The organism is Paraburkholderia solisilvae, assembly GCF_902859875.1.
GTDB classification, from domain to species: domain Bacteria; phylum Pseudomonadota; class Gammaproteobacteria; order Burkholderiales; family Burkholderiaceae; genus Paraburkholderia; species Paraburkholderia solisilvae.
This window is the reverse complement of the sequence record NZ_CADIKF010000042.1, coordinates 1-57,671: the sequence shown is the minus strand read 5'-3', so window position 1 is coordinate 57,671 and position 57,671 is coordinate 1. Positions and strand designations below refer to the sequence as shown.

The window sequence follows — 57,671 nt, the reverse complement described above, 5'->3', positions numbered from 1 at the left end:
CCTGAGCCGACTTTTACCGCGAATTTGCCGCGATTTTTACCGGGCCACCGCACTTCCGTTTCACAAAGTTCTGCTACATCAGCAGAGCCTGCGATTATACGCAGCGGACTGATCCGCCGGCAAGCGTTTTTGACACGCAGCGTCGATGCGACTCCGTGCGCACGACCGTCGCGCAAAACGCAACGCATCCGCCATTGCGGCCGTCAGTCAATTAAATGGCGTGTCCAGGAACACCCGCGGCCGCAATGCTTCGCTAAGCTTCGATTCAACCAGCATGCGCGCCGCTCGCCACGGTGATCCCGCCGCGCGCCTTAATCGCGGAACCGAAGCGCCATGCCTCAACAGCCCCCGACGACGGACAACCGGATCGACGCCACTCAGCTCAGCGGGCTCGAACTCGCAATGGACGGCTCGAGCTTCGCGCTGCAAGGCGCGGACTGCAGCGGGAACAGCTGGTCGCTGAATCTGCCGAGCGCGTGCCTGCAGCAACTGATCCTCACGCTGCCGAACCTCGCGGTCAAAGCGATGCGCGCGCAGCATCACGACGACTCGCTGCGCATCGTCTACCCGGCACACACGGTCGCCGTCGAACTGGCGAGCGACCACCAGACCTTCATCCTGACGCTGCGCACCGAAGACGGCTTTCACGTGTCGTTCGGACTCTCCGCCACGCAGTGCGAAACGATCGGCGACAGCCCGCGCCGCGCGCAGCTGATGTCGAAAGATTTGAGCCAGCCGTCGTAGTCCTCAGCGGCGCGGCGCCGCGCAAAGCGGTCGCGCGGTTCGCGGTTCGCGGTTCGCGCGCATCGCCGCGGAAGTCATCGCACACCACCTTGCCGGCGCGCGCGACCTCGCCCCACCTTGCCCGACCCGCATGCCGAGTCCTCGGCGCTCGGCGAGAACCGGGAATCCTCTGCCGCCCCTTCGTGCCAACCACACGCTCCGTGTTTCCCCTCGGTTGACGCACACCATCGACCCGCGCAGACTGCATTCATCAAGTGTGATCACAGGTCACACATCGCAACCGATTCGCATCCGCCGCCGCCGGAGGAACCCGTGACCACCCACGTAGCGACCAAGGCATTGCCGCCGCTCGAGCTCGTGGCGCGGGACACGATGGCAAGCCGCGTCTATGCTCAGTTGCGCGAAGCGATCATGACCGGCCGCTTCGCGCCGGGCCAATTGCTGAGTCTGCGCGGGGTCGCGGACGCGGTCGGTTCGTCGACCATGCCGGTGCGCGGCGCGCTCACGCGCCTGCAGGCGGAAGGCGCGCTGATCGACGGTCCCGGCCGCGCGCTGATGGTGCCGCCGATGACGCTCGAGCTGCTCGAAGAACTGCGCGACGTGCGCATCGCGCTCGAAGGCTGCGTGGCCGCGCGCGCCGCAACGCGCATGTCGCGTGTGCATCTCGCGGCGCTGCAGGACGTGTTCGACACGATGGACGCGCACGTCGAAGCCGGCGACGTCGCCGCCTATCTGCGCAGCAATTTCGAGTTTCACGTCGCGATCTACATGCATGGCGCGAGCGATGTCACGCTCGCGACGATCCAGAACCTGTGGATGCGCATCGGCCCGTTCCTGAAACTCGTCGCACCGGACATTCCGCATATGCGCCGTTCGATGGACGCGCACCGCAAGATCGTCGAAGCGCTCTGGCGCGGCGACGGCGAAGGCGCGCGCGCCGGCATCGCGCAGGACATCGGCGAAGCGGCGGACGATCTGCGCGAGCGGCTGATCGAACAGCAGGAGGCCAGCGCCTGAGCTGACCCGCGTCATCGGATGCGGCGGCGCGCCTGCAGTACGCGCACCGCCGCGGCAGTGCTGGGCAAAGTCGAAGTATCGCGTAGTAGCCCGAATCGTTGTATCGACACGTCGTACGGAATGGCCGGACGGCGCGTACACGACGGGCCATCACTCATACGAATCACGACGGAGACAACAGGCATGACGGTTCTATCCATGTTGACGCCGCGCGCGGGTCTGCGCGTGCTCGTGACAGGCGGCGCATCCGGCATCGGCCTCGCGATCGCGCAGGCGTTCGTCGAAACCGGCGCGCGCGTGCACGTGTGCGACGCGAGCCAGCAGACCATCGACGCGCTGCAACGCGCGCAGGACCAGGCGCAAACATCCGGCAGCGCGCCGATCACCGCGACGCTCGCGGATGTCGCCAACCGCGACGCGGTCGAGCGCGTGTTCGCCGACGTCGCGCAGCAGCTCGGCGGGCTCGACGTGCTGGTCAATAACGCGGGCATCGCGGGCCCGACCGGCGGCGTCGACGAGCTCGACGTCGGCGAATGGGAACAGACCGTCGATATCAACCTGAACGCGCAGTTCTACTTTGCGCGCCGTGCGGTGCCGCTGTTGCGCGATGCGCCCGAAGGCGGCGCGATCATCGCGCTGTCGTCGGTCGCGGGACGCCTCGGCTACGCGTACCGCACGCCCTACTCCGCGACCAAATGGGCGATCGTCGGCTTGACGAAGAGTCTCGCGATCGAACTCGGCCCGAGCGGCATCCGCGTGAATACGATCCAGCCCGGCATCGTCAAAGGGCCGCGCATCGAGCGCGTGATAGCCGCGCGCGCGAAGCAGCTCGATCTGTCGTACGAGGAGATGGAGCGGCTCTACCTCGACAAGATCTCGCTGCGCCGGATGACCACGCCCGAGGAAGTCGCGGCGACCGCGCTCTTTTTGTGCTCGCCGGCCGGCATGGGCATTTCCGGCCAGGCGATCTCGGTGTGCGGCAACGTCGAGGTGCTGTAGCCAGCCGCCGGCGCGCGACGCGACGCGACCGGCCGGCGCCAACCCGCCGGTCCGCCGCTGCAACCGACACAACCGATGCGACCGCCGTCGGCCCGTTTCACCGGTTTCACTTTCGCCGGCTCATCTGGCCCACGCATTGGGTCACGCAAGCAGCGAACACCTGACGAAACACGAGGACAACATGGCAGCCAAGCGAAAAGTCATCATCACCTGCGCGCCGACCGGCGCGATCCATACGCCGTCGATGTCGCCATATCTGCCGGTCACGCCGCAGCAGATCGCCGATGCGGCGCTCGCCGCCGCGAAAGAAGGCGCGGCGATCCTGCATCTGCATGCGCGCGACCCGAACGACGGCCGGCCGACGCAAGACCCGGCGGTGTTTCAGGAATTCCTGCCGCGCATCAAGGCCGAAACCGATGCGGTGATCAACCTGACGACCGGCGGCAGCCCGCATATGACGGTCGCCGAGCGGCTGCGCCCGGCGCACCACTTCAAGCCCGAGGTCGCGTCGCTGAATATGGGCTCGATGAATTTCGGCCTGTATCCGATGCTCGCGCGCTACAAGGATCTGAAGCACGACTGGGAACGTCAGCACCTCGAAAAGAGCCGCGACCTCGTGTTCAAGAACACGTTCGCCGATATCGAGTACATCCTGACCTCGTGCAGCGACAACGGCACGCGTTTCGAGCATGAGTGCTACGACATCTCGCACCTGTACAACCTCGCGCACTTCGTCGACCGCGGTCTCGTCAAGCCGCCGTTCTTCGTGCAGAGCGTGTTCGGCCTGCTGGGCGGCATCGGCGCGCATCCGGAAGACCTGATGCATATGCGCCGCACCGCGGATCGCCTGTTCGGCAACGACTACGTATGGTCGATTCTCGGCGCCGGACGCAACCAGCTTCCGCTCGCGTCGACCGGTGTCGCGCAGGGCTCGCATGCGCGCGTCGGCCTCGAAGATTCCTTGTGGATCGAGCCCGGCAAGCTGGCCGAATCGAGCGCCGCGCAGGTCGTGAAAATCCGTCAGGTGATCGAAGGGTTGTCGCTCGAAGTCGCGACGCCCACCGAGGCACGCGCGATGCTGAAATTGAAAGGCGCGAACGAAGTCAACTTCTGATGACGGAGGCGAGCGTGGCTACTCCCGAACTCAAGGTCGTCGCGATGCCGACCGGCTGGCTCACCGTGGACAAGTCGTCGCTGATCTACGCGCGCTACTACGGCCAGCAGATCCGCATTCCGGTGTGGTCGAGCGCGATCGTCGGCGCGCAGAAGAAGATTGTCGTCGATACCGGCATTCACGACCCCGCATGGGTCAGCAGCTTTATCTGCCCGTGCGACCAGGCGCCCGAAGAACGGCTCGAACGCGCATTGAAGGAATACGTCGGGTGGCGCGCAGACGACGTCGATATCGTGATCAACACTCACCTGCACTACGACCACTCCGGCGGCAACACGCTGTTTCGCAATGCGCGCTTTATCGTGCAGCAGACCGAATGGGAATACGCGGGCCGGCCGCTGCCGACGCAGGCGTCGTTGTATCAGGAGTTTCTGATCGGCCGCGAGCCGCTCGCGTGGTTTCGCTGGCAGTTCGTCAACGGCATCGCCGATATCGTGCCCGGCGTGCGCGTGATTCCGACACCCGGCCATACACCCGGTCACCAGTCGGTCGCGGTGAATACGGCGGAAGGCATCGTCGTCGTGACCGGCGATTGCGCGAACTGCATGGAGAACATCGTCGACGGCGTGCCGGTCGGCATCGTGCACGAGACGGCGGCCGAACTTGCGTCGTTAAAGCGCATCCGGCAGATCGCGGACTTCGTGATTCCCGGCCACGACCCGGACGTCGCGCCCGGTTCGGCCGGACTGCGTCTGCCGCCGTCGGCGCGCGTGCCGCATGTCGAAAACACCGCGACTTAATGGGCACGGCGCGCGATAGCGGCCGGCAACGTCGCGATTCAACGATCCAGCAGACGCAGTAACGGATGCAGTAGCAGGCTCAGTAGCAGGCGCGGCAGCAGGTGCATCACGAGTACAGCAACGCAGACTCACCAATAAACACAACCCAGGCAGGATTGGAGGCAGACATGAACACCTTGACGCACATCCTTGGTCGTGCGGCGCGGCTGCTACGCGGCGCCGCGCTCGGCGCGTCGCTCGTTGCCGCGTGCATCGGCGGACTCACGCTGTCGGGACCGGCCGCGGCCGCCGACAAGTACAAGATCTTCCTGTCGATGAGCTATGTCGGCAACGACTGGCAGACCGAAGCGGCCAACATGATCAAGGCGATGGCCGCGACGCCCGCACTGAAAGACAAGGTCGATCTCGAAGTGCAGGTTGCCGGCACCGACGCGCAAAAGCAGATCCAGCAGATCAATTCGATGGTGCAGGCCGGCGCGAAGGCCATCATCATCTATCCGATCTCGCCGACCGCGCTCAATCGCGCGATCAAGAACGCGTGCTCGAAGGGTGTGGTGGTCGCCGCCTACGACGGCGAAGTAACCGAGCCGTGCGCGCACAACGTCACGATCGACCAGCATCAGGCGGGCACCGTGACCGCCGAGTGGCTCGCGAAGACGCTGAACGGCAAGGGCAATATCGTGATGATCACCGGCGTGCCGGGCACCTCGGTCGACCGCGCGCGCACCGAAGCGGCCAAGCAGGTGTTCGCGAAATACCCGGGCATCAAGATCGTCGCGGAAGGCACCGGCATGTGGAGCCAGGCGACCGCGAAGACCGAACTGTCGAAGATTCTCGCCACCAACAGCTGGGACAAGATCGACGGCCTGTGGATGCAGGTCGGCTGCTTCACCGCTGCGTCGATGCAGCTCGATGCGGGCATTGCGGACGACAAGATCAAGCCGTGTGCGGGCGAATCGTCGAACGGCCACCGCGTGCAGATGCTGCCGCCGGGCGCCGTGAAGGGCGAAGGCAGCTATCGCTCGATCGGCTACCGGTCGATCTCGTACGGCGCGCCGCCCTACTCCGGCGCGGTCGCGTTGAAGCTTGCCGTGCAGAAGCTCGACGGCAAGGACTTTCCGGCGCGCGTGACGCTGAAGCTGCCGCTGGTCGAAACGGCGCAATCGAAGCTGTGCAAGACCGGCTCGATCGACGAACTGCGTGCGGGCTGCACCGCGTTCCCGCCGGACAAGGTGCCGCCGGGCTGGTTCGCCGACATCTATTCGGATGAGACGCGCGAAATCGGCCTCAACGCGGCGCTCAACGGCAAGCCGGACTAGCGCCCGACGCTGACGCCAACGCAAAAACGCGCGCGCCTCTTTCACGCCTCACGTTGCCCCGGAGTCCGACGATGTCGACAGTCATGACCGAACCTCGCGAAGCCCACGCGGATCACTGGGCGATCGATGTCGCGAACGTCACGAAACGCTTCGGCGCGACGGTCGCGCTGAACGACGCGTCGTTTCGCGTGCGGCGCGGCGCGGTGCATGCGCTGCTCGGCGAGAACGGCGCGGGCAAGTCGACCACGGTCAAGCTGCTATCCGGCCTGATCCGGCCGGACGAAGGCCGCATTGCGATTCTCGGCCGCGACGTGCAGATGCGCGAACCGAAAGACGCGCAGCGCGCCGGTGTGCAGACCGCGTTTCAGGAGATGACGCTGGTGCGCGACCTGACGGTCGCGCAGAACCTGCTGCTCGGCAACGAGCCGTCCGGCTGGTTCGGCCGCATCAGGCGCGCGGAAGCGCAGCGGCGCGTCACGCAGTGGCTCGAAACACTCGAGCTGACCGATGTGCGGCCCGGCGCATACGTGCGCGACCTCGCGCTGCCGGTGCGGCAAAAAATCGAAATCGCCAAGGCGATGGTGCGCGAGCCGCAAGTGCTGCTGCTCGACGAGCCGACCTCCGCGCTGTCCGGACGCGACGTCGCGTGGCTCGCGCGCCGCATCGACGAAATGAAGGCGCGCGGCGTCACCTTCGTGTTTATTTCGCACCGGATGCAGGAAGTGCGCGAGTTCTGCGACAGCCTGACGATCTACCGCAACGGCCGCGACGTCGGCGCCTTCGACACGCACGCGATCTCCGACGACGAAGTGATCCGCCTCGTAATCGGCCGCTCGATGGACGCGAAGTATCCGCCGAAGCAGCCGCCAACGTTTACTGCGTCGGCGCCCGCGCTCGAATTGCGCAATGTGCGCGTCGACGGCGTGGTCGACGATTTCAGCCTGAAGCTCGAGGCCGGTGAAGTGCACGGCATCGCGGCGCTGCAAGGAATGGGACAGCGCGAGCTGTTCGAGGCGCTGTTTGGCGCCGAATATATCGACGCGGGGCAGATGCGGGTGGACGGCCGTGCGGTGACGCTCACGTCCACCGCCGATTCGCTGAAAGCCGGCGTCGCGACCAGCCTGCTGCCCGAAGACCGCAAGACCGAAGGCCTGTTCCTGCGCCTGCCGGGCGGCGAAAACATTTCGCTGCCGGTGATCAAACGCTATACGCGCTTCGGCCTGATCGACCGCAAGCGCGAGCGCGCGGCGATCGAGCGCGTGCTCGCGCAGATGGAAGTGAATCCGCGCGCGCTCTACAAGCCCTGCCTGTCGTTCTCCGGCGGCAACCAGCAGAAGATCGCGATGGCCAAATGGCTGCTCACGCAAAGCCGCGTGTGGCTGATGTTCGATCCGACGCGCGGCATCGACGTCGGCACCAAGCATCAGATCTTCGTGCTGATGCGCGCGTTCGCGGCGGCGGGCGGCGCGGTGCTGTTCTATTCGACCGACGTGCCGGAGCTCGTCAACGTGTGCGACCGCGTCTCGGTGATGTACCGCGGCCGCAATGTCGCGGAGCTCGACGGCGACCGGCTGACTGAAGAAAACGTGATGCGCGGCATGCTGGCGAGCTGAGCGCGCCGCACCGATAGCGACCGATAACAACCGGCAGCACACCGCCCACGCTTGCCGTCGAGGTTACAAGGAAACGTTATGAGCAACGCAATCGCCTCTCCCGACAGCGACATCGTGCGCCCAGGCGCGCGCATCGGCTTCGGCGCGCGCATCGATCATCATCGCGGCCTGATCATCGCGATCGGCGCGCTGATCGCGATGCTGATCGCGTGGATCGCACTGTCGGCAACGCCGGTCGGACTGTACGACGTCGGCTCGCTGATCTCGAGCGTTACCACGCTCGCGCTGGTCGCGATCGGGCAGACCATCGTCGTATTGAGCGGCGGCTTCGATCTGTCCGCGTCGGCGGTGCTGTCGCTTGCGAATGTACTGGCGGTGCGCTTCGTGCACGGCTCGCCTGTCGAGCAATGGGCCGGCGTCGCGCTGGTGGTGGCGATCGGCGGCGGTGTCGGTCTGATCAACGGTGCGCTGATCGCATGGTTCCGGCTGCAATCGATCGTCGTCACGCTCGCGACGATGTTTATGGTGCAAGGCCTCACGCTGCTGATCCAGAACAAGCCCGGCGGCAGCGTCGGCGACCGGTTCGCGGGCTTCGTCACCGCGGATCTGATCCCGGACAAGCTGCCGATGTCGGCCGGCATTCTGATTGCCGCGCTGCTCGTCTGGGCGTTTATCCGCCGCACGCGGTTCGGCGTCGGGCTATACGCAATTGGCAGCGAGCCGGATAGCGCGTACGCGAACGGCACGCCCGTCACGCGCTATCGCATCATGACGTATGTGCTCGCCGGCATGTTCTACGCGCTCGCGGGGCTGTACGTGTCGGCACAAACCGGCTCGGCGGACCCGCTGGTCGGCCGGCCGCTGCTGCTGTCGATGTTCACCGCGGTCGTGCTCGGCGGCACGTGGCTCGGCGGCGGACGCGGCGGCTGCGTCGGCACCGTGTTCGCCGCGATGACGCTGATGGTGACCGTCAATATCCTGCTCGTGCTGAACGTATCCGCGTTCTTCACGACCATTGCCGAAGCGGTGATCCTGATTCTCGCGGTGCTCGGCTCGTCGATCGGCAAGCAGTCGGCCGCGCATGAATGCGCGCGGCACGCGCTGCATTGGTTCAAGGCGTGGCGCACCGGCACGCGTGCGCAAAACGGCGCCGGCGCGCGCCGCGTCGCATTCGAAGTCGCGGACTTCAAGCCGGTCGCGAACACCGAGCTGACCGGCCGGTGGCTGACCGACTGGATCGAGCGCAATCGCGAATGGGTGAAGTACATCGTGCCCGCGTATCTGCTGTTTTTCGGCGTGATCGCGGCGACCGGGTTCGTGTACGGGCCTGCGGTGCTCGCGAGCGCGAACTTCTATAGCAGCCTGCTGACGCTCACGCTGTTTCTCGCGATCCTCGGCCTCGGCCAGGGCGCGGTGATTCTGACCGGCGGCCTCGATCTGTCGGTGCCGTGGCTGATCACGCTGTCGGGCGTGCTGCTCACCGGTCTCACGCACGGCGTCAACGACGCGGCGCTGTGGGCGGTGCCCGCCGTGCTCGCGGCCGGTTTGCTGGTGGGACTTTTCAACGGCATCGGCGTCGTCGTGCTCGGCTTGCCGCCGATCGTCGTCACGCTCGCGGCGAACGGCCTGCTGCAAGGCATCACGCTGATCTACTGCAACGGCTCGCCGCAAGGCTGGGCGCCGCCCGCGATCAGCAACTTCACGAACGAGCATGCCGGACCGCTGTCGCTCGCCGCATGGAGCGTGCCGCTCGTGCTGATCGTCGCGTTGCTGCTGTTGCATCGCACGGCTTTCGGCCGGCGCGTGTATGCGGTCGGCAACTCGCCGGTCGCCGCGAAGCTGTCGGGCGTGCGAGTCGGCGCCACGCTCGTCGCCGTGTATTGCCTGTCCGCGCTGTGCTCGGCGATCGTCGGTTTGCTGCTCGCGGGCTTTAGCAGCCAGGCGTTTCTCGGCATGGGCGACCCGTATCTGCTGCCGTCGATCGCGGTGGTGGTGGTCGGCGGCGCATTGATTACCGGCGGCCGTGGGCACTACCTCGGCGTGTTCGGCGGCGCGCTGCTGCTGACCGCGCTCGGCACGCTGCTCGCGGGCACCACGGTGCCGCCGGCGGTGCGCGACATCATCAACGGACTGGTCGTGCTGGCCGCGGTCATTACGTTGCGCGACCGCAAGGGGTAGAAGGCGACAGCGGCGTAAAGGCGCGGCTCACGCGCGATAAATGCGCGCTCGCATGCGCAAGAACACGCATCAGCGCTCACGTACGAAGACACCCGCGTGCACGCGCGACGCGACGGCTGCATCGAACGGCGACACCTACGCAGCGCGAGCCGCTTCAAACAACGAGGCAATCGATAACGAGCACCGAGCGACCGGCTGCGCCGATCTCCGCCACACGACGCGCAGCCGTCGCGTCATTCCCGATGCAGTTCCCCCCAACACCGAACGACGGAGATACTCATGATCGAAACCCGCCTGCTGGTCGACGCGAACAACCATCTGGGAGAGGGTCCGCTGTGGGACGTGAAGGAACAGCGCCTGTACTGGATCGACAGCACCGCCGCCGAAATCTATCGCTGCCGCGCGGACGGCAGTGAAGTCGAGCGCTTTTTCGTGCCGCGACATATCGGCTCGATGGCGTTGTGCGAAAAAGGCGGCGCGGTGGTCGCGCTCGCCAACGGCCTGCATTTCTACGATTTCGACGCGCAGACCGTGCGTCTGATCGGCGACCCGGAAAGCGACGACCCGGAAACGCGCTTCAACGACGGCAAGGTCGACCGCCGCGGCCGCTTTATCGCGGGCACGATGGCGTATGACTTCGACCGCTATGACGCCGACCGCGGCCAGCGCCCGACGCGCAGCGGCGGCCTGTACCAGCTCGGCACGAACGGGAAGATCATCTGCCTCGATCGCGGTATCAGTTGCTCGAATGGCCCGTGCTGGAGCCCCGATAACCGCACGCTGTATTTCACCGACACCTATGACCGGCTGATGTATGCGTACGACTACGACATCGAGACCGGCGCGGCGACCAACCGCCGCGTCTTCGCGTCGGCGCGCGATATGGCCGGCACATTCGACGGCGCGACCGTCGACGCCGAAGGTTATGTGTGGAGCGCGCTCGTGTTCGGCGGACGCATCCTGCGCTTTGCGCCCGATGGCAAGCTCGACCGTGTCGTGCCGTTTCCGGTGCGCAATCTGACGAGCGTGATGTTCGGCGGCCCGAACCTCGATACGCTGTACGTGACGACGATGGGCCGCCCGATGTGGGGCATTCCGCAAAAAGAGCGCGATCGCGGCGGCCTGTTCGCGGTGACGGGCCTGGGTGTGAAAGGGCTGCCGGAGCCGCGCTTCGCGGGGTGACGCACGCCGGCCTACATTCGACTTACAACATCGCACGACATCGCTTCGCATCCGCGCAGCGCGCGCCCGGTATGCTGGTTAGAATAAGCGGCAACCGAGCAGCAACCCGGGCGGCCCACCCCGACGCGCTGGCGACTCCGCGGAAAACGCGGCTCGCTGCCGGCACGAGACCGGATTGAGCACGGACCGGGGGCGTGCTGATGCGCCGCTCCGGTCAATTCTCCGCACCACGCGAGGCAAGCGCTGCAGCGCTCACCCGGCGTAACGCGGCATGGGACGGCAGTTGGCGCTCAAGCGCCCGCTTCCGTCTACAAGGAAGGAGACAAGCGATGTGGTTCGTCGGAAAAAGCGAGCTTCTCTCGCTGATTGAACGCAATTGCCTCGAAGAGGTGATGCCGGCTTTCAGCGATCACCGCAGCCTGCGCAAGAACGCCATCATCTATCGGCCGGAAGACCGCAGCGAGTACGTGTATCTGCTCAAGGTCGGTCACGTGCGCCTTTACCGGCTCACCGAGGACGGCCAGGAAATCACGCTGTCGTTTATCAAGGCCGGCATGATCTTCGGCGACGGCGACGTGCTCAACGAAGCGAACTACTCGCACTACGCGCAAACGCTCGCGGAAAGCCGCATCTGCTATATCCGCAAGGCCGACTTCAAGGACCTGCTCACGCGCTACGACGTGATCAACCAGTTCGTGCTGCGCAGCCATCATCAACGCTGGCAGGAAGCGCAGAAGCTGATCGAAAACCTGTCGCTGCACGACGTGCGCAAGCGCCTCGTCAATATCCTGTCGATGTTCGCCACGCAAATCGGCACGCCGTTCGTGCACAACGGGCGTGCCGGCGCCGTGCTGATCGATCTGTCGATCGCGCAGGACAAGCTCGCCGAATTTATCGGCACGTCGCGCGAATCGGTGAACCGGCATTTCAGCGACCTGAAGGCGGCCAGCCTCGTCGATACGCACGAACGCAAGATCGTGCTGACGCCGGCCTTCATCGCGCAGTTCCTGCCGGAGCTCGCGCTGCCGGTGGCCGCCGGCGCTCCCGCGCTCGGCGCGAATGCCGCGTCGCTCGCGCCGGCCGCGTCGATGCCGGCCAAGCATGACCCGAAGCACGATCATGCGTACAAGGCGCCGCTAGCGCGCGCGTGACAGCGCGTCTTTCAACGACGCGACGCCGCTTTGCGGGCTCGACAGCACCGGCACGCGCGTCGCGCCAAGCGACGGCACGAGACGCGCCATCGACACCTGCGCGAGCACGACCACGTCCACCTCGTCCGCCAGCCCGACGATGGTGCGCTTGAGAATCTCGTCGTGCTGTTCGGTGTTGCCCGCGAGCAGCGCCTCGAACGCTTCTTCGGCGACCCGCTCGACCACGGTCACCTCACGCTTCTGTTCGGCCGCTTTCTTGCGGATCAAGCGCACGGTCGGCTCGAGCGTCGTCCTGACCGTCGCGACCACGCCGATGCGCGTGCCGAGACGGCTCGCTTCCGCCGCCATCGCTTCGTCGACCTTGACGATCGGCGTGCGGATCATGCCGCGCAGCAGATCGACCGCCTCGCCGACCGACGAGCACGCGTTCAACACATAGTCGGCGTTCATTGCCTGCGCGTTCGCCATATAGCTGTACATCCGCTGCGTGACTTCGGGCGTCAGATGGCCGGCCGTGCGCACGTCGTTCAACAGGCTGTCGTCGACGATGTTGATCACGCGGGCGTCAGGCAGTTGCTCCTTCAACTGGTCTTTCAACGGCTGCACCGTCACCGGGCCGGTGTGCAATACGACAATCGTGGTCATCTTTTTTCAGTCTCCATTTGAAAAAACGTTACGTTACGTCATGTCGCGATGCGCGGGTTCACCGGCACTATGCGGTGGCGGCCGCCATCACGCGTTCCTGCGTCGCGTCCGCGCGATCGAACACCCCATTGAGGCGCCCTTCGCGCACGACGAGAATCCGGTCGCTGATCGCGAGCACCTCCGGCAAATCCGACGAGATCGCGATAATCGCGATCCCCTGCGCGGCAAGCCGCGCGAGCAGCGCGTGCACCTCCGCTTTCGCGCCGATGTCGATACCGCGCGTCGGCTCATCGACGATCAACACGCGCGGCTCACGCGCCACCCATTTCGCGAGCACCACCTTCTGCTGGTTGCCGCCGCTCAGGTTGATCACCTTCTGCTCGATGGTCGGCGTCTTCACGCCGAGCGTGCGCACGAACTGACGGCACCGCTCGTCTTCCGCGGCGCGCCGGATAAACTGGAACGGCGCGTACGCTTCGAGATGCGTCAGACTGAAGTTCTCGCGCACGCTCATGCCGGCCACCAGTCCCTGCCCTTTGCGGTCTTCGGTCGCAAAGCCGATGCCGTGCGAGATCGCATCATGCGGGTTCGCAATCGCGACCCGCTTGCCTTCCATCCACACCTCGCCGGTACACGGCCGCATGCCGAAGATCATCTCCATGATTTCGGTGCGCCCCGAGCCGACCAGCCCCGCGATGCCGAGAATCTCGCCGCGATGCACGGCAAAACTGATGTCGCGAATCCGCGCCGGCGCGCGATCGCGCGTGCGCAGCGACAGATTGCGCACCTCGAGCACGACCTCGCGCGTCGCATGCGACGCGGACACCGCATACAGATCGCTCAACTCGCGATCGACCATCTTGCGCACCAGCCATTCGCGCGTGACATCGGCCATCGGCGCGCTGCCGACCGTCGAGCCGTCGCGCAGCACGCTCACGCGATCCGCCAGCTCGAACAGTTCCTCGAGCCGATGCGAAATATAGACGATGCCGATGTGCTGCGTGCGCAGCCGCTTGATCAGATCGAGCAGGATGCGCGTCTCATGATGGCTCAGCGACGCGGTCGGTTCATCCATGATGATGATCTTCGAGTCGCACGAGATGGCTTTCGCGATTTCGACCATCTGCTTCTGGCCGACGCTCAGCTCGCTCACCGGCGTACGTGGATCGAGCGACATGCCGATCGTATCGAGCAGCGTGCGCGCCGCTTCGTTCATCCGCGCGCGGTCGATCAGCCCGAAGCGGTTGCGCGGCTCACGCGCGAGAAAGATGTTCTCCGCGATATTCAGGTTATCAACGACCGACAGCTCCTGATAGATGATGCCGATGCCCAGCGCGCGCGCATGATTGCCGTCGCGCAACACCACGGGCTCGCCGTCGACGTGGATCTGTCCGCCCGTGTCGGGCGCGAGCACGCCCGTCAGGATTTTCATCAGCGTGCTCTTGCCCGCGCCGTTCTCGCCGGCAAGCGCGAGCACCTCGCCGCGTGCGACCTGCAAGGTCACGCGGTTGAGCGCGCGCACGCCGGGGAACGTCTTCGAGATATCGCGGACTTCGAGAAACGGCGTCATCGGGCGGCCTTGTATGCGACTTGTTCGTCCATCGAGCTTCGGCGGCAGCGCGGTGCCGCCGGCCTGCTTCGGCTGCTTCGGCTACTTCGTATAACTGCCGAGATTGTCCTTCGTAACGACCGTTACGCCGGTATCGATATCCTTCGCCTGCGTTTCCGTCCCCTGAATCTGCGCAGCCAGATGCTCGACCGCGAGGCGCCCCATCGTCACCGGCCGCTGCACCATGATCGCCTGAATCGTGCCGTCGCGAACGCCCTTCACGGTATCGGGCAAGTCGTCGAATGCGAGCACTTCGAGCTTGCCCTTCATCGAGCCGAACTCGCGCGTGTTCAGCACCTTCGCGACCGCCGGACCGCCGACCTGGCTCACGCCGAAAATACCCTTCAACTGCGGATGCGCGCGCAACGTCGTTTCGACGACCGATACGCCTTTCGCGAGATCGTCGTCGGTGCCCTGCGTCTCGACGACCTTGATGCCCGGATATTTCGTGAGCCCCTTCTTGATACCCGCAATGCGCTCGTTCAGATTCACCGCGCCGAGTTGCCCGGTGACGATCGCGACATCGCCGTTACCGTTCAGCGCCTTCGCCATGGTCTCCGCCATCTGCTCGCCGGCTGCCTCGTTGCTGGTGCCGATATACATCGAGCGGCCGCTGCCCGGCGAGTCCGAATCGTAGGTCAGCACCTTGATGCCGCTCTTTTCCGCGCGCTTCATCACGCTTTCGACCGACTTCGGTTCATTGACCGAAATCGCAATGCCGTCGACATGCTTCGACATCAGGTCTTCGATAATCTGCACCTGCGTCGAGCCCTGCGTGTTCTGCGGCACGACCCACTGATACTTCACGTCGAGCTTGCTCGCCGCGGCCTGCGCGCCGTGGTTGCAGTCGTCGAAGAACGGCACGGCGACCTTCGGAATCACCGCGATCGTGATGTCCTTCGCGTCTTTCGCGTCGGCCGCGCCCGCGGTGAGCGCGAAGATCGCAAGCAGCGCGAGGGCCGCGCCGGTCAGCTTTCGTTGCATGATGTCGTCTCCGTGTTTATTGGTCGGTTTGCTGCTCTGTCAGTTGTTGTTGCTCGCGTTCGCACAGCATTTACACAGCACGCGCGAGTTCGACGCCACGCGTCAGCGCCCTTTGCGGCGCAGCCGCCAGATGTCGATGCTCACTGCAATCAGGATCACGCAGCCGGTGATGGTCTGCTGCGCGTAGGTGTCGATATTGAGCAGCACCACGCCGTTCGTGATGATGCCGGCGAGCGCCGCGCCGATAATCGCGCCCTCGACGCTGCCGACGCCGCCCGACAGGCTCGCGCCGCCGATCGCGGCCGCCGCGATCACGTCGAGCTCGGCGCCGAAGCCGGCCGCGGGCTCCGCGGACACGAAGCGCGAGAAGCTGATCACGCCGGCGAGCGCGGCGATCGCGCCGGACAGCGCGTAGACGGTGAATTTCACGCGCGCGGTGCGCACGCCGCTCAACAGCGCCGCGGTTTCATTGCCGCCGGTCGCATACACATGGCGGCCGAAACGCGTGCGCCGCATCACGACTGAAAAGCACGCGGCGAGCACCGCCATTACGACCACCGGAAACGGAATCAAGCCGAGATAGCCCTGGCCGATGAACGTGAAGCTGTCGGGCACGTCCGGTGTGACCGGCACGCCTTTGGTGATGATGTACATCAGGCCGCGCCCGATCGACAGCGTGCCGAGCGTCGCAATGAACGGCGGCAACTGGATCCGTGTGACGAGAAACCCGTTGAAAGCGCCGACCACGACGCCGGTCATGAGCCCGGCCGCGACCGCGGTCATCGCACCGAGGCCATGCTGGAACGCGAGCGCGGTGACAAGCGACGACAGCCCCATCACCGAGCCGACTGACAGATCGATCCCGCCCGTAATGATGACAAGCATCATGCCGACCGCCATGATCGCGGTAAGCGAAAACGAGCGGAACACGCCCATCAGGTTGTTGGTCGTCAGGAAATAAGGCGAAAAGAGACTGATCAGCACCCCGACCCCGATCAGCACCGCGAAAATGTTCAGTTCGCGGATGCGCAGACACGCGCGCAGCATCGCGAGCGGCGCGGGCACGACCGGCGCTTCGGTTTTCGATGGGATGGCTCTCAACGGACGTCTCCTCGCCAATCGTGCGTTCGGTGCGATTCGGTGCGATGCAGCGCTCTTCAGCGCCAACCCGGTGACACTCAGGGGCGCCGCGCTCGACATCGGGACGATCTTAGGTGCAGAGTGCGCTGTGAAACTGTGACGGGCGTCATACAAACCTATTGGGGTTGTCCCGCGGGTCGTTTCAGCGGGTTGTCGGGAACCCGCCGGGCGGCGCCGACTATGACATGCGTCACAGCCATCATCGTCCGGAACTCGTTAAGCTTCGGGTAAGGCCCGAACCGGGACGCGCGGGCACCAGGCGCATGCGAACAGCGAGTTCGGCCTCTCACCATCCTTACAAGGAGCAAACCGCATGACGAAGCGAGTGGTTGTGACCGGCGGCAGCGGCCTCGCCGGCAAATGGGTTGTCGAGAATCTCGTCGAGCACGGCTATGAAGTGATGAATCTCGACCGCGTACCGATGCCCAAGCGCACCGCGCGCACGCTGATCACCGACATCACGGACGCGGGCCAGGTGTTCAACGCGCTCGCGTCGAGCACGTCGCCCACCGAGTTCGTCGACGATCTCGAACCGAAGCCGATCGATGCGATCGTCCATTTCGCGGCGATTCCGCGCATCATGGTCACGCCCGATAACGAAGTGTTTCGCATCAACGTGATGGGCACGTACAACATTCTCGACGCGGCATCGAAGCTCGGCATCCGTAAGGTGATCGTCGCATCGAGCGAAACGACGTATGGCGTCGTCTTCGCGCACCGGCACCGCAATCCGCAGTACTTTCCGCTCGACGAGCAGTACCCGGTCGACCCGATGGACAGTTATGCGACGTCGAAGGTGATCAACGAGGTCACCGCAAAGGCGTTCCATGCGCGCACCGGCGCGGATATCTACTGCTTCCGGATCGGCAACGTGCTCGAACCCGAGGACTATGCGAAGTTCAACAAGGTGTGGCTGAAAGACCCGGGACTGCGCAAACGCATCGCATGGAGCTATATCGACGGCCGCGATCTCGCGAACGCGTGCCGGCTCGCGATCGAAAAGGATGGGCTCGGCTTCGAGGTGATGAACATTGCCGCCGACGATGTCTCGTCCGACCTGCCGACCGCCGAACTGCTCAAGCGCTTCTATCCGGACGTGCCGGTGAAAAAGCAGTTGAGCGAGTTCGAGACGCTGCTGTCGAATGACAAGCTGAAGCGCCTGCTCGGCTGGAAGCAACAGCATTACTGGCGCGACGAGGCGAAGAAGCACGCTTGAGCGACGAGACGCGGGCGGGTGCGTGCGTATACGTCGCGTATGTGAGCGCACCCCGCCCGGGTGCGGCCGCCGTAGCGGCGGCGATCCGCTTCGATCGTCTGTCGTCTCTTTGCTTCACTCGCCGCTCATCCATCGATGGGCGGCGCAGGGGCGCGTAATCGCGCCCTTTCTTTTCGTCCTTTTCTGTTCGTCCTTTATTCTCTTCGCCCTTGCCCGCTGTTTTGTATCGTAATGTATCGATACGCGATACAGATACACGACCCATCATTTTCACCGCATTCGTGTCATCTTTCGGCGGCGATCCCGACATAAACGAGATACCTGCATGCGTTCCAATGCATGGACGGGTCACACTCACCGGAGATCACGATGCGACTCTCAACCCGAATTTCGACCTTCTGCGCGCACGCCGTGCTTCTGATGTCAGGCGTTGCCGTCACCGCCCACGCCGCGCCGGAGCGCACGTGCAGCGTGGCCAGCCCCGCGCATCGCGTCGCGCTGGTCGAGCTGTACACGAGCGAGGGCTGCGACAGCTGCCCGCCCGCCGACAACTGGCTCAGCCGGATGAACCGCGAGCGGCGCAGCGACATCTTCGTGCCGCTCGCGCTGCACGTCGACTACTGGGACAACGCGCAATGGCGCGACCGCTTTGCGCAGCCCGCGTTCACCGCGCGGCAGAAGTACCTCAGTTCGACCGGCGGCGGCAATATCGTCTACACGCCGGCGGTATTCGTCGGCGGGCGCGAATTGCGCGGCTGGTCGAACGCAACGAGCTTCGATGAACGTGTGCAGCAGCTCGATGCGCAACCGGCATCAGCCGATATCCGGATCGGCGCGCAGACGTCGGCGTCCGGCACGGTCGCGTTCGATGCCAGAATCGATGCGCGCACCCCGCTTCCCGCCGACGCTTATGCGTATGTCGCGGTGTACGAGGACGGTCTGCATAGCGATGTGAAAGGCGGCGAGAACGCGGGCGCGACGCTGCATCACGATCGCGTGACGCGCAAGTGGATCGGCCCGGTGCCGATCGTCGACGGCCATGCGCAGATTACCGGCACATATGCTGCCAGCGGCATGGAGCAAGGCGTGGTCGCTTTCGTCGAACGCGCGTCGACCGGCGAAGTGCTGCAGGCCGCCGACCTGCCCCGCTGCGGCGAAGCGGGCGATGCCGGCAGCGGCGGCGCCCAGCCGGTACGATGACATCGACGCGTTGCCGCATGCCGCATCGGCTGGCGCAACGTCGCTCTAACGCAGCATCGGCTGACGCAGGTCAGCCGAGCGATATCCCGATACCTGGCAATCCGCACAAATGGGTTGCTCGCGCAACGATCCATGACTCACCGAAGGAGCGGTCGATGAAATCGACTTGTAGCGGTCTTGTCGCCGCGTTGCTGATGACGCTCGTGTCTGCGTCCGTGTCGCTGCCTGCGGACGCGGCCAGCGCCGCGGAAGCGGCCTCGCCGATTTACGGCGTGACGATTCCGCACGGCTACCGGAAATGGCAATTCGTCGCGCCCGCCGAGGAAGCCGATCCGCTCAACGAACTGCGCATCGTGCTCGGCAATCCGACCGCGATGAAGGCGCTGGAAAAGAACACGCTGCCTTTTCCCGATGGCTCGATACTCGTCAAGCTCGCATGGAAGCGCGTGCCGTCCGCGGAGTTCGGCCCCGCTTCGGTGCCGGGCGCGGCGACCACGGTGCAGGTGATGGTGAAGGATTCGAAGCGGTATCCGGATTCAGGCGGCTGGGGCTTCGGCCGTTTTATCAACGGCCAGCCGACGGATCTCGCGCAGCATCAGACGTGCTTTGCATGTCATCAGGCGCGGGTGAAGAACCACGATTTTGTGTTTACGCGGCTCGCGCCGTAGGGTGATTCAAACCAAGGTGATTCAAACCAGCGCGCTTCGAATCGGGCGATGCATCGTGAGCGTCACGATGCATCGCACTGTCAGACTTCGATGGCTCGCACAGCACGTTACGCGTGAAAAACCCGCCGTAGAAAAAACAAAGCCCCGACTGATCGCTCGGGGCTTTTTTGATGGTGCTGCTTCCAGTACGTCTTTTCAACCTGATCTGTCTGCGGACCTGTGTGGTGGAGGTAAGCGGGATCGAACCGCTGACCTCTTGCATGCCATGCAAGCGCTCTCCCAGCTGAGCTATACCCCCTTGCAGAACAGAAGCGAGATTGTAGTCATCAAATCTGGCTTTGTAAATACCCTTGTTTTCGCGATTCGAAGAGCCGCACTGCGCGCCACGCGCATTAACGCGCACTGCGCAGCAGCAGCCGACACCGCTCAGCCCAGCACCTTACCGATGCGGCTCACCACCACGTCGCGGCCGAACAGCATCAGCACGCTGTCGATCGACGGCGTATGCGTGGTGCCGGCCACCAGCAGACGCACCGGCATCGCGAGCTGCGGCATTTTCAGCTTGTGCGCGGTCAGCACCGCCTTCATCGCCGCGGCGATCGCCTCCTTGGTCCACTCGACGGTTTTCAGCGCGCCGGCGAGCTCCGCGAGTGCCGGGCGCACCGCATCGGTCACGTGCTGCGCGAGCGCTTCCGGCTCCGGATTCGGCTCGCGATAGAACATCGCCGCGTTATCCGCGATGTCCTTCACCGTCGACGCCCGGTCCTTCAGCAGCCCGACCACCGCCGTCAGGTCCGCACCTTTCGCAAGTGCCGCGTCGTCGATATCGAGTGCCGCGAAGAACGGCTTCGCGAGCGCCGCGAGGCGTGCGTTGTCGGCTTCCTTGATGTAGTGGTTATTCAGCCAGTTGAGCTTGTCGTGATCGTACTGCGCGGGCGACTTGCCGAGATGGTCGAGATCGAACCATTCGATCAGTTGCTCGCGCGAAAAGATTTCGGCGTCGCCGTGCGACCAGCCGAGCCGCGCGAGATAGTTCAGCACCGCCTCGGGCAGGTAGCCGGCATCGCGATAGCCCATCACGCTCATCGCGCCGTGGCGCTTGCTCATCTTTTCGCCCTGCTCGTTCAGCACGGTCGGCAGGTGCGCGTAGACGGGCACGTCGCCGCCCAGCGCACGCAGGATGTTGATCTGGCGCGGCGTGTTGTTCACGTGATCGTCGCCGCGAATCACGTGCGTGATGCGCATGTCGAGATCGTCGACGACCACGCAGAAGTTGTACGTCGGCGTGCCGTCCGGGCGCGCGATGACGAGGTCGTCGAGTTCCTCGTTCGAGATCTCGACGCGCCCCTTCACCGCGTCGTCCCACGCGACCACGCCCGTGAGCGGATTGCGAAAGCGCATCACCGGCTGCACGCCCGCCGGCGGCGTCGGCAGCACCTTGCCCGGCTCGGGGCGCCACGTGCCGTCATAGCGCGGCTTGAGGCCCGCCGCGCGCTGCCGGTCGCGCAGCGCGTCGAGTTCTTCGGTCGACATGTAGCACGGGTATGCGAGGCCCTGCTCCATCATCTGCTGCAGCACGTCGCGATAGCGGTCCATGCGCTGCATCTGATAGAACGGACCCTCGTCGAAATCGAGACCGAGCCACGCCATGCCTTCGAGGATCGCGTCCACCGATTCCGACGTGGAGCGCTCGAGATCCGTATCTTCGATACGCAGAATGAACACGCCCTTCGACTTGCGCGCGAACGCCCACGGGTACAGCGCGGAGCGGATATTGCCGAGATGGATGAAGCCGGTGGGGCTCGGTGCGAAGCGGGTGCGAACAGGAGCGGTCATGGACGGTTACTCGAAAGCGGATGCCGGCATACGGCGACGGTCGCATGCGGTGTGAAATTCGGAAAGGCGAATTATACGGCGTGGAGCAGAAAAAACGGCTTTAGAAGCCAATCTGCTTGTGTGGCAGGCTGCGTGTTGAGCAGATTCTGCGTGAGCTGCAGACCGATCGTGCGTCCCAGGCAGATTCTGCAATCGCGGCAAGCCGATCCGCGTGTCGAACAGATGCTCCACAGATGTTTTGTCGCGCCGCCGAAGCGTTGATTTATGATGTGCGCCGCGGCCGCACGCCGCTGCTGGAGAATTCGTTGAAACAGCCCTCGCCCCGTCTTTCCCGCCGCACCTTTTCGCTGGCCGCGGCGTCCGCCGTCCTGAGCGCCTGCGCGCTGCCCGGCGGCAATCGACAGCCTGAACCTGTCAAACCGTCCGACAGCACCGCGGCAAACACCTCGCCGCCCGTGCCATCGAGCGCGCCTCCCGCCATCAAGCCGCCGCGCCCGCTGCGCGTCGGCCTCGCGCTCGGCGGCGGCGCCGCGCGCGGCTTCGCGCATATCGGGGTGATCAAGGCGCTCGAGGCGCGCAATATTCAGGTCGATCTGATCTGCGGCACGAGCGCGGGCTCGGTGGTCGGCGCGCTCTACGCATCCGGGATGAACGGCTTCGCGCTGAACCGCCTCGCGCTGAAAATGGACGAAGCGTCGATCAGCGACTGGGCGATGCCGTTTCGCACGCGCGGTTTTCTGCAAGGCGTCGCGCTGCAGAACTACCTGAACACGACGCTCGACAATCGGCCGATCGAAAAGATGGCCAAGCCGCTCGGCATCGTCGCGACCGATCTGAACACCGGCCAGCCGATCCTCTTTCAGCGCGGCAATACCGGCATCGCGGTGCGCGCGTCGTGCAGCGTGCCGTCGCTATTCGAGCCGGTGAAAATCGGCGCGCATGAATATGTGGACGGCGGTCTCGTGAGCCCCGTGCCGGCGTCGTTCGCGCGCCGCATGGGCGCCGACTTCGTGATCGCCGTCGATATTTCCGCACGGCCCGAAACCGCCCTGACGGCCAGTTCGTTCGACGTGCTGATGCAGACGTTCACGATCATGGGTCAAACCATCAAGGCGTACGAACTCGACAAGTACGCGGACGTCGTGATCCGTCCGAATCTCGCGGCGATGAGCGGCAGCGACTTCGGGCAGCGCAACGCGGCGATTCTCGCCGGCGAGGAAGCGGTGGCGAGGATCATGCCGGAACTGCAGCGCAAGCTCGCCGCGAGCCGCGTCGCGGCGTGAGTTCGCGCGACACCGACTCGCAGGGCGCGGGTCGCTCTCGTGCCGCACAGTGGCTTTGTGCAGTCACGACGCGCAGAGACAATCCGCGGTTACCCCGCGCAGTGGGCCGACGCGATTAGCCCACAGTTACCCGCGTTAGCCCATAAACGCGGCATCAAAACGAAAGGCCCGCTTCCGGCCGATTTCCGGAAAGCGGGCCTTTCAGTATTCGAACAACGCGCTGCCGTTACACAGACAGCGGTGCGGCATCCGTCAGTTACTGCCGCCGATCGTTGCGCTCACGCGTTGACGCAAATCTTGCTGCTGCGCCGGCGAGAACGACGTCTCGACGCGGCGCGCGCCGGTGAAACGCTTTTCCCAATACGCGTCATCCATGTCGTCGACACGGATCGTGCTGCCGGTGGACGGCGAGTGCACAAACTTGTTGTCGCCGATATAGATGCCGACGTGCGAGAACGTGCGGCGCATCGTGTTGAAGAACACCAGATCGCCCGGCTTCAGATCCGCCACGCGAACCTTCTCGCCGACGCGGCTCATTTCTTCCGCGCGGCGCGGCAGCGCGAGGCCCAGCGTGTCCTGGAACACGTAGCGCACGAAACCGCTGCAATCGAGGCCGGAATCCGGCGATGTGCCGCCCCAGCGGTAGCGCACGCCGATCATGTTCAGCGCGCCGACCACGACGTCGCCCGCCTTGCCGGCCACACCCGACAGGAACGAGCGGGCGCCGCTTTCGGGGCTCGGCGGCGCGTCGTTCGATGCGGCCGAGGCACGGGAAGAAGGGGAAGGAAGCTGGAGAGTCGATCCGGCGCCCGCGAAGCTGGCGGGCGTCGAAAAGTTGGCATTCTGGTTAAAGCTGCTTACTTCGTCGGCGAATGCGCCGGGAGCTGCCGCCATCAGTACGCCAATGAACATCCCGGCGACGACGCGCGTACAAGCCTGGGGTAGAGAGCGGTGCTGCATTGGTCGGTAGTTTTTGCCTAAAAATCAGCGGACTAGGAAAAAAGTTTGGTCGATACTAGCCAGTAAGTATTCAAGTGTCAAAAGGAATAGAAAAATACAATTGAGATCGACATACAATTGGTTACAGCGGTGATTTTTCACCACCAGACGCCGCATCGAGCAGCTTTCGGGTGTAAGGGTGCGACGGGGACGCAAAAATTTTCTCAACGTCCCCGCTCTCGACTATGGTTCCGTTTTTCATCACCGCGACCCGATGCGCCATCGCGCCGATCACCGCCAGGTCGTGGCTGATAAATATGAAGCCGAGGTTATATTTCTGCTGCAGCCCGGCGAGCAGCTTCAGCACCTGCTGCTGGATCGACACGTCGAGCGCGCTGGTCGGTTCGTCGAGAATCAGGATGCGCGGCTCCAGCACCAGCGAGCGCGCAATCGCGATCCGCTGACGCTGGCCGCCCGAGAATTCGTGCGGATAGCGGTACAGCGCGGTGCGGTCGATGCCGACCTCGCGCAGCACCGCGATCACCTTCTCGCGCCGCGCCGCCGCGTCGAGCTGCGGCCGGTGCAGCGCGAGCCCCTCGCCGACGATCCGCTCGATCGTATGGCGCGGCGACAGCGAGCTGAACGGGTCCTGAAACACCACCTGCAGGTTCGAGCGCAGCACCGTCTGTTCGCGGCCGCGATAGCTGGCGAGCGCCCGGCCCTGAAACTCGATCGCGCCCTGCACGGTGCGCTGCAGCCCAAGCAGGGCCATCGCGAGCGTCGACTTGCCGGACCCCGACTCGCCGACGATGCCGAGCGTCTCGCCCTGACGCACCCTCACCGTCGCGGCGTCGACCGCGCGAAACCGTCCGGCGCGCAGCCACCCGGCAAAGCCCGGCAGCTTCGTCCTGAAATCGACCGACACGTCGCGCGCGTCGAGCAGTACCGGCGCGATCGGCAGCACCGGCACGACCGCGCGTTGCGGACGGCTTTGCAGCAGGCGCTGCGTGTACGGATGCTGCGGCGACGCGAACAGCTGGTCGACCGGACCGCTTTCGACCAGCACGCCCTTCTCCATCACCGCGACCCGCTGCGCGAAATGGCGCACGAGATTCAGATCGTGCGTGATCAGCAGCACGGCCATACCGCGCTTTTCCGCTTCTTCGCGCTGCAGGTCGAGCAGCAGTTCGACGATCTGCGCGCGGATCGTCACATCGAGCGCGGTGGTCGGTTCGTCGGCGAGCAGAAGACGCGGCCGGCAGGCGAGCGCCATCGCGATCATCGCGCGCTGCCGCTGCCCGCCCGACAGCTGATGCGGGTAGCTATTGACGCGCGTGCCGGGCTCCGCGATGCCGGTGCGGCCGAGCAACTCGACCGCGCGCTTGCGCGCCTCGGCGGACGATACGCCGTCGTGCAGCACGATGGTTTCCGCGATCTGCTCGCCGATCGAATAGAGCGGGTTGAGCGCGGTCATCGGCTCCTGGAAGATCATCGCGATTGCCGAGCCGCGCAGCCCGCGCATTTCGCGCTCGCTTTTCGCGAGCAGGTCCTCGCCGTTGAAACGGATCGCGCCGCTCGTGTGCGCATCCTGCAGCAGACGCAGGATCGACAGCGCGGTCACGCTCTTGCCCGAGCCGGACTCGCCGACCAGCGCGACGCGTTCGCCGCGCGCAATCGAAAACGACACGTCGTTGACCGCGGCCGTTTCGTGGGTTCCGTCAAACGATACGCGCAGGTGCTCGACTTCAAGCAGCGGCGTATCGGCGTCGTGGCTCGGCAGCGCGTTGCCCGCCGTGTTGCTGGCCATCTCGCTCACTGGTTGCCTCCGGCGCGCATCGCATCGGACAGACGTGTATCGAGCGCATTGCGCAACGCGTCGCCCATAAACGTCAGCAGCAGCAGCGTGATGACCAGCACGCAAAACGTGGACAGCGAAATCCACCACGCGTCGAGGTTCGCCTTGCCCTGCGACAGCAGTTCGCCGAGACTCGGCGTCGGCGGCGGCACGCCCAGGCCGAGAAAATCGAGGCTCGTCAGCGCGAGAATCGCGCCGCTCATGCGGAACGGCAAAAACGTGATGACCGGCGTCAGGCTATTGGGCAGCACATGGCGCCAGATGATCTGCCCGTTCGACAGGCCCATCGCGCGCGCGGCGCGCACGTAGTCCTGCTGGCGGTTGCGCAGAAACTCCGCGCGCACGTAGTCCGACAGGCCGATCCAGCCGAATAGCGAGAGCAGCACGATCAGCAGGATAAAGCCGGGCTCGAAGATCGAGGCGAAGATGATCAGCAGATACAGCTCCGGCAACGCGCTCCAGATTTCAATGAGCCGCTGGCCGATGATGTCGGTCTTGCCGCCGAAAAAGCCTTGCACCGCGCCCGCCAGCACACCGAGCAACGTGCCGATCGCGGTCAGCACCAACGCGAACTCGACCGACACGCGAAAGCCGTACACGAGCCTTGCGAGCAGATCGCGGCCCTGTTCGTCGGTGCCGAACCAGTTGTCGCGCGACGGCGGCGCCGGATTCGGCACCGTCGAGAAGTAGTTCAGCGTGTCGTAGTAGTACGGATTCGGCGGATAGACCGCGAAGTTGCCGTTCAGCTCGAAGCGATGCCGGATGTACGGGTCGAGATAATCGGCGGGCGTCGGGAAGTCGCCGCCGAAGGTCGTTTCCGGATAGTTCTTGAAGAGCGGAAAATACAGATGCCCGTCGTAGCGAACCACGAGCGGCTTGTCGTTGCACCAGAGCGGCGCGGCCAGACTCGCCGCGAAGATGACGACAAATACGATCAGGCTCCAGTAGCCGAGCCGCTGCTGTTTGAAACGCTGCCACACGCGGCGCGTTGGCGTTGGCGACACGAAGGCGCGCACGGGCGTATCGCGCGAGATCGGTTCGGCATCGGTACGGACGCGGCTCAAATCAGCGCTCCATTTGTTCGAATTGAATGCGCGGGTCGACCCACACATAGCAGAGATCGGAAATCAGCTTGGTCGCAAGGCCGATCAGCGTGAACAGATACAACGTGCCGAGCACGACCGGATAGTCGCGCCGCATCACCGATTCATACGACAGCAGACCCAGCCCGTCGAGCGAGAACAGCGTTTCGATCAGCAGGCTGCCGGTGAAGAACGCGCCGATGAACGCCGCCGGAAAACCGACGATAAGCGGCAGCAGCGCATTGCGGAAAATGTGCTTCCACAGTACGCGCCGCTCGGACAGCCCTTTCGCGCGCGCGGTCAACACGTATTGCTTGCGAATCTCGTCGAGGAAGGCGTTCTTGGTCAGCATCGTCACCACCGCGAAGCTGCCGACCACCGACGCGACGATCGGCAACGTGATGTGCCACAGATAGTCGAGAATCTTGCCGCCGACGCTCAGTTGATCCCAGTTGTCCGACACGAGATTGCGCAGCGGAAAGAGCTGCAGAAAGCTGCCGCCGCCAAACAATACGAGCAGCAGCACGCCGAGCACGAAGCCTGGAATTGCGTAGCCGATCAGCACGACGAGGCTCGTCGCAACGTCGAAGTGCGAGCCGTTGCGCACCGCCTTCGCGATGCCGAGCGGGATGGAGATCAGATAGGTCAGGAAAAACGTCCACAGCCCGATGCTGATCGACACCGGCAGCTTCGATACGATCAGCGACCAGACGCTCTGGTGGCGAAAATAACTCTGCCCGAGATCGAAACGCGCGAAACGCTTGAGCATCAGCCCGTAGCGTTCGAGCGGCGGCTTGTCGAAGCCGTATAGCGCCTTCAGTTGCGCGACCTGCTGCGCGTCGACGCCGCTATGCGCGCGCAGCCCGAACGGCGTGCCGCCTTCCGCGCTATTCCTGCGCAATTCATGCACGGCCTGCTCGACCGGGCCGCCCGGCACGAACTGGATCACGATAAAGGTGACCGTCAGCACGCCAAGCAGCGTCGGGATCATGAGCAGCAGACGTTTGAGGATGTAGCTCCACATGGCGGCAATCCGGTGCGGTAATAAGTCGGTCGATCGAAAGGCTAGCTGCTCGGTTGCGTAACGGCGACGTCACGCCGGGTTGCGCATGGTTAGCTCGTGGTCGACATCGCGCGGCGCGCTAGTGCGCGGCCTGCGCTGGTGTCGCCGTTTGCGCGACGGGTTGGGCTGCGGGTTGGTTTGCCGGTTGTGCGGTCTGCGGCGGCGCGAACCACCACATCGACACGATCCACCCTTCCGCCGAATAGTACAGCGGCAAGGTCTGCGGCCACGCGAGTCCGCGCTTGTAGGCAACGCGATGCGTCGCGCTATACCACTGCGGCACCACATAGTAACCATGCAGCAGCACACGGTCGAGCGCGTGCGTCGCATCGGTCAACTGCTCGAGCGTTTGCGCACCGACGAGCGCACGCAGAATCGCATCGATCGCCGGCACCTTCAGCCCGATCAGATTGCCCGAGCCCGGCTCATCCGCGGCCTTGCTGCCGAAGCGGTCGACCATATCCGCGCCGGGCACCTGCACATCCGGATAGCGCAGCGTCGTCACATCGAAATCGAACGCATCGAGACGCTTCTGATAAACCGCAAAATCGGCCACCCGCACGCGCGCCGTAATACCGAGCTTTTGCAGGTTACGCAGATACGGCGCGATCACCGGCTCGAAACTCTGCGCGGAGCCGGAGTCGTCGAGAATCTCGAACTGGAACGGCTCGCCCTTCGCATTGCGCAACGCGCCGTCGCGGTACGTCCAGCCCGCTTGCGCGAGCAGCGAGCGCGCTTTCAGCAGATTCGCGCGCAGCGAACCGGGCGCGTCGGTATCCGGCTGCTTCGGCGGCAAGCCGAATACCGCCGGGCCGAGTTGCGCGCGCCACGGGTCGAGCAGCTTCAGCTCGCCCGGCGACGGCAGCCCTTTCGCCTGCCATTGCGTGTTGACGAAAAAGCTGTCGATCCGCTTGTACTGGTTGTAAAACAGTTGCCGGTCGAGCCATTGAAAATCGAGCGCGAGATCGAGCGCCTCGCGCACGCGCACATCCTGGAACAGCGGCCGCCGCTGGTTCAAAATGAAGCCCTGCATGCCGGTGCCGTTGTGCTGCACGAACTCGCGCTTGATCAGTTCACCGTCGTCGAACTTCTTGCCGACGTCGCGGCGCACCCAGCTGCGCGCGACATATTCGACGAGCACGTCGTACTCGCCCGCCTTGAAGGCCTCGAGACGCGCGGTCGGGTCGCCGTAGAGCTTGTACTGGAGGCGCTCGAAGTTGAACATGCCGATCCGCACCGGCAGCGCCGCACCCCAGTAGTTCGGATCGCGCCTGTAGGTGATGTTGCGGCCGTTGTCGTATTGCTCGATCAGATACGGCCCGCTGCCGATCGGCTTTTCGAAAGCGAGCTGATCGAACCGCGTGCGGCTGCCGTCGGGCTTCATCCCCCACTTGTGCGAAAACACCGGCATGCTGCCCGCGAGCAGCGGCAACTCGCGGTCGCGCTGACGGAACTCGAAGCGGATCGTGCTCGGGTCGACCACCACCGCGCGCGTGATGTCCGCGAAATACGCCGCAAATTGCGGCGCCGCCTGCGGGCTTTTCAGCGTATCGAATGAAAACTTCACGTCGGCGGCGGTCACCGGATCGCCGTTCGAAAAGTGCGCGTGAGGATTGATGTGGAAGGTGGTCGATAAGCCATCGGCCGCGACGTTGATGTCGTCCGCAAGCAGGCCGTATGCGGATGCGACTTCGTCCGAACTGCCGGTCGTCAGGCTCTCGAACAGCAAGTCGATGCCCGGCGCCGCATTGCCGCGCAGCGTGAACGGATTGAACTTGTCGAAGCTCGTCATGCGGCCCGGGTTGGCGAGCACGAGCGTGCCGCCCTTCGGCGCGTCCGGGTTCACATAGTCGAAGTGCTTGAAGTCCGGCGGGTATTTGGGCTCGCCGTATTGCGCGATCGCATACGCGGCGAAAGACTGCTGTGCCGTCAGCAGCGTCGTGAAGAGCGCGCCGCCAAGCATGGCGGCCCGCGTGATGCGCGACACGGTGCGCTGCTCGACCCGGGCCGCATATGACGCGTCGTGCCGCTTCGCGTTTCGCGTCACACCCTGTCCATTCGACAGCAAACGAATCACCCTACGCAACTTCTCGCAAAATGGTTCAGGCAGTCGTATGGCAAGCGTCATGGGAGCCTTATCGGGGAACGGGCGGTTGCAATGTGAGAGAATTCTACTCAAAATCCTGCGCGCGCCCGTTCAACCGGGCATGCAACGCACCGACCTCATTAGGAGAATCCATGGGCTTCCTCGCTGGCAAACGTATCCTGCTGACCGGCTTGCTGTCGAATCGTTCCATCGCCTACGGCATCGCGCAGGCCTGCAAGCGCGAAGGCGCCGAGCTCGCATTCACGTACGTCGGCGAGCGCTTCAAGGACCGCATCACCGAATTCGCGACCGAGTTCGGCAGCAACCTGGTGTTTCCGTGCGACGTCGCCGACGATGCGCAAATCGACGCGCTGTTCGCGTCGTTAAAGCAGCATTGGGACGGCCTCGACGGCCTCGTGCATTCGATCGGCTTCGCGCCGCGCGAGGCTATCGCGGGCGACTTCCTCGAAGGCGTCACACGCGAAAACTTCCGCATTGCGCACGATATTTCGGCGTACAGCTTCGCCGCACTCGCGAAGGCCGCGCAGCCGATGCTGTCGAACGACGCCGCGCTGCTCACGCTGACCTACCTCGGCTCCGAGCGCGCCATTCCGAACTACAACACGATGGGCCTCGCGAAGGCGTCGCTCGAAGCGAGCGTGCGTTATCTCGCGGTGTCGCTCGGCGGCAAGGGCGTGCGCGTGAACGGCATTTCGGCCGGCCCGATCAAGACGCTCGCGGCAAGCGGCATCAAAGGCTTCAGCAAGATTCTCGACTTCGTCGAAGACAACGCGCCGCTCAAGCGCAATGTGACGATCGAACAGGTCGGCAATACCGCGGCGTTCCTGCTGTCGGAACTGGCGGCCGGCGTCACCGCGGAGATCGTGCACGTCGACAGCGGCTTTAACGCGGTGGTGGGCGGGATGGCGGCGGTTGCGGAGTAATGGCCGAAGCGTCGCCGCACTGATCGAGAGGCTGCGCAAGCCGTTGCGGACGCAACGGGTATCAAAAGAAAAACCGCCCGTAGGGCGGTTTTTTGCTAGTCGACTCGAAGCGTGCGATGCGCGGCCTTACTTATCGTGCCGCGCGCTCACGACTTTTTAATGCCAGTGACCATCATGGCCATGGTCGTGGCCGTGATACCCGCCGTGGTATCCGCCATGACGGCGATTCCACTCGTCACGGCCCCAGTAGCGGTGGCCATCCCAGTAACGGTCGCCGTGCCAGCCGATAAAGATTGCAGGCCCAGCCACGACCGGAACCGGTTGATACACGACCGGCGGAGGCGGCGGTGCATACACCGGAGCCGGTGCGACGTAGACAGGTGCGGGAACGCCGAGGTTGACCCCGATATGCACTCCTCCAGCCATCGCCGCGCTCGAAGCGCCAATTGCGAGCGCACCTACCAGGAACGGAACAAGACGCGTGGTCTTCATGTGTTCACCTATTTTGCGAGTGTGTGTTCGTGTTTCGTTTTGTCGACTACCTGCGTCTCAATATAACAAACGGACGCTGACTGCATATTTCAACTTTGTAATAACTGATGCATAAGATCGCGTCTTTGTGCCGCCTGTAACGTTCAGTTACAGGCGACAGCATTTCGTGACGCAACGGCACGACGCAGCCGTTGCCGACTTATCGGCAGCAACCGCAAAAACTTGACAGTCCGCTTGCACGAAGCATAGCGATATCGTTGCAGCGTCTGGCCTCATTCCTTGCCTCGCCCGCTGGCAGCATGCGTTCGCATGTTGCGCAAAACGCCTTGAATTCAGGCCTCGCACGCGCATCGGAGCGAATCGCGGTCGCTGCGAAACCACCTGGTAATCCCAGGTAATCGATCATTTGCGCGCGGGTCGGCATGTTGCACATGTCGCTCGTGTGACTCGACGAACGCGATGCGCGAATACAAAAGCAGATGTCGCAAGCGCGCGACAAAAACGGACCGATCAGGCTGCAACGTCAAACCGCAAGGACGAAAAAATCAAATGCATTAAAAAACAAAACCCCGTAAGTCCGAGAACTTACGGGGTTCCACCGCCATTCCTGGCGGAGACGGAGGGATTCGAACCCTCGATCCAGGTTTTGGCCCAGATGCTCCCTTAGCAGGGGAGTGCCTTCGACCTCTCGGCCACGTCTCCCAAACCTTCGCTCGCGCCAGGGAGGCAGCGCGACGAAGCCAAGATAATAGCGGGTTCACGATGACAGGTCAATTTCCCTGGCACAATTTTTATGCCAGTGATGTCACCGCACTGTCATCGCTCAAAGCCCGCGCAGACGCCGCCCGAGCCGCATCTCGCCAGACCGGGCGACCCCGTCGGGGCCGAACCGGCGCGATGAGAATCGGCTGAATCTCAGCTGAGATTCGGCCGAGACTCAGCTGAGATTCAGGCCTGATCGAGTTCAAACGCCTTGTGCAATGCGCGCACCGCGAGCTCCATGTACTTCTCGTCGATCAGCACCGAGATCTTGATTTCGGAGGTCGAAATCATCTGGATGTTGATGCCCTCTTCCGACAGCGTGCGGAACATCTTGCTCGCGATGCCGACGTGCGAACGCATGCCGACGCCGACCACCGATACCTTCGACACCTTCGGGTCGCCCAGCACCTGCTCCGCGAAAATATGGCCCTTCACCTGATTCGTGAGGATGTCCATCGCGCGCTGGTAGTCGCCGCGGCCGACCGTGAACGTGAACGCCGTCTTGCCCTCGACGCTCTGATTCTGGATGATCATGTCGACATCGATATTCGCGTCGGCGATCGGGCCGAGAATCTGATACGCGATGCCCGGCTTGTCGGGCACACCCATCACGGCGATGCGGGCTTCGTCCCGCTGGAATGCAATGCCGGAGATGACTGCTTTTTCCATGGTCTCGTCTTCTTCAAAAGTAATCAAAGTACCCGACGCCATTTCCGTTTCGAGCGGCATGAGCGGATCGGTCAGGCTCGACAACACGCGCGTCTTCACCTGATATTTGCCGGCGAATTCCACCGAGCGGATCTGCAGGACCTTCGAGCCGAGGCTCGCCATTTCCAGCATTTCCTCGAAGGTCACGCGATCGAGCCGGCGCGCTTCTTCGACGACCCGCGGGTCGGTCGTGTACACGCCGTCGACGTCGGTGTAGATCAGGCACTCGTCCGCCTTCAGCGCCGCTGCCACCGCGACCGCCGACGTATCGGAGCCGCCGCGACCGAGCGTCGTGATATGGCCGTCCGGATCGATGCCCTGGAAGCCGGTGATCACGACCACCTTGCCCGCATCGAGGTCGCGCAGCACGCGCTCGCCGTCGATGTCGCTGATGCGCGCTTTCGTGAACGCGCTATCGGTTTTGACCGGGACTTGCCAGCCGGCGTAGCTGACCGCGTCGACGCCCGCGTCATGCAGCGCGATGGACAGCAAACCGACGCTGACCTGTTCGCCGGTCGACGCGATCATGTCGAGCTCGCGCGGGTTCGGCTGAGCGGTGATTTCTTTTGCGAGACCGAGCAGGCGGTTCGTTTCGCCGGACATCGCGGACGGCACCACGACCATCCGGTGGCCGGCCTGGTGCCATTTCGCGACTCGCTTCGCGACGTTCTTGATGCGCTCGACCGAGCCCATCGAGGTGCCGCCGTATTTGTGTACGATGAGTGCCATTGTCGTTCTAAACGGTAGGGAGAAGCTAAGGCACGCGCCGCCGTGCACGCTGAAAACCGTCCGCACAAGCTGGAAGCACAACGTTCGGGAACGACGGCAAGATGTGCGGCGCAGAGTCAGCGCGTGCGCGCCACGCGCGATTTGCCCTTCACCCGCTTTTCACGATGTTCCGGTGGCAGGACCAGGCCGGATGCGGCCGGGGTCGATCAGTTCGAACAGGCGGCAAGCGCAGCGCGCCTTCCGGGACCGGCAGTCACACCGCGCTTGAGTTCACGCCCGGGTTCACACCTGGGTGTGCGCGATGGTCCACGCCTGGCCTCACACTTTTGGCCTCACACTTCGCCCCCGCACTGCGCCGCTCATCTCGCTCCCCGCTCTTCGCTCACGATACGAACCCTGTAGGACTCGACGTGCCGGTGATGAAGCGGCTGAAGCGCGCTCGTGGTACTGGCGGACCGTGCGCGTGACACGTGTCGCGGTGATGTTTCGCCGTGACGTGTCGTGGTGATGTGTCGCGGTGATGTGTGAATCGCAACCTTGAACTGAAAACTCGACCGCGAGGCGCCGAAAAACGCGTAAGAAGCGGGTCGGGCAAACAAGATACCCTACCTGAAGCGACGCGAATTGACAAGTCTGGAACGCCGCAAACGCTTGTGCGCAAAGGATTTATGGGGAATTTACAAGCGCGATTGGCGGTTGCGATTGGTGGTTGCGATTGGTGGTTGCGATTGGTGGTTGCGATTGGCGGTTGCGGCGGTCTTTGCGGGCCGGTCGTTGCGGCCGGTCTTTGCGGCCGCGGAGCGACCGGCGAGCCGCCGCGAATACGCCGGCAGCCAACCGGCTCGCGCTGCGCTGAACCTGTACGGCGCGGCGATCCGCCCCACCCGTACGCATCACGCAATCAACAGATCCTCGCGCCATTCAATGCGAATCCAGCGGCTCGCGCCCAGGCGGCCGGCGCCCCGGCGGCTCGCAGCGTCAGGCTCGCTCGCGTGCGGCGTGGGGGTTGCCTCGCGCGCATGCCATGCGTCCAATGCCGTCAGGTTCACGCCAAGCAGCGGCACGAACAGCAGCAGATCGCCCGCAAAGAGCAGCGGCACATCGCGCTTCCATGACGGCACGCCCCGCTCCTGGAACAGATTCTTCAGCGTGCGGCTCGACCCATGCGCGTCGCAACGCATGCGCTCGCCGCCGCTGCGAGCGCGCGCGAACAACGGCTGGTTCAGCAATAGCGCAGCGGGAATCGCAACCGGATGATTGACGCCGGCATCCTCCCCGACCGACGAAACGCGGCCCTGGGAATCGCCATCCGGCGCAGCGCCGCTCCCCGCGTCGACAAACACAAACGTGCCGCGCCAGGCTGACAGTCGCCAGACCGCCGCTTCGCCGCGCCAGACCAATTCGGCGACCGGCCGCTCGATCAGCGCGGTCTCGTCGGCCGCGTCGCTGCTGTCGCCCGCCTCCCAATAGATCCGCCCGCGATAGCTGCGCAGCGTCTGGCCGGCGTGATCGACGCGCAAGCCGTGCGCGTCGCGCGCATCGCGCAGCTGCCGCAGCGCATCGGTGAGCCGCGCGGTCGATGCGGCCGGCAGGCCGAGCGTGCGCATCCAGTAGCGCAGCAGGTTCAGCGCGCGTTCGTCATCGAGCGCGACGAGCGCGGCACGCGCGAGCGTCTGTCCATCCGCGCTGGCGGTCGTTTGCATATCGATACGCGCAAGCTCGTCGACGAGACGCTGCGCCGCGCCCGCATGCGCAGCCGTGCGCGCCAGCGCATCGCGAAAGCCGGGAAAGTGCACCGCCAGTTGCGGCAGCACGTGATGACGCAATGCATTGCGCGCAAAGCGCGTATCGGTGTTCGATTCGTCGTCGATCCAGCGCAACGCGCGGCGCCTCGCGTAGTCTTCGAGTTGCGCGCGCAGCAGTTGCAGCAACGGCCGCACACGGGTCACGGCCGCACCGGCCGGCCGGTGCTCGGGCGCCATCGCCGCCAGCCCGGCGAGACCCGCGCCGCGCAGCAATTGCAGCAGCACGGTTTCGGCCTGGTCGTCCGCGTGCTGCGCAAGCCAGATGCGCTGCACCCGTTCGCCGTCGCACAGCGCATCGAGCGCGCGATAGCGCGCATCGCGCGCCGCCGCTTCGAGGCTCACGCCGGCCTCACGCCGCACTTCGACACGCCGCGCCGCGAATGCGACGCCAAGCGTCGCCGCCTGCGCTTCGCAATGCTCGAGCCAGCGGTCGGCATTCGGACTGAGCCCATGATGAATGTGAAACGCGACGCAGCGCTGCGCGCCCGCGACGCGCACGGCCGCATCGAGCAGCACGGTCGAATCGAGGCCGCCGCTGTAGGCGATCGCAATGCGGGTATCGGAAGGCTCGTCGGCAAGCGCAGCGCCGATCGCATCGAGCACGATGCGATCGGTGGAAGGGTCAGCGGGAGTATTCACGACGGTTCACGATGCGTATGAAGACGAGCCCCGAGGATGAGCGCCGAACGGGACCCGCGCGAGACCCACGCGAGACCCGAACACGCTCCGACGGCGAGTCGACGAAACGACCCGCCGGCCACCGACGACGCCTCGGCCACACCCGCGCCCACCCGGACCCGTACGCATTCGCGCCGCGCGTGACGTGTGCACGCGCTGCCGGCTTACGCGTCCGGCGTCGTTTCCTTGAACTTGCCGTACGCCATCAGCCGCTCGAAGCGGCGCTGACGCAGGTCGTTGGCGCTCATGCCCTGGAACTGGCGCAGCGAATCGGCCAGTGCCCGGCGCAGCATCGCGGCCATGCCCTTCGGATCGCGATGCGCGCCGCCGAGCGGTTCATTGACAATCTTGTCAATCAACCCGAGCGCCTTCAGGCGATGCGCGGTCAGACCGAGCGCTTCGGCTGCTTCGGGCGCCTTCGCGGCGCTCTTCCACAGAATCGACGCACAACCTTCCGGCGAGATCACCGAATATGTGGAGAACTGCAGCATCAGCACGCTGTCGCCGACTGCGATAGCCAGCGCGCCGCCCGAGCCGCCTTCACCGATGATCGTCGCGATGATCGGTATTTTCAGCTCGGCCATCACATACAGATTGCGGCCGATCGCTTCCGACTGGCCGCGCTCTTCCGCGCCGATGCCCGGATACGCACCGGGCGTATCGATAAACGTGAAGAGCGGCAAACCGAATTTCTCGGCCACGCGCATCAGGCGCTCGGCCTTGCGATAGCCTTCGGGACGCGGCATGCCGAAATTGCGCAGCGCGCGCTCTTTCGTATCGCGCCCTTTCTGATGGCCGATCACCATGCACGGCTGGCCGTTGAAACGCGCGAGGCCGCCGACGATCGACAGGTCGTCCGCATAGGAGCGGTCGCCGTGCAGTTCGTGGAAATCGGTGAACAGCTCGTTCACATAGTCGAGCGTGTACGGCCGCTGCGGATGACGCGCGATTTGCGACACCTGCCACGGCGACAGGTTCGCATAAAGATCCTTTGTGAGCTGCTGGCTCTTCTTCGACAGCCGCTCGATCTCTTCCGAAATATCGACGGCCGAATCGTCCTGCACGAAGCGCAATTCTTCGATTTTCGCTTCGAGTTCGGCGATGGGCTGTTCGAAATCCAGAAAGGTGGTCTTCATTGGTTTTTAATCCTTCGACTTACCGGCAGCGCGTATTCTAACCGCGCCCGCCTGCGTCAAAACCGTCGCAAAACTATTGAATCTCAAATTCCGATAGCACCCGCTCAAACCCGCTTGCGGCGGGCCGCTGCGAGGTGCGCCGAATCATGACCTCGCGGATGCGGTTCAATACGTGGCACTCGCCCGGGTTCGCCTCGAGCGCATGCACCACTTATTCTTCGGCCGCCAGCGGATCGAGGCTACGCCACATGTACCACGTCGCGACCGTGCGCCACGGTTCCCAGTTCGCAGCCACTTCGCGCGCTTCGCTGCGCGTGACCGGCTCGCCGCTAAAGTAGTTGACGCTGATCGCGCGAATCAGGCCGAGGTCGTCGAGCGGCAACACATCCGGACGCGACAGGTTGAAGATCAGGAACATCTCGGCGGTCCAGCGGCCGATGCCGCGAATCTGCGTGAGCTCCGCGATCACCGCCTCGTCGTCCATCGAGGTCCACTTGCCGACGTGCAACGCGCCGGACACGAAGTGTTGCGCGAGATCGAGAATGTAATCGGTTTTGCGTTTGGACAACCCGCACGCGATCAGCTTCGCCGCACCGAGCTTGATGACCTGCTGCGGCACGAGCCTCGGGCACGCGCTTTCGATACGCTCCCACACCGCCTGCGCGGTCGCGACGGAAATCTGCTGACCGACGACCGAGCGCGCGAGCGTGACGAACGGATCGCCGCGGCTCAGCAGATGCACGGGCCCGAACTTCGGAATCAGCTTCTTCAGGATGCGATCGCGCTTGACGAGATCCGCGCACGCGCGGTCCCAATACGCGGGCCGCGTGACTTCCGGCGCCAGACCGCCGATCTGCACCGGCACCGCGACTTCGGTATCGACGGACGCGCGCGTCGCGCGCACGACCTCGCCGTCGTGCAGCGGATCTGCTGCAAACGTCTGCTCGCTGCCGGCGAGTTCGGCCGGCAACTCGCCGTTGCCCTTCGCGCGCGCACGCGCTGCCTTCGCCGACGGCGGCTGCGCCGGACCGGCCGCGCCGTTCGATGCGCGCCGTGCAGCCGTCTTGCGCGGCGCCGCTGACGCACCGCCTTTTACGGATGCCGAAACAGACTTGCCCGCGGCTTTGGCCGCGCCCTTCGTTGCGCTGTCCGCGCGAGCCGCGGCGCCATCGGTGCGAACCCGTTTGACTGCCGCTGCGGTTCTCGTTTGAGACGCGGCACGTTTAGCCGGCGTCTTCGTGGCCGTTGCCATCCTGCCTCCTGCCTGGCGAATCGATCAGAGGGAAAGACGAGGTGCGCTCACACGCGCCGCCACTCGGTCAACCCGCCGGGTTTGTCTTCGAGTGCAACGCCGGCTTCGAGCAACTCAGCGCGAATCCGGTCTGCCTCGGCATAATTTTTAGCCTGCTTGGCGGCAACGCGCGCGGCAATCTTCGCGTCGATCTGCGCCACCTCGAGCCCACCCTCTTTCATGCTGCCCGCGGCCTGCTGCAGGAACACGCGCGGCTCGCGATCGAGGAAACCGATTACATGCGCAAGCTCACGCAATTGCCGTGCTAATGCCGCATCGCGCGTGCGATTCACCTCGTTGGCCAGTTCGAACAGCACCGCAACCGCCACCGGCGTATTGAAGTCGTCGTTCATCGCGTCGCGAAAACGCGCGGCGTACGCTTCGTTCCAGTCGAGCGGCGCCGGGTCCGCACTGACGTCTTTCAATGCCGTGTAAAGACGCGTCAATGCATTGCGCGCATCGTCGAGGTGCGCATCGCTATAGTTGAGCGGTGAACGGTAGTGCGCGCGCGCGATGAAGAAGCGCACCACTTCGGCGTCGTACTGCGCGAGCACCTCGCGGATCGTGAAGAAGTTGCCGAGCGACTTCGACATCTTCTCGTTGTCGATCTGCACATAGCCGTTGTGCATCCAGTAGTTGACAAACGTTTGCCCGGTTGCAGCCTCGCTCTGCGCGATTTCATTCTCATGGTGCGGAAACTGCAGGTCCTGACCGCCGCCGTGAATGTCGAATTGCTCGCCGAGCAACGTGCAGCCCATTGCGGAGCATTCAATATGCCAACCGGGGCGGCCGCGCCCATACTTCGAATCCCAGCCGGTGTCGGCCGGCTCGCCGGCTTTCGACTGCTTCCACAGCACGAAGTCGAGCGGGTCCTGCTTCGCATCGTTCGCGGCGACGCGCTCGCCCGCGCGCAAATCTTCGAGCGACTTGCCCGAGAGCTTGCCGTAGCCGGCGAACTTGCGCACCGCATAGTTGACGTCGCCATCGGCCGCCTGGTACGCGTAACCGTTCGCTTCGAGCTTCGCGATCATGCCGAGCATCTGCGGAATGAAGGCGGTCGCGCGCGGCTCGAGGTCCGGACGCTGCACCCCGAGCGCATCCGCGTCTTCGTGCATCGCCTGAATGAAACGGTCGGTCAGCGATTTGATCGACTCGCCGTTCTCGACGGCGCGGCGAATGATCTTGTCGTCGATGTCGGTGATGTTACGCACGTATGTTACGTTGTAACCGAGTGCGCGCAGCCAGCGTTGCACGATGTCGAAGACCACCATCACACGTGCATGGCCGATGTGGCAATAGTCGTACACGGTCATCCCGCACACGTACATCCGCACCACGCCGTCCTGCAGCGGCACGAAGTTTTGCTTGTCACGCGCGAGCGTGTTGTAGATGCGCAGTGATTCCATAGAGAACGATGCGTGGGCCGAAGGAAACCGCGTTGTGCTCGTTCATGCCGCGCGCCGCTGCGAGATACCTCATACGCGATGACACGCATATGGCGGTAACGGACGCAGGATGCGCCGACATGATCGACGGTGTGACCGGAGACCCGAAAAAAACCGCGCGAGCACCCTGACGCAGATTAACGGAAACCTGTCGCGCACCAGGTGCGGCGATCACACTGCCGGCAAAGCGGAGACGACCACGAGTGGCGAAAGACAGTCTGTGGTTCGACGGAACGCGCAGACCTTTTGTTAGAATGGCTCGGAGTATAACACCCAGACCTCTCCTATGAAATCTTCCAGCGGCCGCGCACGAGGCGCCGCGCACATTGCGGCGCCGGCGTCGCTCGTCACGCGCGACGGCACGCCGCGCGTCAATTTCAGCGCCGCTTTCTGCCTGACACTGTGTGGCCTTGCGCTGTTCATTCTGCCTCATGCGAACGCGTTCGCGCAGAAATCCCAGGCCGTTTCGCATGCGCCCGCGGTACGCGACGCGACCCCGGACGCCGATGCATCGATCGCGCAAAAGAACTGGAACGCCGCGCTTGCCGAACTGAATGCGCGCATCGCACAAAACCCGCGCGACGCGCAGGCGAAGTTCAAGCGCGCCACGGTGCTCGCACGCCTGAATCGCACCGACGACGCCATCGCCGCGTTCACCGAGTTGACCGAGACCTACCCCGAATTGCCCGAACCGTACAACAATCTCGCGGCGCTCTATGCGAAGCAGGGTCGCTACAGCGAAGCGCGCGCCGCACTCGAAACCGCGACGAAAGCGAGCCCCGGTTACGGGCTCGCGTATGAGAATCTCGGCGACCTGTATCTGCGCCTCGCCGATCAGGCGTATCGGCGTGCGCAGAGTCTCGGCAGCACGAGCGACACGACACGGCAACGCCTCGCCGACATCGAGAAAATCGTGGCGCCGCCGAAAGGGGCCGCGAAGCCCGCGGCAGCGAGCGAGGCCGTGACCGGCTACACCACGCGCGCCACCTCGAATATCACGGAGACACCTGCCTTCCAGTTCGGCGGCCCGAGCGGATCGCTGGCCATTCCGCCGTACGTCGCGCCGGCGAAGTGAGCGGCGCGACGGGTCGCGCAGTGAGCAGTGCAGTGAGTAGCGCGCGGGGCTGCAGAGTGGGCCATCTGCGCGGCCCGTTGAGCGGTGCTTTGAGCCGCGCGTCGGACTGCATGGTGGGCCGCATGCTGGATTGCTCGATGGGCTACGTGATGGGCTACGTGATGGGCTACGTGATGGGCTACGTGATGGGCTGCATGATGGGCTGCATGATGGGCCGCGCAGCGGACCACCCGGCGAGCCGCACGCTGAACCGCAAGCGCCGCGCGTCGCAACCTGTTACGGCCGTTCGTCACGCTTCGCAGCGCGCGGCAGCGCAGGCCGCGGCGCCGTCTCTACCCGCTTTATCCCTTAATCCTTAACCGAGGAACTCCATGAAACGCTTGTTGTTGGCGCTCGGCAGCGCCGCCCTCGTCGCGAACGCACCGGCGTTTGCGCAGCCCGCCGCGCAGGCCGCGCATCCGTCAGTCCTCTTCAAGACCTCGGACGGCGATATCCGCGTCGAACTGTATCCGGAGAAAGCGCCGAAGACAGTCGCCAATTTCCTCGACTACGTGAAGGCCGGCCAATACAACGGCACGATCTTTCATCGTGTGATTCCCGGTTTCATGATCCAGGGCGGCGGCTACACGACGAGCTTCGCCGAAAAACCGACGCGCGCGCCGATCCTGCTCGAAAGCCGCAATGGCGTGAAGAACACCGCCGGCACGCTCGCGATGGCGCGCACCAGCGACCCGAACTCGGCGACCGCGCAGTTCTTTATCAACACTGTCGACAACGCGAATCTCGACTACCCGAACCCGGACGGCAACGGCTACGCGGTGTTCGGCAAGGTGACGTCCGGCATGGACGTCGTGAAGAAAATCGAAGGCACGCCGACCACCTCCCGCGGCCCGATGAGCGACGTGCCGCAAAAGCCGATCGTGATCGAGTCGGCGACGGTGGTCGGCAAGTAGTAGTCTGAGAGGGCGCGCTCTTCCCACGCCGCGTCTGTCACCCACCCCTTTTGATCAAGGAACCCATCATGGTTGAACTGCATACGAACCACGGCGTCATCAAGCTCGAACTGGACGCCGGGAAGGCGCCGAAGACGGTCGAGAACTTCCTCGCGTACGTGAAGGCCGGCCACTACGACAATACGGTGTTTCACCGCGTGATCGACGGCTTCATGATCCAGGGCGGCGGCTTCGAGCCGGGCATGACGCAAAAGCCCACGCAAGCGCCGATCGACAACGAGGCGAACAATGGCCTGAAGAACGTGAACGGCTCGATTGCGATGGCGCGCACCAACGACCCGCATTCGGCCACCGCGCAATTCTTCATCAACGTGAACGACAACGACTTCCTGAACCATTCGTCGCCGACGCCGCAAGGCTGGGGCTATACGGTGTTCGGCAAGGTCGTCGACGGGCTCGACGTGGTCGACGCGATCCGCCAGGTGAAAACGGGTTCGAAGGGCTTTCACCAGGATGTGCCGGTCGACGATGTGATCATCGAGAAGGCGGTCGTCGTCGAATAACGACGGTTTGCGAGGGTGGTGCCCTCGTAACGTAACGCACACCGCGCGGCTGCAGCTATTCCATAATCGTCAAACGAGCAATCAAAGAGAAAGCACCGTCGATGCTGCAAGAAACGCCGCTGCGTAGCGTCGCCGCGGGCGTGCCTGGTGAGGGCAAGCGCCCGCACGCCGCACGCCCGTTTTTTTTCCTGTCGGATCTGCACCTTTCCGAGGCGATGCCGCGCACCGTCGCGGCATTCGAACATTTCGTGCGCGTCACGGCCGAACATGCGGATTCGGTGTTTATTCTCGGCGACCTGTTCGAATACTGGATCGGCGACGATATGCTCGCCGAACCGTTTCCCGCGCGCATGGCCGCGCTGATGCATACGCTGTCCGAGCGCGGCATCGCGCTCTATGTGATGCACGGCAACCGCGACTTTCTGCTGGGCAAGCGTTTCATGAAAGCGGCCGGCGCCATCTGGCTGCCGGATCCGTTCGTGATCACGTCGTTCGGCACGCGGATTGCGCTCGCGCACGGCGACGGTCAATGCACCGACGATCGCCGCTATCTGCGCTTTCGTCGCGTCGCGCGCAACCGCTTGGCGCAGTGGCTCTTTCTGCTGTGGCCGTACCGCTGGCGCAAGGCGCTTGCGGACCGGATGCGGCATGCCAGCGAGCAGAACCGCTCGCGGCCGGTATCGCCGCGCTACGACGTGACGCCCGAAGGCATCGCGGCGCTCTTCAAGCGGACCGGCACCGCGACCATCATTCACGGCCATACGCACCGCCCGGCCCGCCACCGCGAAGCGGGCGGCACGCGCTGGGTGCTGCCGGACTGGGATCTCGACCACGGCGAGCGCCGTGGCGGCTATCTGCGTATCGACGCCGAAGGCATTCGCGCGCTGCCGCTCGATTGACGCGGCCGGTGTTTGATGTGCGATGGCGTGGTTAGAGGCAATCGCTCAATCAGGCGTTGGGTGCTGCTGCAGGACCGGGACCTCGACCACGGCGAGCGCCGTGGCCACTATCTTCGCATTGACGCCGAAGGCATTTGCACGCTGCCGCCCGATTGACGAAGCCGCCTTTCGATGCGCGATGCCGTAGTTAAACGCAATCGCTCACTCAGCGCTTAGCTGCCTGCACGAACTCGCGCGACGGGATCGTGTCTGGGCTCATGGCGAAAGCCGGCGCTGCAGGTTAGGCGCGACGGCAAGCGCGAGCGGCACAACATCGGCCGCAAAGCGTCGCCGCGCATCACATGCGTGTATTGCGCATCGCGCGATGCGTCAATGCGGCTCGCCGCTCTCGCTCGACTCGACCTTCCCTTCCAGCGCCGCCGACAGGCGCCGCAAGTCGAATAGCGCGGCATCGGCGCCTTGCAGCGCCTCGAGGCTCGCGCCGAGTCTCTCGAGTGCGGCGACGATTTCATCCATGCGCTGCGACTGATTCGCCGCGTGGTTGATGAGTCCGTGAATGGCGAGCGACACCGGGTCGTCCGCATTCGGCGTGATGCCGTATGCACAGAATTCCGAACGTGCCGCGGCGGGTTTCGCCGGGCTGCCCGCTGCGCGCGCGGGCGCGATCACGCGCGCCGGATTGCCGACCGCGGTGCTGCCGGCCGGCACCGGCTTGACGACGACCGCGTTCGAGCCGATCTTCGCGTCCGCGCCGACCGTAAAGCCGCCGAGCACCTTCGCGCCCGCGCCGACGATCACGCCGCGGCCGAGCGTCGGGTGCCGCTTCGCGCCGCGCGTCAGCGACGTGCCCCCTAACGTCACGCCCTGGTAGATCGTGCAGTCGTCGCCGATCTCGGCGGTCTCGCCGATCACGACGCCCATACCGTGGTCGATGAACACGCGGCGGCCGACCGTCGCGCCCGGATGAATTTCGATGCCGGTGAGAAACCGGCCGATCTGCGATACGACGCGCGCAAGCCAGTAGCGCTTCGCGCGCCAGCACGCGTGCGCGACGCGATGCAGCACGAGCGCATGCAGGCCCGGGTAGCAGGTGAGCACTTCCCATGCGCTGCGTGCAGCGGGATCGCGCTCGCGGATCGTTGCGATGTCTTCGCGAAGTCTCGTGAACATGGCAGGGAGGACGGCGCCGTTGTGAAGGAGTCTTGGGGGAAAACGATACGGGCTCGTGCTCGTCAGTCGCAGCGCGCTGCGAGCCGACCGGTGCCGCGGTATCGGTGTTTTTGCTTGCAGCCCTCTTACGCCGACGCACGCCAACTCGTGCACGAATCGCGCACGTATCGGGCACAAATCGCGCACGAATCATGCACGAGTGGGCGCCGTTATCAGTCGGGCTGCTTTGCTTATTACGCTTCCGGCGATTGTAGGTCGATTCGCGCCGGCTTGCATGTCCCTGCGGACAGCAAGGTCGAACCGGCCACGCGACCCCGCACAGCATTGGTACGCCCCGTCGTGGTGCGACGCTCAGGGCCGCGGTTCAGGCGTGCGGTTCAGGACTTCGGCTCAGGATGTTTCGCTGTCCCTGCCTTTGGCTTTCAGCAGGATATGCTTCGCGATGCCACGCACGATATTGACCTCCTCGTGCTCGAGCGCCGTGCGCGCAAAGAGCCGTCGCAGCCGCGACATCAGCTTCTTCGGATTGGCCGGATCGAGGAACTCGAGGGCGATCAATGCATTCTCGAGATGCACGAACATGCGCTCGATTTCGTCGCTCGCGGCGCGCGCGGTCGATGCGCCGGCCGCCATTGCGGCGCTCGCCGACGCGCGCTCATCGGTCGCTTCCAGATACGCGATGCGCAGTTCATACGACAGCACCTGCACCGCCTGCGCGAGGTTCAGCGAGCTGTATGCGGGATTGGCGGGAATATGCGCAAGCGCGCTGCATCGTTCGACATCTTCGTTCGACAAGCCGGTGCGCTCGTTGCCGAACACCAGCGCGATGTCGCCGTGCACCGCATGCTCGCGCGCATGCGCGGCGGCTGCGCGCGGCGCGAGCTGCGGCGGCCCGTACTCGCGCGAGCGCGCGGTCAGCGCAAGCGACCATTGCGCGCCGGATAACGCATCCGCGAGCGTCGGCACGACGTGCGCGCAGGCGAGCACGTCGTCCGCACCGCTCGCCATCGCGATCGCTTCCGGATCGTTCTGCACGTTCGCGACGCGCGGCGCAACCAGCACGAGTCGCGAGAACCCCATCGTCTTCAGCGCGCGCGCCGCGGCGCCGACATTGCCTGGATGGCTCGGCTCGACGAGCACGAAGCGTGTCGACGTAAAGCCGCCGCGCACGGGGCTTGTGCTGTCGGTTGCGCTGTTGGTCGCGCTGTTGCTCGCGCTGTCGGCCGCACCGCCCGGCGCGACGCCGGACGCGCCGTCGCCCGCGGGTTGAGCGGTGGGGTCGCCTGTGCGATGACCTGCGGCCCGAGCACCGTCATCGTCCGCGCGATCATCCGCGACTCGAGCGGCGTCGCCGCCTGCGCGATCGCCCGTGGCTCGAGCAAGGCCGCCATCTGCGCGATGGCCCGTGCGGTGACCGGGCGCGTCGACAGGTTCGGCAGCGGAAAGTGCGGATGGCGGGCGCGATGCGTGCCGGCGTGCGTGTGATTGGACCACGATGGAAAACGACAGAGCGGGAGAAGCGCTATGGTAGCGCCAACTCATGCCCTCTTTCCATTGCCGCGGTGCGCGCACCCCCCGTTCAGTAGCGGATCGCGGCGCACCGCTTGCATGCCGCTTGCGTGCCTCATGCGCGCGGGCCGGACGCGATGGCGTGCCGCGCCGCTTCGCGACGGTGCGCGTGCACGCGCCCCCCGCGCGCCTGAACCCGCGAGACTCGGGTAAAATCACGCCATTCGCGCGTCATCATGTTTGCCGTATCGCCTTCAGCGCATCCACTGCGCCCTGGCGAGGCGGAGCACGCAAACCGGCGCCTCGCTCTTATCCAATTCGTCTTTCGTCGACGGAACGTTCGCAAACCGGCTCTGCCATATCGGCCGCACGCGTCGCCACGCGTGCCGTGCGGTATGTCACGCGCCCACTGCCCGGACAGCCGCCGTGCTATTCGGCAAAAGGATTCCGACTCATGCATCCCATGCTCAACATCGCGGTCAAAGCCGCTCGCCGCGCCGGTCAGATCATCAACCGCGCATCGCTCGATCTCGATCTGGTCCAGGTCTCGAAGAAGCAGCACAACGATTTCGTCACGGAAGTCGACAAGGCGTCGGAAGCGGCGATCATCGAAACGCTGACCACCGCCTACCCCGATCACGCCATCCTCGCCGAAGAATCCGGGCAGTCCGAAAACGAATCCGAATACTTGTGGATCATCGATCCGCTCGACGGCACCACGAATTTCATCCACGGTTTCCAGTACTACTGCGTGTCGATCGCGCTCGCGCACAAAGGCATCGTCACGCAGGCGGTGGTCTACGATCCGACGCGCAATGACCTCTTTACCGCCTCGCGCGGCCGCGGCGCGTATCTGAACGACCGCCGCATCCGCGTCGGCCGGCGCGACCGGCTCGCCGACGGCCTGATCGGCACCGGCTTTCCGTTTCGCGATAAAGACGGTCTCGGCGCGTACACCACGCTGTTCGGCGAGATGACCGAAGCCTGCGCGGGTCTGCGCCGCCCGGGCGCGGCGGCGCTCGATCTGGCGAACGTCGCCGCGGGGCGCCTCGACGGCTTCTTCGAACAGGGCATCAACGCGTGGGATGTGGCGGCGGGCAGCCTGCTCATCACCGAAGCGGGCGGTCTGGTGGGCAACTACACCGGCGATTCCGATTTCCTGCATTTGCACGAAATCGTGGCGGCCAATCCGAAGATGTACGCGCAGATGGTGCCGATCCTGTCGCGCTACAGCCGCACGAAACAGCAAGCGGCGTAACGCGTGTCAACCACAAAGCGGCTTCGGCCGCTTTGTGTTTTTGCGTCGGCGCCGCAGTGCCTGTACGCTGGCGCGTCTGCGTTGACGCAGTGGCGCTTGCGCATGGGTGCTGATGCTGGTGCCGGTGCATTGCTGCTTCCGCGTGGGCTGTCCGTTCGTTTTCGCGCCGGTGCGTTTGCGCTGTTGCATCTGCGCTCGCGTTTTTGCGCTGGCGCTCGCGCGCTGCTGCTTCTGCGTGGCCGTCCTCGCGTTTTCGCGCCAGCGCGTCTGCGTTGACGCATGGGCGCTCGCGCATCGGCGCTAACGCTCGCGCGACGCTACTTCCACGTGGCCGTCCCTGCGTCCTGACGGCTTCCGTCCGCCCGAGCTGTGCTTCAATCGCCGTCATGAAAAAAGGCTTCTACACGATCATCGCCGCGCAGTTCGTCTCGTCGCTCGCGGACAACGCACTGCTGATCGCGGCGATCCAGCAGCTCACGCTGATCCGCTCGCCGGCATGGATCACGCCGCTGCTGCAGATCTTTTTCACGATCTCCTACGTGCTGCTGGCGCCCTTCGTCGGCGCGTTCGCCGACGCGCTGCAAAAGCGCCACGTGATGTTCATTGCAAACGCTTTGAAAGCTGCCGGCTGCCTGCTAATGGTGTTCGGCGTGCATCCGATGATCGCGTACACGGTCGTCGGCGTCGGCGCCGCCGCCTATTCGCCGGCGAAGTACGGCATTCTCACCGAGCTGCTGCCGGCCGAACGGCTGATCGCGGCGAACGCGTGGCTCGAGTCCGCCACCGTGCTGTCGACGATTATCGGCACGATGCTCGGCGGCGCGCTGATCAGCAACCACGCGACGCGCTTCGTGTCGCATGCGCATCTGCCGCTCGTCGCCACCACCGCGGACCTCGCCATCCTCGTCGTGATGCTGACCTACGCGGGCGCCGCGGCGCTCAACGTCGGCATTCCGGATACCGGCGCGCGTTATCCGAACCGGCTGCTCGAACCGGGCAAGCTGGTCGGCGAGTTCGGCCGCTGCTTCAACGTGCTGTGGGCGGACCGGCTCGCACAAATCGCGCTATGGGTCACGACGGTGATGTGGGGCAGCGCGGTCACGCTGCAATTGCTGGTGCTGAAATGGGCCGACGTGAACCTCGGCCTGTCGCTGTCGAAGGGCGCGGTGATTCAAGGTGTCGCGGGGCTCGGCGTCGCGCTCGGCGCGGCGGCCGCCGCCGCGTGGATTCCGCTGCGCGGTTCGCTGCGCGTATTGCCGGTCGGCATCATCGCAGGCCTCTACATCGCCGCGATGGCGTTCTACGGCAAAGGGCTCTTCCCGGCCGGCGCGGGCCTGCGCGTCGGTCCGCTGTTCGCGCCCGCTTACATCATGCTTGCCTATCCGCTGATGATCATCCTCGGCGCGCTGTCCGGATTCTTTATCGTGCCGATGAACGCGGTGCTGCAGCATCGCGGCGCGACGCTGCTGTCCGCCGGTCACTCGATCGCGGTGCAGAACTTCAACCAGAGTCTCGCGGTGCTGCTGATGCTCGGCGCGTATGCGCTGCTGCTCACCACGAAGATGCCGGTGCCGTGGATCATCGTGCTGTTCGGCCTCTTCATCGCCGTGCTGATGTGGCTCGCGCAGCGGCACAGCGCGGCGAATGCGCGCAAGGTCGATATGGGCGCGCTGATTCGCGAATAAGCAGACGCTCGGGTGGGCGACTCAGCACCGCCGTGCCGCCATACCGCCGCATGAACGCGTGACAGGACCCTGGCCGTTCGGCCAGCTTCACATCGCTTGCCGAAGGGTTAAACTCACGCCCTGAACCGCAACGCACCAAAGACACCGAGGATGGGCATTCAAATCGCAGCCGCTGACGAAGCACCTGGAGCATCCGGAACCCCGCCGCGCGGCGGCGCGGGCGCAGCGCCCGATGCCGCGCATACGCCAATGATGCAGCAATACCTGCGCATCAAAAGCGAGCACCCTGGCACGCTCGTTTTCTACCGGATGGGCGACTTCTACGAACTCTTCTTCGACGATGCGGAAAAAGCCGCGCGGCTGCTCGATCTCACACTGACGCAGCGCGGCGCGTCGGCGGGCACGCCGATCAAGATGGCGGGCGTCCCTCACCATTCGGTCGAACAGTATCTCGCGAAGCTCGTGAAGCTTGGCGAATCGGTGGCGATCTGCGAACAGATCGGCGACCCGGCCACGTCGAAAGGGCCGGTCGAGCGCAAGGTCGTGCGCGTCGTCACGCCGGGCACGCTGACCGACGCCGCACTGCTGTCCGATAAAAGCGATGTGTATCTGATGGCCGTGTGCGTCGCGCACAACCGGCGCGGCGTCGCGACGACGGTCGGTCTCGCGTGGCTCAATCTCGCGAGCGGCGCGCTGCGTCTCGCGGAGGTCGCGCCGGACGGCGTCGCCGCCGCGCTCGAGCGGATCCGTCCGGCCGAGATCCTGGTCGCCGATGCGCCCGTGTCCGACGCGAATGCCTGGGCGCCGCCGGCCGGCAGCGTCAGGCTCACGCGCGCGCCGGGCTGGCATTTCGACATGACGTCGGGCAAGCAACGGCTTTGCGATCAACTCGATGTCGCAAGCCTCGACGGCTTCGGCGCGCAAACGCTCACCTGCGCATGCGGCGCGGCCGGTGCGCTGCTGCTCTACGCGGCGTCCACGCAAGGCCAGCAGTTGCGGCATGTGCGCAGCCTGAAGGTCGAGCTGGAATCCGAATACATCGGTCTCGATCCCGCCACGCGGCGCAACCTCGAGCTGACCGAGACGCTGCGCGGCACCGAATCGCCGACGCTCTGCTCGCTGCTCGACACCTGCTGCACGACGATGGGCAGCCGCCTGTTGCGGCATTGGCTGCATCATCCGCCGCGCGATGCGTCGTATGCGCAGGCGCGTCAGCAGGCCATCGGCGCGCTGCTCGACGCGTCCGCACAACTGAATCCCGCCACCAGCATCGACACCTTGCGCGGCGCACTGCGGCAAATCTCGGATATCGAACGCATCACCGGCCGGCTCGCGCTGCTGTCCGCGCGGCCGCGCGATCTGTCGAGCCTGCGCGACACCTTCATCGCACTGCCCGAGCTGCGCGCGCAGCTGGCGAGCGTAGCCGCGAATGCGAATTCGCTCGCGCGCGTCGATGCCGCGCTCGAACCGCCGGCCGCGTGCGTCGACCTGCTGTCGCGCGCGGTCGCCCCCGAGCCCGCGGCAATGATTCGCGACGGCGGCGTGATCGCGCGCGGCTACGACGCGGAGCTCGACGAACTGCGCGATATCTCCGAAAACTGCGGCCAGTTCCTGATCGACCTCGAAACGCGCGAGCGCGCGCGTACTGGCATCGGCAATCTGCGCGTCGAGTACAACAAGGTGCACGGCTTCTATATCGAAGTCACGCGCGGCCAGACCGACAAGGTGCCCGACGACTATCGGCGCCGCCAGACGCTGAAGAACGCCGAGCGCTACATCACGCCCGAACTGAAAACGTTCGAGGACAAGGCGCTGTCCGCGCAGGAGCGCGCGCTCGCACGCGAAAAGTCGCTGTACGACGCGCTGCTGCAGTCGCTATTGCCGTATATCGCGGACTGTCAACGCGTGGCCGGCGCGCTCGCCGAACTGGATCTGCTCGTCACGTTCGCGGAGCGTGCGCGCGCGCTCGACTGGGTTGCGCCGTCGTTCGAACCGACCGGCGGCATCGATATCGAACAGGGGCGGCACCCGGTGGTGGAAGCACAGGTCGAGCAGTTCATCGCGAACGACTGTCTGCTCTCCACCGAGCGCAAGCTGCTGCTGATCACCGGCCCGAACATGGGCGGCAAGTCGACCTTCATGCGGCAAACCGCGCTGATCGCGCTGATGGCCTACGTCGGCAGCTATGTGCCGGCGCGGCGCGCATCGTTTGGCCCGATCGACCGCATCTTCACGCGCATCGGCGCGGCCGACGACCTGGCCGGCGGCCGCTCGACCTTCATGGTCGAGATGACCGAAGCCGCCGCGATTCTCAACGACGCGAGCCCGCAAAGCCTCGTGCTGATGGATGAAATCGGCCGCGGTACGTCGACCTTCGACGGCCTCGCGCTCGCATGGGCGATCGCGCGGCATCTGCTCGCGCACAACGGCTGCCATACGCTCTTCGCGACCCACTACTTCGAGCTCACGCAGTTGCCGGCCGAGTTCGCGCAGGCCGCCAACGTGCATCTGTCCGCAGTCGAGCATGGTCACGGCATCGTGTTCCTGCATGCGGTCAACGAGGGGCCGGCGAATCAGAGCTACGGGCTGCAGGTCGCGCAACTGGCCGGCGTGCCGGCTGCGGTGATTCGCGCGGCGCGCAAGCATCTCGCCCATCTCGAACAGCAGTCCGCCGCGCAACCCGCGCCGCAACTGGACCTGTTCGCGCCGCCTCCGCTCCTGCAGGACGCGGACGACGACGATCAGCCCGACAGCGCCGCCGCGCTGTCCGATCCGGCCAGCGACGCGATCGTCGAACGCCTGCGCGCGATCGACCCGAACGGGCTGCGCCCGCGCGACGCGCTCGATCTGCTTTACGAATTGCATGAGCTGGCAGCGGCGCCGGATGCGCAGCGCTGAACGCGCGCGGCCCGCGTGGCGCGCGGCGGCGTGGCGCGCGGCACTCGCTGCCGCGTCGCTGGCATGGATAGGCGAGGCGCCGCTCGCCGCGCACGCCGCGTCTGCGCACTACGCGTTCGCGGTGCTCACCGGCACGCTGCATAGCGCCGCCGACGAAGCACCGACGCAACGTCTGATCGATGCGATCGGCCGCGATCCGCAGATTGCGTTTATCGTCTACGACGGCAATCTGAAAAGCGCCAGCGAACCCTGCCGCGATTCGCTCTATGAAACGCGTGAGGCGTTGCTGCAGGCGTCGAGGCCCGCGCTCGTGTTTATCCCCGGCCAGCATGACTGGACCGATTGCAGCAGCGCCGCGGCCGGCGGATTCGATCCGGTCGAACGTCTCGACCAGTTGCGGCAGACGCTCTTTACCGATGCGTCATCGATGGGTCAGAACCCGCTGCCGCTCGCGCGCGAAAGTGACGTGTCGCGCTTTCGCACGTATCGCGAAAACGTACGCTGGCAACTTGGCGATACGGTGTTCGTCGGTCTGAACGCGCCGAGCCCGAACAATCACTACCTGACCGCGGGCGGCCGTAACGGCGAATTCGAAGACCGTGTATTCGCGAACGCGTTCTGGCTCGACCACGCGGCCGAGTACGCGAAGCGGCGCGACGCGAAGGCGATTGTCGTGTTCGTCCAGGGCGATTTCGATCCGGAGCGCTATGAGCGGCGGGAGCGCTTCGCGTGGCTGCGCTTCGAGCACAAGCCGCGCGACGGCTTTCTGGAATTCAAGCGCAGCCTCGTGAAGCTCGCCGAAACCTTTCGCGGGCCGGTGCTGGTAATTCATCAGGACGACGAGACAGTGCGCGGCGGCTTTACGATCGACCAGCCGTTGCGCAACGACAAGGGCGCGCTGGTGACGAACCTCACGCGCATCGCGATCGCGCCGCGCAATCGCCTGACCCAGTGGATTCAGATCGACGCGGACTTCGCGCATCGTCCGCCGTTTCGCGTCAGCGTGCGCGATGTGCCGAAAGACCTGCCGCTGCTGCCGCCGCCGTCGCTGCCGGCGCGCAACGACAACGCCAATCCGCTGCCCGAACCGATGCCCGCGGTGCCCGAGTTTTCGCCCGCGTCGGACTTGCCGCCGCTCTTGCCGGAACCGCCGCAGCCGCAACCGGGCACGCCGTAAAGGTCCGCGCGCCGCCTACGGGCGCATGTGGGACGCGCAGTCCATCGCATGCACCGGGGCCCCATCGCACCCACCGCAGCAACGACACGCCGCCTCGATAAGCGGCATGTCACCGAACGCCGCACAAAAGCGAAGGGGACGAAGCGGTCGATGGCAGCGGGCGCGAGCCCGGATCGTCCACTTCGTCCCCTTCGATGGGAACGGGTGCGCCGGCAGAATCAGTGCAGCGTGGGGCCTGACTTCGGATCGAGGTCGTCGTCCTCGTCATCGCCGTCAAGCACTTCGAGGCCGTCCGCGCCATGCGCATGCTCGTGCTCGATTTCGTCTTCGGTGGCTTCGCGCACTTCCTTGACCGTCAGCGCGAAACGCAGCGCCATGCCCGCCAGCGGATGATTGCCGTCGAGCACCACCTTGTCTTCGGCGACATCGGTCACCGTGTAGATCATCGTATCGAGATCTTCGTCGCCTTCTTCCGGCGTGCCTTCGAACTGCATGCCGACTTCGAGCGGCTCGGGAAAGCGATCGCGCGGTTCGACCTTCACGAGTTCGGGATCGTACTCGCCGAACGCGTCTTGCGGCGCGAGCTGGATCTGGGTCTGGAAACCGGGCTCACGGCCGTCCAGCTCTTCCTCGATCTTGGGGAACGTGCCATCATAGCCGCCGTGCAGATAGACCATCGGCTCGTCGCTCTCCTCGATCAGATTGCCTTGCGCATCCGATAGCTTGTAGGCGACCGATACGACGGTGTTCTTTGCGATCTTCATTCGTTTCTCCAGATTACCGCACCTATTATACGATGCCCAAGCGGCCCCATGCCCAACCGGGCAGCCCAGGTTCAGCCCGGATTTCCTCGCATCAACCGCTGCAGAATCGCGCTGCGCATGCGCTCGCGCCGCCCGCGCCCGACCTGCCGACGCCGCTGCTGGGCAATCTGAGTCCGGCGCAATTCATGCGCCGCTACTGGCAGAAAAAACCCCTGTTGATCCGCGGTGCGATGCCCGGCCTCGCATCGCCGCTCACGCGCGATGAACTGTTCGCACTCGCCGATCGCGATGACGTCGAGAGCCGACTCATCACGCATGCGCGCAAAAAGTGGGCGCTCGAGCATGGCCCGTTCGCACCGGATGAACTGCCGTCAGTGAAACGGCGCGCATGGACGTTGCTCGTGCAAGGCGTCGATCTGCACGACGAGCGTGCGCGCACGCTGCTCGAGCGCTTTCGCTTCGTGCCGGACGCGCGGCTCGACGACCTGATGATGTCCTACGCGACCGATGGCGGCGGCGTCGGCCCGCACTTCGACTCCTACGATGTGTTTTTGCTGCAGGTGCATGGCAAGCGTCTGTGGCGCATCGGCGCGCAGCGCGACCTCACGCTCGAGCCCGGCTTGCCGTTGAAAGTTCTACAACGCTTTGAACCCGACACCGAATGGCTTCTCGAGCCCGGCGACATGCTGTATCTGCCGCCGCATATCGCCCATGACGGCATCGCGCAGGGCGAATGCATGACCTGTTCAATCGGCTTTCGCGCGCCTACCGCGACCGAGCTTACAGCTCAATTTCTATATCACCTCGCCGAAAGGCAGGAAGACGCAAACGTTTCATCGGCGCGCTATCGCGACCCGCAGCAGCCGGCCGTTACGCAGCCGGCCGAAGTGCCGGCCGCGCTCGTCGAAAAGGTGGGCGCGATCCTTGCTAAAGTCAGATGGAACGATGCGGACGTCGCGTCGTTTCTCGGCGCGTATCTCAGCGAGCCGAAGCCAAGCGTGGTATTCGATGCGCCGAAGCGTCCGCTCGACGAGATGCGTTTCATCCAGCAGGCCGCCCGTGCCGGGATTCGTCTGGACCGTAAAACCGTGCTGCTCTACGACCGGCGTGCGTACTATCTGAATGGCGAGGAAAACGCGCTCTCAGGCGCTAAAACATGGGTCACGGAACTGGCCAATCAACGCCGTCTGAGTGCGAAACGCTTTGTAACACTCTCGAGCCTTCCGTCGATGACAGCACGAGTTCACGAGTGGTATTGTGCGGGCTGGATACAGGTAGGCGAACTGGGATAAGATTTCGCCGCTTGATATACCGAAATCGCGGGATTTTGTCTGGGAACTACAACGTATTGGCCCCGGATTTGTCGACTGCAGATACGAAAGTGCATATAATTTCCGCCCAAGCCGTACGGGAAAGATTCACGCTCATGAAGTGCGTCTCCACCAGCGGCCCGGGTCGGTGTTAGAGCACATTACCGGTAAAATTGCGCTGTTGCTTACCTTTAACCATAAAAGGACGTGATCATGAAGAAATCCCTCCTCGTAGCATCTCTGTTGGCGGCTATGGCACTTGCTGCGTGCAGCAAGAGCGACAACTCTGCATCGTCGTCGGCTGCTAGCGACTCGGCTGCCGCATCGGCACCGGCCGCTGCTGCTTCGGACGCCGGCGCTGCCGCTTCGGATTCGGCTGCTGCCGCTTCGGGCGCTGCTGCTGCTGCGAGCGACGCTGCTGCTTCGGCTTCGACTGCTGCTTCGGACGCAGGCGCTGCCGCTTCGGACGCTGGTGCTTCGGCAGCAGCTCCGGCTTCGGGCGCAAGCCAGTAAGCTGTAGCGAAGGGCTCGCTGTCCGGCGAGCCTGTGCGGACAGACCGCGCGGGTCTGCCGCACACAACAGGAAAAACGCCACGGAATTCCACTCCGTGGCGTTTTGCTTTGCAGCGTCGGTTTCTGGCTACGCGTTCAGACGCCGATCGAACGGGCATCGTGCTGCATGCACGCGGCATATTAAACGCGCGGCGTTCGCTCCGCGAAGAACTCGCGCACAACATCCATTTCACGCGTGCGTTTGAACGGCGGCAGGCTTTGCCAGATGCGGCGGCCATACGGCTTATCGACGAGCCGCGTATCGCAGATCATCAGCACGCCGCGATCGGTCTCCGCGCGAATCAACCGCCCCGCGCCCTGCTTCAACGTGATCACCGCTTGCGGCAACTGATGGACCGCGAACGGACTCAGCCCCTTCTTCGTCAATGCATCCAGACGCGCGGATAGCACCGGGTCGTCGGGCGGCGCGAACGGCAGCTTGTCGATCACGACGAGCGACAGCGCATCGCCGCGCACGTCGACACCTTCCCAGAAGCTTTGACTGCCGACCAGAATCGCATTGCCATACGCGCGAAAGCGTTCGAGCAATTCGGTACGGCTCGCGTCGCCCTGCACGAGCAGCGGCATATTCCAGCCGCGTGCTTCGATCGTGTCGCGCAGCTTCATCGCGATACGGTCGACCGCGCGCAATGTCGTGCACAACATGAACACGCCGCCGCCGGCGGCTTCGATCGCCGGCAACGCGGCGTCGAACACCGCGTCGGTGAAGGTCGGCGACGATGGCTGCGGCAGATTGCGCGGCACGTAGAGCAAGCCTTGTGTCTCGTAGTCGAAAGGGCTTGGCAGCGTCATCGAGCGGCGCGCATTCAGGCCCATTTGCGCCGCGTAGTGCGTGAAGTCGCCGCGCACCGACAGCGTTGCCGACGTGAACACCCACGCGCGCGGCACGCCCGCGCGCTGCTTCGCGAAGATCGGCGCAACCGAGAGCGGCGTTTCGTGCAACTGCACCGTGTGCGAAAAGACCTCGATCCAGCGCACTTTTTCGTTCGGATCGGCTGGCTCGCGCGCGTCGCCGCCGCTGCCCGCGCCGGCATCCGGATTGCGCTCGACGCGCTCAGATGAGTCGGGCGCCGCGGTCCATCCCGCTAGCAGGTCCTGCAATTCACGCGCGCGCCGCAGACACGCACCGAGCGATTCGGCGCGCTCCGCCTGCCCGCCAAGCGCGTTGGCAAGCGCATCGAGCTCGCGTTGCAGTACATCGAGTGCGGCGAACAGCGGATGATCGTCCGGCAACTGGCCGACCGACACACGCAGCGAATCTTCCTTGAACGTCAGGCGCACATCGCGCGCCGCGCGTTCGAGCGCGGCGCCGAGCTTGACCCAGTCGAGCGCATCGCGCGCATGGCCGAGACCTTCCGCGACGGAATCGCGCGCGAGTTCGAGCAACTGCGCGGTGGACAGCGTCTCGCCGAAAAAGAGCGTCGCCGTCTCCGGCAACTGGTGCGCTTCGTCGAAGATGACCGTGTTCGCGGTGGGCAGCAGTTCAGCCATGCCGGTGTCGCGCAGCATGATATCGGCGAAGAACAGATGGTGATTCACGACGACGAGATCGGCCTGCTGCGCTTCGCGGCGCGCCTGCATCACGAAGCATTCCTTGTAGTGCGGGCATTCCTGGCCGAGGCAGTTATCGCGCGTGGAGGTCACCATCGACCAGACCGCGGCCGTCTCCGGCACGCTCGCGAGTTCGGCCTTGTCGCCGGTGCGCGTGAGCTTCGCGAAGCGCACGATCTCCTGCAGATACGACGTCTCCTGGCGCGACGGCAAACGACCGTTGTCCGCGGTGCGCTGCAGGTAGTAGTGGCACAGGTAGTTCGCGCGGCCCTTCAGCATCGCGACCGACACGGGCACCGCAAGCGCGTCGCGCACAGTCGGGATATCGCGCTGGAACAACTGGTCCTGCAGATGCTTGGTGCCGGTCGAGACGATCACCTTGCCGCCCCACAGCATCGCCGGCACGAGATACGCATAGGTCTTGCCGGTGCCGGTGCCCGCTTCGACGATCAGCGTGTTCTCGCCGCCGCTGTCGGCGTCGGCTGCCGCGTCTGCCGTGCCGGTCGCGCCTGCCGATGCAGCGGCGCCGCCGTCTTGCGCCGCACGCTGCGCGGCGGCCGACTGCAAGCGGCG

46 protein-coding genes, 2 tRNA genes and 1 pseudogene are annotated in these 57,671 nt (G+C 64.8%); 26 read left to right on the top strand and 23 right to left on the bottom strand.

From position 1 onward, the window contains the following. Window positions 1-333 precede the first annotated feature (333 nt). From HV675_RS23160 to HV675_RS23115, 10 genes are all read left to right on the top strand, one after another. Window positions 334-744 carry a hypothetical protein gene (locus tag HV675_RS23160; protein ID WP_175113547.1) on the top strand — a complete coding sequence of 137 codons (411 nt, stop codon included), beginning with the start codon at window positions 334-336 and terminating at the stop codon, window positions 742-744. A gap of 372 nt (window positions 745-1,116) precedes the next feature. After that, on the top strand, window positions 1,117-1,761 hold the full coding sequence (locus HV675_RS23155) for a GntR family transcriptional regulator (RefSeq protein WP_175113572.1): 645 nt from the start codon (window positions 1,117-1,119) through the stop codon (window positions 1,759-1,761). Window positions 1,762-1,944: 183 nt separating this feature from the next. Next, complete coding sequence (locus tag HV675_RS23150) at window positions 1,945-2,760, top strand: SDR family oxidoreductase (protein ID WP_175113546.1); 816 nt, start codon at window positions 1,945-1,947, stop codon at window positions 2,758-2,760. 181 nt (window positions 2,761-2,941) lie between these two features. After that, window positions 2,942-3,874, top strand: coding sequence for a 3,5-dioxohexanoate:acetyl-CoA acetone transferase (gene kce / locus HV675_RS23145; protein WP_175113544.1), 933 nt, complete (start codon window positions 2,942-2,944; stop codon window positions 3,872-3,874). Between the two features lie 44 nt (window positions 3,875-3,918). Then, a complete protein-coding gene (locus tag HV675_RS23140) occupies window positions 3,919-4,674 on the top strand; it encodes an N-acyl homoserine lactonase family protein (RefSeq protein WP_175113570.1) in 756 nt (251 codons plus the stop codon). Between the two features lie 167 nt (window positions 4,675-4,841). Then, the gene (locus HV675_RS23135; protein WP_175113543.1) at window positions 4,842-5,993 is read left to right on the top strand and encodes a sugar ABC transporter substrate-binding protein; all 1,152 of its coding nucleotides are present in this window, start codon (window positions 4,842-4,844) and stop codon (window positions 5,991-5,993) included. A 71-nt stretch (window positions 5,994-6,064) separates the two neighbouring features. Continuing rightward, a complete protein-coding gene (locus tag HV675_RS23130; protein WP_246270489.1) occupies window positions 6,065-7,606 on the top strand; it encodes a sugar ABC transporter ATP-binding protein in 1,542 nt (513 codons plus the stop codon). A gap of 78 nt (window positions 7,607-7,684) precedes the next feature. Beyond that, window positions 7,685-9,784 (top strand): ABC transporter permease, encoded by a 2,100-nt coding sequence (locus HV675_RS23125; protein WP_175113541.1) that lies wholly within the window; start codon window positions 7,685-7,687, stop codon window positions 9,782-9,784. Between the two features lie 279 nt (window positions 9,785-10,063). Continuing rightward, window positions 10,064-10,966: an SMP-30/gluconolactonase/LRE family protein gene (locus tag HV675_RS23120; RefSeq protein ID WP_175113539.1), complete on the top strand. Its 903-nt coding sequence runs from the start codon at window positions 10,064-10,066 to the stop codon at window positions 10,964-10,966. A 329-nt stretch (window positions 10,967-11,295) separates the two neighbouring features. Further along, entirely contained in the window at window positions 11,296-12,117 is an 822-nt protein-coding gene (locus tag HV675_RS23115; RefSeq protein ID WP_175113537.1) for a Crp/Fnr family transcriptional regulator, read from the top strand. Here HV675_RS23115 and HV675_RS23110 read toward each other — a convergent pair. The 4 genes from HV675_RS23110 to HV675_RS23095 form a co-directional block, all read right to left on the bottom strand. Further along, window positions 12,103-12,762, bottom strand: a complete 660-nt coding sequence (locus tag HV675_RS23110; RefSeq protein ID WP_175113535.1) for an aspartate/glutamate racemase family protein — start codon at window positions 12,760-12,762, stop codon at window positions 12,103-12,105. The genes HV675_RS23115 and HV675_RS23110 overlap by 15 nt on opposite strands. A 67-nt stretch (window positions 12,763-12,829) precedes the next feature. Further along, entirely contained in the window at window positions 12,830-14,332 is a 1,503-nt protein-coding gene (locus HV675_RS23105; protein WP_175113533.1) for a sugar ABC transporter ATP-binding protein, read from the bottom strand. Window positions 14,333-14,413: 81 nt separating this feature from the next. Next, window positions 14,414-15,355 carry a sugar-binding protein gene (locus HV675_RS23100; RefSeq protein ID WP_175113531.1) on the bottom strand — a complete coding sequence of 314 codons (942 nt, stop codon included), beginning with the start codon at window positions 15,353-15,355 and terminating at the stop codon, window positions 14,414-14,416. A 102-nt stretch (window positions 15,356-15,457) separates the two neighbouring features. After that, window positions 15,458-16,456, bottom strand: coding sequence for an ABC transporter permease (locus HV675_RS23095; RefSeq protein ID WP_377700483.1), 999 nt, complete (start codon window positions 16,454-16,456; stop codon window positions 15,458-15,460). 352 nt (window positions 16,457-16,808) lie between these two features. Between HV675_RS23095 and HV675_RS23090 the strand changes: the two genes are divergently transcribed. From HV675_RS23090 to HV675_RS23080, 3 genes are all read left to right on the top strand, one after another. Further along, the gene (locus HV675_RS23090; protein ID WP_175113529.1) at window positions 16,809-17,711 is read left to right on the top strand and encodes an NAD-dependent epimerase/dehydratase family protein; all 903 of its coding nucleotides are present in this window, start codon (window positions 16,809-16,811) and stop codon (window positions 17,709-17,711) included. Between the two features lie 369 nt (window positions 17,712-18,080). Further along, the gene (locus tag HV675_RS23085) at window positions 18,081-18,911 is read left to right on the top strand and encodes a DUF1223 domain-containing protein (protein WP_175113527.1); all 831 of its coding nucleotides are present in this window, start codon (window positions 18,081-18,083) and stop codon (window positions 18,909-18,911) included. A 194-nt stretch (window positions 18,912-19,105) separates the two neighbouring features. Then, window positions 19,106-19,579: a cytochrome P460 family protein gene (locus HV675_RS23080; protein ID WP_377700490.1), complete on the top strand. Its 474-nt coding sequence runs from the start codon at window positions 19,106-19,108 to the stop codon at window positions 19,577-19,579. A gap of 222 nt (window positions 19,580-19,801) precedes the next feature. Here HV675_RS23080 and HV675_RS23075 read toward each other — a convergent pair. Then, window positions 19,802-19,877, bottom strand: a tRNA-Ala gene (locus HV675_RS23075). A gap of 128 nt (window positions 19,878-20,005) precedes the next feature. Beyond that, entirely contained in the window at window positions 20,006-21,415 is a 1,410-nt protein-coding gene (gene gltX, locus HV675_RS23070; protein WP_175113523.1) for a glutamate--tRNA ligase, read from the bottom strand. Between the two features lie 233 nt (window positions 21,416-21,648). Here gltX and HV675_RS23065 point away from each other — a divergent pair, with 233 nt between their 5' ends. Next, window positions 21,649-22,698 carry a patatin-like phospholipase family protein gene (locus HV675_RS23065; protein ID WP_175113521.1) on the top strand — a complete coding sequence of 350 codons (1,050 nt, stop codon included), beginning with the start codon at window positions 21,649-21,651 and terminating at the stop codon, window positions 22,696-22,698. 252 nt (window positions 22,699-22,950) lie between these two features. On the opposite strand, the gene HV675_RS23060 is transcribed toward HV675_RS23065, so the two are convergent. The 5 genes from HV675_RS23060 to HV675_RS23040 form a co-directional block, all read right to left on the bottom strand. After that, on the bottom strand, window positions 22,951-23,658 hold the full coding sequence (locus HV675_RS23060) for a C40 family peptidase (RefSeq protein WP_175113518.1): 708 nt from the start codon (window positions 23,656-23,658) through the stop codon (window positions 22,951-22,953). Window positions 23,659-23,779: 121 nt separating this feature from the next. Then, a complete protein-coding gene (locus HV675_RS23055; protein WP_175113564.1) occupies window positions 23,780-25,444 on the bottom strand; it encodes an ABC transporter ATP-binding protein in 1,665 nt (554 codons plus the stop codon). Between the two features lie 5 nt (window positions 25,445-25,449). Next, a complete protein-coding gene (locus HV675_RS23050; protein ID WP_377700484.1) occupies window positions 25,450-26,604 on the bottom strand; it encodes an ABC transporter permease in 1,155 nt (384 codons plus the stop codon). Beyond that, a complete protein-coding gene (locus HV675_RS23045) occupies window positions 26,558-27,598 on the bottom strand; it encodes a microcin C ABC transporter permease YejB (RefSeq protein WP_175113514.1) in 1,041 nt (346 codons plus the stop codon). Before HV675_RS23045 ends, HV675_RS23050 begins: the two co-directional genes overlap by 47 nt. A 118-nt stretch (window positions 27,599-27,716) precedes the next feature. Further along, window positions 27,717-29,600: an extracellular solute-binding protein gene (locus HV675_RS23040; protein ID WP_175113562.1), complete on the bottom strand. Its 1,884-nt coding sequence runs from the start codon at window positions 29,598-29,600 to the stop codon at window positions 27,717-27,719. 275 nt (window positions 29,601-29,875) lie between these two features. Between HV675_RS23040 and fabI the strand changes: the two genes are divergently transcribed. Next, window positions 29,876-30,667, top strand: coding sequence for an enoyl-ACP reductase FabI (fabI, locus tag HV675_RS23035; protein WP_175113512.1), 792 nt, complete (start codon window positions 29,876-29,878; stop codon window positions 30,665-30,667). Between the two features lie 156 nt (window positions 30,668-30,823). On the opposite strand, the gene HV675_RS23030 is transcribed toward fabI, so the two are convergent. The 7 genes from HV675_RS23030 to cysS all read right to left on the bottom strand — a co-directional run bounded on the left by HV675_RS23030 (window position 30,824) and on the right by cysS (window position 39,674). Beyond that, window positions 30,824-31,159 carry a hypothetical protein gene (locus tag HV675_RS23030; protein WP_175113510.1) on the bottom strand — a complete coding sequence of 112 codons (336 nt, stop codon included), beginning with the start codon at window positions 31,157-31,159 and terminating at the stop codon, window positions 30,824-30,826. 608 nt (window positions 31,160-31,767) lie between these two features. Further along, window positions 31,768-31,861 (bottom strand) — tRNA-Ser (locus HV675_RS23025). A 246-nt stretch (window positions 31,862-32,107) separates the two neighbouring features. Then, a complete protein-coding gene (locus HV675_RS23020; protein ID WP_175113508.1) occupies window positions 32,108-33,358 on the bottom strand; it encodes an aspartate kinase in 1,251 nt (416 codons plus the stop codon). Between the two features lie 893 nt (window positions 33,359-34,251). Then, window positions 34,252-35,802, bottom strand: a complete 1,551-nt coding sequence (gene tilS / locus HV675_RS23015; RefSeq protein WP_175113506.1) for a tRNA lysidine(34) synthetase TilS — start codon at window positions 35,800-35,802, stop codon at window positions 34,252-34,254. Between the two features lie 203 nt (window positions 35,803-36,005). Further along, window positions 36,006-36,977: an acetyl-CoA carboxylase carboxyltransferase subunit alpha gene (locus HV675_RS23010; RefSeq protein WP_175113503.1), complete on the bottom strand. Its 972-nt coding sequence runs from the start codon at window positions 36,975-36,977 to the stop codon at window positions 36,006-36,008. Window positions 36,978-37,188: 211 nt separating this feature from the next. Further along, on the bottom strand, window positions 37,189-38,229 hold the full coding sequence (locus HV675_RS23005) for a DNA-3-methyladenine glycosylase family protein (protein WP_175113501.1): 1,041 nt from the start codon (window positions 38,227-38,229) through the stop codon (window positions 37,189-37,191). A 47-nt stretch (window positions 38,230-38,276) separates the two neighbouring features. Then, complete coding sequence (gene cysS, locus HV675_RS23000) at window positions 38,277-39,674, bottom strand: cysteine--tRNA ligase (protein WP_175113499.1); 1,398 nt, start codon at window positions 39,672-39,674, stop codon at window positions 38,277-38,279. Window positions 39,675-39,999: 325 nt separating this feature from the next. Here cysS and HV675_RS22995 point away from each other — a divergent pair, with 325 nt between their 5' ends. The 6 genes and pseudogenes from HV675_RS22995 to HV675_RS22970 all read left to right on the top strand — a co-directional run. Further along, entirely contained in the window at window positions 40,000-40,788 is a 789-nt protein-coding gene (locus HV675_RS22995; RefSeq protein ID WP_175113498.1) for a tetratricopeptide repeat protein, read from the top strand. An 89-nt stretch (window positions 40,789-40,877) separates the two neighbouring features. Next, on the top strand, window positions 40,878-41,147 hold the full coding sequence (locus HV675_RS22990; protein WP_175113496.1) for a hypothetical protein: 270 nt from the start codon (window positions 40,878-40,880) through the stop codon (window positions 41,145-41,147). A 12-nt stretch (window positions 41,148-41,159) separates the two neighbouring features. Further along, window positions 41,160-41,741, top strand: a complete 582-nt coding sequence (locus HV675_RS22985; protein WP_175113494.1) for a peptidylprolyl isomerase — start codon at window positions 41,160-41,162, stop codon at window positions 41,739-41,741. Window positions 41,742-41,809: 68 nt separating this feature from the next. After that, a complete protein-coding gene (locus tag HV675_RS22980; RefSeq protein WP_175113492.1) occupies window positions 41,810-42,304 on the top strand; it encodes a peptidylprolyl isomerase in 495 nt (164 codons plus the stop codon). A 101-nt stretch (window positions 42,305-42,405) separates the two neighbouring features. Continuing rightward, a complete protein-coding gene (locus HV675_RS22975; protein WP_175113490.1) occupies window positions 42,406-43,203 on the top strand; it encodes a UDP-2,3-diacylglucosamine diphosphatase in 798 nt (265 codons plus the stop codon). A gap of 54 nt (window positions 43,204-43,257) precedes the next feature. Beyond that, window positions 43,258-43,359: pseudogene (locus HV675_RS22970) on the top strand (UDP-2,3-diacylglucosamine diphosphatase); the annotation flags it as partial. A 213-nt stretch (window positions 43,360-43,572) separates the two neighbouring features. Here the strand turns inward: HV675_RS22970 and cysE are convergent. Both cysE and HV675_RS22960 read right to left on the bottom strand, forming a co-directional pair. Further along, the gene (gene cysE, locus HV675_RS22965; protein ID WP_175113488.1) at window positions 43,573-44,373 is read right to left on the bottom strand and encodes a serine O-acetyltransferase; all 801 of its coding nucleotides are present in this window, start codon (window positions 44,371-44,373) and stop codon (window positions 43,573-43,575) included. Window positions 44,374-44,763: 390 nt separating this feature from the next. Further along, window positions 44,764-45,543, bottom strand: a complete 780-nt coding sequence (locus HV675_RS22960) for an RNA methyltransferase (protein WP_175113561.1) — start codon at window positions 45,541-45,543, stop codon at window positions 44,764-44,766. 793 nt (window positions 45,544-46,336) lie between these two features. Between HV675_RS22960 and HV675_RS22955 the strand changes: the two genes are divergently transcribed. The 4 genes from HV675_RS22955 to HV675_RS22940 all read left to right on the top strand — a co-directional run bounded on the left by HV675_RS22955 (window position 46,337) and on the right by HV675_RS22940 (window position 52,900). After that, window positions 46,337-47,140, top strand: a complete 804-nt coding sequence (locus HV675_RS22955) for an inositol monophosphatase family protein (RefSeq protein ID WP_175113486.1) — start codon at window positions 46,337-46,339, stop codon at window positions 47,138-47,140. A gap of 386 nt (window positions 47,141-47,526) precedes the next feature. Beyond that, the gene (lplT, locus tag HV675_RS22950) at window positions 47,527-48,825 is read left to right on the top strand and encodes a lysophospholipid transporter LplT (RefSeq protein ID WP_175113485.1); all 1,299 of its coding nucleotides are present in this window, start codon (window positions 47,527-47,529) and stop codon (window positions 48,823-48,825) included. Between the two features lie 150 nt (window positions 48,826-48,975). Next, on the top strand, window positions 48,976-51,723 hold the full coding sequence (mutS, locus tag HV675_RS22945) for a DNA mismatch repair protein MutS (protein ID WP_175113483.1): 2,748 nt from the start codon (window positions 48,976-48,978) through the stop codon (window positions 51,721-51,723). Next, window positions 51,689-52,900, top strand: coding sequence for a hypothetical protein (locus HV675_RS22940; protein ID WP_246270487.1), 1,212 nt, complete (start codon window positions 51,689-51,691; stop codon window positions 52,898-52,900). Before mutS ends, HV675_RS22940 begins: the two co-directional genes overlap by 35 nt. Window positions 52,901-53,118: 218 nt before the next feature. On the opposite strand, the gene HV675_RS22935 is transcribed toward HV675_RS22940, so the two are convergent. Beyond that, entirely contained in the window at window positions 53,119-53,664 is a 546-nt protein-coding gene (locus HV675_RS22935) for an FKBP-type peptidyl-prolyl cis-trans isomerase (RefSeq protein ID WP_175113481.1), read from the bottom strand. Window positions 53,665-53,696: 32 nt separating this feature from the next. Between HV675_RS22935 and HV675_RS22930 the strand changes: the two genes are divergently transcribed. Then, window positions 53,697-54,956 (top strand): cupin domain-containing protein, encoded by a 1,260-nt coding sequence (locus HV675_RS22930; RefSeq protein WP_175113479.1) that lies wholly within the window; start codon window positions 53,697-53,699, stop codon window positions 54,954-54,956. A gap of 322 nt (window positions 54,957-55,278) precedes the next feature. Here HV675_RS22930 and HV675_RS22925 read toward each other — a convergent pair whose 3' ends face one another. Then, window positions 55,279-55,569 (bottom strand): hypothetical protein, encoded by a 291-nt coding sequence (locus tag HV675_RS22925; protein WP_175113477.1) that lies wholly within the window; start codon window positions 55,567-55,569, stop codon window positions 55,279-55,281. Window positions 55,570-55,667: 98 nt separating this feature from the next. Next, a partial coding sequence (gene yoaA, locus HV675_RS22920; RefSeq protein ID WP_246270486.1) for a DNA repair helicase YoaA occupies window positions 55,668-57,671 on the bottom strand: 2,004 nt, incomplete at its 5' end.

Coding starts and splice junctions, on each gene's coding strand:
- HV675_RS23100 (WP_175113531.1), bottom strand. CDS start 15,355: ATGCAACGAAAGCTGACCGGCGCGGCCCTCGCGCTGCTTGCGATCTTC.
- cysS (WP_175113499.1), bottom strand. CDS start 39,674: ATGGAATCACTGCGCATCTACAACACGCTCGCGCGTGACAAGCAAAAC.
- HV675_RS22940 (WP_246270487.1), top strand. CDS start 51,689: ATGAGCTGGCAGCGGCGCCGGATGCGCAGCGCTGAACGCGCGCGGCCC.
- HV675_RS23110 (WP_175113535.1), bottom strand. CDS start 12,762: ATGACCACGATTGTCGTATTGCACACCGGCCCGGTGACGGTGCAGCCG.
- HV675_RS23140 (WP_175113570.1), top strand. CDS start 3,919: ATGCCGACCGGCTGGCTCACCGTGGACAAGTCGTCGCTGATCTACGCG.
- HV675_RS23055 (WP_175113564.1), bottom strand. CDS start 25,444: ATGGCCAGCAACACGGCGGGCAACGCGCTGCCGAGCCACGACGCCGAT.
- HV675_RS23040 (WP_175113562.1), bottom strand. CDS start 29,600: ATGCTTGGCGGCGCGCTCTTCACGACGCTGCTGACGGCACAGCAGTCT.
- HV675_RS23030 (WP_175113510.1), bottom strand. CDS start 31,159: ATGAAGACCACGCGTCTTGTTCCGTTCCTGGTAGGTGCGCTCGCAATT.
- HV675_RS23105 (WP_175113533.1), bottom strand. CDS start 14,332: ATGACGCCGTTTCTCGAAGTCCGCGATATCTCGAAGACGTTCCCCGGC.
- HV675_RS23060 (WP_175113518.1), bottom strand. CDS start 23,658: ATGCAGCACCGCTCTCTACCCCAGGCTTGTACGCGCGTCGTCGCCGGG.
- HV675_RS23155 (WP_175113572.1), top strand. CDS start 1,117: ATGGCAAGCCGCGTCTATGCTCAGTTGCGCGAAGCGATCATGACCGGC.
- HV675_RS23130 (WP_246270489.1), top strand. CDS start 6,065: ATGTCGACAGTCATGACCGAACCTCGCGAAGCCCACGCGGATCACTGG.
- HV675_RS23065 (WP_175113521.1), top strand. CDS start 21,649: ATGTTTTGTCGCGCCGCCGAAGCGTTGATTTATGATGTGCGCCGCGGC.
- HV675_RS22980 (WP_175113492.1), top strand. CDS start 41,810: ATGGTTGAACTGCATACGAACCACGGCGTCATCAAGCTCGAACTGGAC.
- HV675_RS22935 (WP_175113481.1), bottom strand. CDS start 53,664: ATGAAGATCGCAAAGAACACCGTCGTATCGGTCGCCTACAAGCTATCG.
- HV675_RS23160 (WP_175113547.1), top strand. CDS start 334: ATGCCTCAACAGCCCCCGACGACGGACAACCGGATCGACGCCACTCAG.
- HV675_RS23120 (WP_175113539.1), top strand. CDS start 10,064: ATGATCGAAACCCGCCTGCTGGTCGACGCGAACAACCATCTGGGAGAG.
- HV675_RS23005 (WP_175113501.1), bottom strand. CDS start 38,229: ATGGCAACGGCCACGAAGACGCCGGCTAAACGTGCCGCGTCTCAAACG.
- HV675_RS23150 (WP_175113546.1), top strand. CDS start 1,945: ATGACGGTTCTATCCATGTTGACGCCGCGCGCGGGTCTGCGCGTGCTC.
- HV675_RS23125 (WP_175113541.1), top strand. CDS start 7,685: ATGAGCAACGCAATCGCCTCTCCCGACAGCGACATCGTGCGCCCAGGC.
- fabI (WP_175113512.1), top strand. CDS start 29,876: ATGGGCTTCCTCGCTGGCAAACGTATCCTGCTGACCGGCTTGCTGTCG.
- HV675_RS22985 (WP_175113494.1), top strand. CDS start 41,160: ATGAAACGCTTGTTGTTGGCGCTCGGCAGCGCCGCCCTCGTCGCGAAC.
- HV675_RS23080 (WP_377700490.1), top strand. CDS start 19,106: ATGACGCTCGTGTCTGCGTCCGTGTCGCTGCCTGCGGACGCGGCCAGC.
- HV675_RS22975 (WP_175113490.1), top strand. CDS start 42,406: ATGCTGCAAGAAACGCCGCTGCGTAGCGTCGCCGCGGGCGTGCCTGGT.
- gltX (WP_175113523.1), bottom strand. CDS start 21,415: ATGACCGCTCCTGTTCGCACCCGCTTCGCACCGAGCCCCACCGGCTTC.
- HV675_RS23050 (WP_377700484.1), bottom strand. CDS start 26,604: ATGTGTGGGTCGACCCGCGCATTCAATTCGAACAAATGGAGCGCTGAT.
- HV675_RS23135 (WP_175113543.1), top strand. CDS start 4,842: ATGAACACCTTGACGCACATCCTTGGTCGTGCGGCGCGGCTGCTACGC.
- HV675_RS22995 (WP_175113498.1), top strand. CDS start 40,000: ATGAAATCTTCCAGCGGCCGCGCACGAGGCGCCGCGCACATTGCGGCG.
- lplT (WP_175113485.1), top strand. CDS start 47,527: ATGAAAAAAGGCTTCTACACGATCATCGCCGCGCAGTTCGTCTCGTCG.
- HV675_RS23085 (WP_175113527.1), top strand. CDS start 18,081: ATGCGACTCTCAACCCGAATTTCGACCTTCTGCGCGCACGCCGTGCTT.
- kce (WP_175113544.1), top strand. CDS start 2,942: ATGGCAGCCAAGCGAAAAGTCATCATCACCTGCGCGCCGACCGGCGCG.
- HV675_RS22930 (WP_175113479.1), top strand. CDS start 53,697: ATGCCCAAGCGGCCCCATGCCCAACCGGGCAGCCCAGGTTCAGCCCGG.
- HV675_RS23045 (WP_175113514.1), bottom strand. CDS start 27,598: ATGTGGAGCTACATCCTCAAACGTCTGCTGCTCATGATCCCGACGCTG.
- mutS (WP_175113483.1), top strand. CDS start 48,976: ATGGGCATTCAAATCGCAGCCGCTGACGAAGCACCTGGAGCATCCGGA.
- cysE (WP_175113488.1), bottom strand. CDS start 44,373: ATGTTCACGAGACTTCGCGAAGACATCGCAACGATCCGCGAGCGCGAT.
- HV675_RS23090 (WP_175113529.1), top strand. CDS start 16,809: ATGACGAAGCGAGTGGTTGTGACCGGCGGCAGCGGCCTCGCCGGCAAA.
- HV675_RS22955 (WP_175113486.1), top strand. CDS start 46,337: ATGCATCCCATGCTCAACATCGCGGTCAAAGCCGCTCGCCGCGCCGGT.
- HV675_RS23010 (WP_175113503.1), bottom strand. CDS start 36,977: ATGAAGACCACCTTTCTGGATTTCGAACAGCCCATCGCCGAACTCGAA.
- HV675_RS23020 (WP_175113508.1), bottom strand. CDS start 33,358: ATGGCACTCATCGTACACAAATACGGCGGCACCTCGATGGGCTCGGTC.
- HV675_RS23115 (WP_175113537.1), top strand. CDS start 11,296: ATGTGGTTCGTCGGAAAAAGCGAGCTTCTCTCGCTGATTGAACGCAAT.